General features: G+C 71.0%; 53 protein-coding genes, 1 tRNA gene and 5 pseudogenes (1 of these 59 cut by a window edge). 34 read left to right on the forward strand and 25 right to left on the reverse strand.

The features are described 5' to 3' along the window. Positions 1-203: 203 nt before the first annotated feature. The 3 genes from E1165_RS03250 to E1165_RS03260 are packed head-to-tail and all read left to right on the forward strand — an operon-like array spanning position 204 to position 3,856. On the forward strand, positions 204-2,765 hold the full coding sequence (locus tag E1165_RS03250) for a LuxR family transcriptional regulator (protein WP_207916526.1): 2,562 nt from the start codon (positions 204-206) through the stop codon (positions 2,763-2,765). Then, positions 2,762-3,076: a DUF742 domain-containing protein gene (locus E1165_RS03255; RefSeq protein ID WP_207916529.1), complete on the forward strand. Its 315-nt coding sequence runs from the start codon at positions 2,762-2,764 to the stop codon at positions 3,074-3,076. Before E1165_RS03250 ends, E1165_RS03255 begins: the two co-directional genes overlap by 4 nt. Positions 3,077-3,100: 24 nt before the next feature. After that, positions 3,101-3,856 carry a cellulose binding domain-containing protein gene (locus E1165_RS03260; protein ID WP_132387539.1) on the forward strand — a complete coding sequence of 252 codons (756 nt, stop codon included), beginning with the start codon at positions 3,101-3,103 and terminating at the stop codon, positions 3,854-3,856. Positions 3,857-3,893: 37 nt separating this feature from the next. Here E1165_RS03260 and E1165_RS03265 read toward each other — a convergent pair whose 3' ends face one another. Further along, on the reverse strand, positions 3,894-4,274 hold the full coding sequence (locus E1165_RS03265) for a thiol-disulfide oxidoreductase DCC family protein (RefSeq protein ID WP_132387541.1): 381 nt from the start codon (positions 4,272-4,274) through the stop codon (positions 3,894-3,896). Between the two features lie 141 nt (positions 4,275-4,415). Between E1165_RS03265 and E1165_RS03270 the strand changes: the two are divergent. The 3 genes and pseudogenes from E1165_RS03270 to E1165_RS03280 form a co-directional block, all read left to right on the forward strand. Next, positions 4,416-4,721: pseudogene (locus tag E1165_RS03270) on the forward strand (radical SAM protein); the annotation flags it as partial. Between the two features lie 37 nt (positions 4,722-4,758). After that, positions 4,759-5,166, forward strand: coding sequence for a CoA-binding protein (locus E1165_RS03275; protein ID WP_132387543.1), 408 nt, complete (start codon positions 4,759-4,761; stop codon positions 5,164-5,166). 56 nt (positions 5,167-5,222) lie between these two features. Next, a complete protein-coding gene (locus tag E1165_RS03280; protein ID WP_132387545.1) occupies positions 5,223-5,783 on the forward strand; it encodes a hypothetical protein in 561 nt (186 codons plus the stop codon). A 36-nt stretch (positions 5,784-5,819) separates the two neighbouring features. On the opposite strand, the gene E1165_RS03285 is transcribed toward E1165_RS03280, so the two are convergent. Further along, on the reverse strand, positions 5,820-7,016 hold the full coding sequence (locus E1165_RS03285; protein ID WP_132387547.1) for an acyl-CoA dehydrogenase family protein: 1,197 nt from the start codon (positions 7,014-7,016) through the stop codon (positions 5,820-5,822). Positions 7,017-7,194: 178 nt separating this feature from the next. On the opposite strand from E1165_RS03285, the gene E1165_RS03290 reads away from it, so the two are divergent. Further along, entirely contained in the window at positions 7,195-7,647 is a 453-nt protein-coding gene (locus E1165_RS03290; protein WP_132387549.1) for a DUF4190 domain-containing protein, read from the forward strand. Positions 7,648-7,692: 45 nt separating this feature from the next. Here E1165_RS03290 and E1165_RS03295 read toward each other — a convergent pair whose 3' ends face one another. Then, the gene (locus E1165_RS03295) at positions 7,693-8,598 is read right to left on the reverse strand and encodes an SDR family NAD(P)-dependent oxidoreductase (protein ID WP_132387551.1); all 906 of its coding nucleotides are present in this window, start codon (positions 8,596-8,598) and stop codon (positions 7,693-7,695) included. Positions 8,599-8,711: 113 nt separating this feature from the next. Between E1165_RS03295 and E1165_RS03300 the strand changes: the two genes are divergently transcribed. Beyond that, entirely contained in the window at positions 8,712-9,245 is a 534-nt protein-coding gene (locus tag E1165_RS03300) for a DUF4190 domain-containing protein (protein ID WP_132387553.1), read from the forward strand. Between the two features lie 49 nt (positions 9,246-9,294). Here the strand turns inward: E1165_RS03300 and E1165_RS03305 are convergent, their stop codons facing one another. After that, on the reverse strand, positions 9,295-10,251 hold the full coding sequence (locus tag E1165_RS03305; protein WP_132387555.1) for a CoA ester lyase: 957 nt from the start codon (positions 10,249-10,251) through the stop codon (positions 9,295-9,297). 127 nt (positions 10,252-10,378) lie between these two features. Here E1165_RS03305 and E1165_RS03310 point away from each other — a divergent pair, with 127 nt between their 5' ends. From E1165_RS03310 to E1165_RS03320, 3 genes are all read left to right on the forward strand, one after another. Then, positions 10,379-11,203: an SDR family NAD(P)-dependent oxidoreductase gene (locus E1165_RS03310; protein ID WP_132387557.1), complete on the forward strand. Its 825-nt coding sequence runs from the start codon at positions 10,379-10,381 to the stop codon at positions 11,201-11,203. Beyond that, a complete protein-coding gene (locus E1165_RS03315) occupies positions 11,200-11,493 on the forward strand; it encodes a hypothetical protein (RefSeq protein WP_132387559.1) in 294 nt (97 codons plus the stop codon). Before E1165_RS03310 ends, E1165_RS03315 begins: the two co-directional genes overlap by 4 nt. A 126-nt stretch (positions 11,494-11,619) precedes the next feature. After that, positions 11,620-12,318 (forward strand): HAD family hydrolase, encoded by a 699-nt coding sequence (locus tag E1165_RS03320; protein WP_132387561.1) that lies wholly within the window; start codon positions 11,620-11,622, stop codon positions 12,316-12,318. 72 nt (positions 12,319-12,390) lie between these two features. On the opposite strand, the gene E1165_RS03325 is transcribed toward E1165_RS03320, so the two are convergent. Both E1165_RS03325 and E1165_RS03330 read right to left on the reverse strand, forming a co-directional pair. Continuing rightward, the gene (locus E1165_RS03325; protein WP_132387660.1) at positions 12,391-12,855 is read right to left on the reverse strand and encodes a hypothetical protein; all 465 of its coding nucleotides are present in this window, start codon (positions 12,853-12,855) and stop codon (positions 12,391-12,393) included. Positions 12,856-13,043: 188 nt separating this feature from the next. Then, on the reverse strand, positions 13,044-13,913 hold the full coding sequence (locus E1165_RS03330) for a PhzF family phenazine biosynthesis protein (RefSeq protein ID WP_132387563.1): 870 nt from the start codon (positions 13,911-13,913) through the stop codon (positions 13,044-13,046). A 33-nt stretch (positions 13,914-13,946) separates the two neighbouring features. Here E1165_RS03330 and E1165_RS03335 point away from each other — a divergent pair, with 33 nt between their 5' ends. The 3 genes from E1165_RS03335 to E1165_RS03345 all read left to right on the forward strand — a co-directional run bounded on the left by E1165_RS03335 (position 13,947) and on the right by E1165_RS03345 (position 17,087). Beyond that, positions 13,947-15,239 (forward strand): magnesium transporter MgtE N-terminal domain-containing protein, encoded by a 1,293-nt coding sequence (locus E1165_RS03335; protein WP_132387565.1) that lies wholly within the window; start codon positions 13,947-13,949, stop codon positions 15,237-15,239. After that, positions 15,232-15,837: a DUF1003 domain-containing protein gene (locus tag E1165_RS03340; RefSeq protein WP_132387567.1), complete on the forward strand. Its 606-nt coding sequence runs from the start codon at positions 15,232-15,234 to the stop codon at positions 15,835-15,837. The genes E1165_RS03335 and E1165_RS03340 overlap by 8 nt, the downstream gene beginning before the upstream one ends. A 98-nt stretch (positions 15,838-15,935) precedes the next feature. Next, positions 15,936-17,087 carry an Mrp/NBP35 family ATP-binding protein gene (locus tag E1165_RS03345; protein WP_132387569.1) on the forward strand — a complete coding sequence of 384 codons (1,152 nt, stop codon included), beginning with the start codon at positions 15,936-15,938 and terminating at the stop codon, positions 17,085-17,087. Between the two features lie 46 nt (positions 17,088-17,133). On the opposite strand, the gene E1165_RS03350 is transcribed toward E1165_RS03345, so the two are convergent. After that, positions 17,134-17,550, reverse strand: coding sequence for a preprotein translocase subunit TatB (locus tag E1165_RS03350; RefSeq protein WP_132387571.1), 417 nt, complete (start codon positions 17,548-17,550; stop codon positions 17,134-17,136). Positions 17,551-17,623: 73 nt separating this feature from the next. Next, entirely contained in the window at positions 17,624-18,892 is a 1,269-nt protein-coding gene (locus E1165_RS03355) for a S1C family serine protease (RefSeq protein WP_371687297.1), read from the reverse strand. Between the two features lie 318 nt (positions 18,893-19,210). Between E1165_RS03355 and E1165_RS03360 the strand changes: the two genes are divergently transcribed. Beyond that, positions 19,211-19,819: an O-methyltransferase gene (locus E1165_RS03360; protein ID WP_132387575.1), complete on the forward strand. Its 609-nt coding sequence runs from the start codon at positions 19,211-19,213 to the stop codon at positions 19,817-19,819. A gap of 43 nt (positions 19,820-19,862) precedes the next feature. Here the strand turns inward: E1165_RS03360 and E1165_RS03365 are convergent, their stop codons facing one another. Both E1165_RS03365 and E1165_RS03370 read right to left on the reverse strand, forming a co-directional pair. Further along, positions 19,863-21,335: a M17 family metallopeptidase gene (locus E1165_RS03365; protein ID WP_132387577.1), complete on the reverse strand. Its 1,473-nt coding sequence runs from the start codon at positions 21,333-21,335 to the stop codon at positions 19,863-19,865. A 145-nt stretch (positions 21,336-21,480) separates the two neighbouring features. Further along, positions 21,481-21,648, reverse strand: a complete 168-nt coding sequence (locus tag E1165_RS03370; RefSeq protein ID WP_007455245.1) for a DUF3117 domain-containing protein — start codon at positions 21,646-21,648, stop codon at positions 21,481-21,483. Positions 21,649-21,838: 190 nt separating this feature from the next. Here E1165_RS03370 and E1165_RS03375 point away from each other — a divergent pair, with 190 nt between their 5' ends. Both E1165_RS03375 and E1165_RS03380 read left to right on the forward strand, forming a co-directional pair. Further along, positions 21,839-22,657: a PaaX family transcriptional regulator C-terminal domain-containing protein gene (locus E1165_RS03375; RefSeq protein ID WP_132387579.1), complete on the forward strand. Its 819-nt coding sequence runs from the start codon at positions 21,839-21,841 to the stop codon at positions 22,655-22,657. Between the two features lie 4 nt (positions 22,658-22,661). Next, positions 22,662-23,453, forward strand: coding sequence for an enoyl-CoA hydratase/isomerase family protein (locus E1165_RS03380; RefSeq protein ID WP_132387581.1), 792 nt, complete (start codon positions 22,662-22,664; stop codon positions 23,451-23,453). 103 nt (positions 23,454-23,556) lie between these two features. On the opposite strand, the gene E1165_RS03385 is transcribed toward E1165_RS03380, so the two are convergent. Genes E1165_RS03385 through E1165_RS03400 form a run of 4 tightly spaced genes read right to left on the reverse strand, consistent with a single transcriptional unit; the run spans position 23,557 to position 25,834 of the window. Beyond that, positions 23,557-24,144 carry a hypothetical protein gene (locus E1165_RS03385; RefSeq protein ID WP_132387583.1) on the reverse strand — a complete coding sequence of 196 codons (588 nt, stop codon included), beginning with the start codon at positions 24,142-24,144 and terminating at the stop codon, positions 23,557-23,559. Continuing rightward, entirely contained in the window at positions 24,141-24,740 is a 600-nt protein-coding gene (locus E1165_RS03390) for a DNA-3-methyladenine glycosylase I (protein WP_132387585.1), read from the reverse strand. The genes E1165_RS03385 and E1165_RS03390 overlap by 4 nt, the downstream gene beginning before the upstream one ends. A gap of 36 nt (positions 24,741-24,776) precedes the next feature. Beyond that, positions 24,777-25,274, reverse strand: coding sequence for an SRPBCC family protein (locus tag E1165_RS03395; protein ID WP_132387587.1), 498 nt, complete (start codon positions 25,272-25,274; stop codon positions 24,777-24,779). Beyond that, positions 25,271-25,834, reverse strand: a complete 564-nt coding sequence (locus E1165_RS03400) for a DivIVA domain-containing protein (RefSeq protein ID WP_132387589.1) — start codon at positions 25,832-25,834, stop codon at positions 25,271-25,273. The genes E1165_RS03395 and E1165_RS03400 overlap by 4 nt, the downstream gene beginning before the upstream one ends. 142 nt (positions 25,835-25,976) lie before the next feature. Here E1165_RS03400 and folP point away from each other — a divergent pair, with 142 nt between their 5' ends. Further along, positions 25,977-26,846: a dihydropteroate synthase gene (gene folP / locus E1165_RS03405; RefSeq protein ID WP_132387591.1), complete on the forward strand. Its 870-nt coding sequence runs from the start codon at positions 25,977-25,979 to the stop codon at positions 26,844-26,846. A 6-nt stretch (positions 26,847-26,852) separates the two neighbouring features. On the opposite strand, the gene ndhC is transcribed toward folP, so the two are convergent. Further along, positions 26,853-27,230, reverse strand: coding sequence for an NADH-quinone oxidoreductase subunit A (gene ndhC, locus E1165_RS03410; protein WP_132387593.1), 378 nt, complete (start codon positions 27,228-27,230; stop codon positions 26,853-26,855). 148 nt (positions 27,231-27,378) lie between these two features. Between ndhC and E1165_RS03415 the strand changes: the two genes are divergently transcribed. The 3 genes from E1165_RS03415 to E1165_RS03425 all read left to right on the forward strand — a co-directional run bounded on the left by E1165_RS03415 (position 27,379) and on the right by E1165_RS03425 (position 31,954). Next, complete coding sequence (locus tag E1165_RS03415) at positions 27,379-28,791, forward strand: hypothetical protein (protein WP_132387595.1); 1,413 nt, start codon at positions 27,379-27,381, stop codon at positions 28,789-28,791. Positions 28,792-29,082: 291 nt separating this feature from the next. After that, positions 29,083-30,927 (forward strand): 2-oxoacid:acceptor oxidoreductase subunit alpha, encoded by a 1,845-nt coding sequence (locus E1165_RS03420; protein ID WP_132387597.1) that lies wholly within the window; start codon positions 29,083-29,085, stop codon positions 30,925-30,927. After that, a complete protein-coding gene (locus E1165_RS03425) occupies positions 30,920-31,954 on the forward strand; it encodes a 2-oxoacid:ferredoxin oxidoreductase subunit beta (RefSeq protein WP_132387599.1) in 1,035 nt (344 codons plus the stop codon). The genes E1165_RS03420 and E1165_RS03425 overlap by 8 nt, the downstream gene beginning before the upstream one ends. 63 nt (positions 31,955-32,017) lie before the next feature. Here E1165_RS03425 and E1165_RS03430 read toward each other — a convergent pair whose 3' ends face one another. Then, a complete protein-coding gene (locus tag E1165_RS03430) occupies positions 32,018-33,034 on the reverse strand; it encodes a TrkA family potassium uptake protein (RefSeq protein ID WP_132387601.1) in 1,017 nt (338 codons plus the stop codon). 151 nt (positions 33,035-33,185) lie between these two features. On the opposite strand from E1165_RS03430, the gene E1165_RS03435 reads away from it, so the two are divergent. From E1165_RS03435 to E1165_RS03445, 3 genes are all read left to right on the forward strand, one after another. Continuing rightward, positions 33,186-33,824 (forward strand): helix-turn-helix domain-containing protein, encoded by a 639-nt coding sequence (locus E1165_RS03435; RefSeq protein WP_132387603.1) that lies wholly within the window; start codon positions 33,186-33,188, stop codon positions 33,822-33,824. Between the two features lie 134 nt (positions 33,825-33,958). Beyond that, the gene (locus tag E1165_RS03440; protein WP_132387605.1) at positions 33,959-34,555 is read left to right on the forward strand and encodes a ClpP family protease; all 597 of its coding nucleotides are present in this window, start codon (positions 33,959-33,961) and stop codon (positions 34,553-34,555) included. A gap of 50 nt (positions 34,556-34,605) precedes the next feature. Beyond that, on the forward strand, positions 34,606-35,535 hold the full coding sequence (locus tag E1165_RS03445; protein WP_243704568.1) for a hypothetical protein: 930 nt from the start codon (positions 34,606-34,608) through the stop codon (positions 35,533-35,535). Between the two features lie 164 nt (positions 35,536-35,699). Here E1165_RS03445 and E1165_RS03450 read toward each other — a convergent pair. Beyond that, positions 35,700-35,772 (reverse strand) — tRNA-Arg (locus tag E1165_RS03450). A 292-nt stretch (positions 35,773-36,064) separates the two neighbouring features. Then, positions 36,065-36,545: pseudogene (locus E1165_RS29710) on the reverse strand (IS5 family transposase); the annotation flags it as partial. 132 nt (positions 36,546-36,677) lie between these two features. Here E1165_RS29710 and E1165_RS30620 point away from each other — a divergent pair. Together E1165_RS30620 and E1165_RS28790 are read left to right on the forward strand one after the other, a co-directional pair. Then, on the forward strand, positions 36,678-36,869 hold the full coding sequence (locus tag E1165_RS30620) for a transposase (RefSeq protein ID WP_371687296.1): 192 nt from the start codon (positions 36,678-36,680) through the stop codon (positions 36,867-36,869). 153 nt (positions 36,870-37,022) lie between these two features. Further along, positions 37,023-37,217 (forward strand): hypothetical protein, encoded by a 195-nt coding sequence (locus tag E1165_RS28790; RefSeq protein ID WP_165945126.1) that lies wholly within the window; start codon positions 37,023-37,025, stop codon positions 37,215-37,217. A gap of 557 nt (positions 37,218-37,774) precedes the next feature. On the opposite strand, the gene E1165_RS03465 is transcribed toward E1165_RS28790, so the two are convergent. The 4 genes from E1165_RS03465 to E1165_RS03485 all read right to left on the reverse strand — a co-directional run bounded on the left by E1165_RS03465 (position 37,775) and on the right by E1165_RS03485 (position 50,003). After that, positions 37,775-44,677, reverse strand: a complete 6,903-nt coding sequence (locus tag E1165_RS03465; RefSeq protein WP_132387609.1) for a polymorphic toxin-type HINT domain-containing protein — start codon at positions 44,675-44,677, stop codon at positions 37,775-37,777. 85 nt (positions 44,678-44,762) lie between these two features. Then, positions 44,763-48,377 (reverse strand): LamG domain-containing protein, encoded by a 3,615-nt coding sequence (locus tag E1165_RS03470; protein WP_165945127.1) that lies wholly within the window; start codon positions 48,375-48,377, stop codon positions 44,763-44,765. Beyond that, the gene (locus E1165_RS03475; protein ID WP_132387613.1) at positions 48,280-48,867 is read right to left on the reverse strand and encodes a hypothetical protein; all 588 of its coding nucleotides are present in this window, start codon (positions 48,865-48,867) and stop codon (positions 48,280-48,282) included. Before E1165_RS03475 ends, E1165_RS03470 begins: the two co-directional genes overlap by 98 nt. Before the next feature lie 776 nt (positions 48,868-49,643). After that, positions 49,644-50,003, reverse strand: coding sequence for an NUDIX domain-containing protein (locus E1165_RS03485; protein WP_132387615.1), 360 nt, complete (start codon positions 50,001-50,003; stop codon positions 49,644-49,646). A gap of 176 nt (positions 50,004-50,179) precedes the next feature. Here E1165_RS03485 and E1165_RS28795 point away from each other — a divergent pair, with 176 nt between their 5' ends. Next, positions 50,180-50,317, forward strand: coding sequence for a hypothetical protein (locus E1165_RS28795; protein WP_165945128.1), 138 nt, complete (start codon positions 50,180-50,182; stop codon positions 50,315-50,317). Positions 50,318-50,343: 26 nt separating this feature from the next. Further along, complete coding sequence (locus tag E1165_RS03490; RefSeq protein ID WP_132387617.1) at positions 50,344-50,745, forward strand: hypothetical protein; 402 nt, start codon at positions 50,344-50,346, stop codon at positions 50,743-50,745. A 71-nt stretch (positions 50,746-50,816) separates the two neighbouring features. On the opposite strand, the pseudogene E1165_RS03495 reads toward E1165_RS03490, so the two are convergent. The 3 genes and pseudogenes from E1165_RS03495 to E1165_RS03505 all read right to left on the reverse strand — a co-directional run. Further along, positions 50,817-51,488 (reverse strand): annotated as a pseudogene (locus E1165_RS03495) (dihydroxy-acid dehydratase); the annotation flags it as partial. 1 nt (position 51,489) lies between these two features. Then, positions 51,490-51,699 (reverse strand): annotated as a pseudogene (locus E1165_RS03500) (transposase); the annotation flags it as partial. 10 nt (positions 51,700-51,709) lie between these two features. After that, a complete protein-coding gene (locus E1165_RS03505; protein WP_243704569.1) occupies positions 51,710-52,336 on the reverse strand; it encodes a transposase in 627 nt (208 codons plus the stop codon). Positions 52,337-52,584: 248 nt separating this feature from the next. Between E1165_RS03505 and E1165_RS03510 the strand changes: the two genes are divergently transcribed. From E1165_RS03510 to E1165_RS03535, 6 genes and pseudogenes are all read left to right on the forward strand, one after another. Beyond that, positions 52,585-53,847 carry an ATP-binding protein gene (locus E1165_RS03510; protein WP_132387619.1) on the forward strand — a complete coding sequence of 421 codons (1,263 nt, stop codon included), beginning with the start codon at positions 52,585-52,587 and terminating at the stop codon, positions 53,845-53,847. Between the two features lie 610 nt (positions 53,848-54,457). Beyond that, on the forward strand, positions 54,458-54,607 hold the full coding sequence (locus E1165_RS03515) for a YfbM family protein (protein WP_243704574.1): 150 nt from the start codon (positions 54,458-54,460) through the stop codon (positions 54,605-54,607). Positions 54,608-54,632: 25 nt separating this feature from the next. After that, a complete protein-coding gene (locus tag E1165_RS03520; protein ID WP_132387621.1) occupies positions 54,633-54,833 on the forward strand; it encodes a DUF6188 family protein in 201 nt (66 codons plus the stop codon). 263 nt (positions 54,834-55,096) lie between these two features. Then, positions 55,097-55,552 (forward strand): hypothetical protein, encoded by a 456-nt coding sequence (locus tag E1165_RS03525; RefSeq protein WP_207916536.1) that lies wholly within the window; start codon positions 55,097-55,099, stop codon positions 55,550-55,552. A 531-nt stretch (positions 55,553-56,083) separates the two neighbouring features. Continuing rightward, on the forward strand, positions 56,084-56,470 hold the full coding sequence (locus E1165_RS03530; protein WP_132387623.1) for a hypothetical protein: 387 nt from the start codon (positions 56,084-56,086) through the stop codon (positions 56,468-56,470). Between the two features lie 135 nt (positions 56,471-56,605). Further along, positions 56,606-56,725, forward strand: a pseudogene (locus tag E1165_RS03535) (DUF4291 family protein) (its annotated part continues 225 nt past the right edge of the window); the annotation flags it as partial.

A 56,725-nucleotide genomic window follows, 5' to 3' on the forward strand; every position in this document is an offset into this window, starting at 1 on the left:
GAAACCGGACGCGGACCGACCGGCGCCGCCCCGGTCGCCGCGCCCCCGCCTGCCGCCGTGCCCGTCGCCCCTCCTCCGGAGCACGGGATCGACCTCGGTGAGGGACCACCCCCACGGCCGCCGGTCCGGATCACTCCGCTGGAACTACCGCAACCGTCCCGCCGGACGCTCAGCCGCCGCCGGGGACGCGAAGGAAGCACTCGATGATCATGACTGCCGGAACCGGGCAGCCCCTCCTGCTCCGCCGCGAGCAACGGTCCGTGCTCGACCGGATCACCGCCGACCCGTCCGGACCGCTCACCCTCGGCGTGACCGGCGTCGGCGGGCACGGCAAGACCGCCCTGCTGGCCGAGGTGGCCCGGCTGTACCGACAGGCCCGACAGGCCGTCACGACCACGGTCGACGACGACGCGCCACCGCGCCCCGACACGGTGCTGCTCGTCGACGACGCCCACCTGCTCGACGACGCCCGGCTCGCCACGCTGCACCGGCTGGCGGACGGCGGCCGGCACCGGCTCGTCGTGGCGTACCGGCCCTGGCCCCGGCGGGCCGCCCTGACCGAACTGGCCGACACGCTGCGCCGGCACGCGGAGCCGGTGCTGCTCACCCCGCTCACCGCCGACCAGACCGCCGCCCGTCTCGGCCCGGGAACGGAACCGGGACTCCGGTCCGAGCTCGTCGACTTCGTGCACGGGCAGACCGGCGGCGTGCCCCGGGACGTGGACCGGCTGGCCCGGGCCCTACGCGGGACACGAACGCCGCCGGCCGAGCCACCGCAGCCGGCCGTGCTCGAGTTCGGGCCGGACCTCGACCGGCTGCCACACGCCGCACGCCGGCTGCTGCTGGCTCTCGCCGGCGGCGTACCCCTGCCGGTGGACCTGCTCGCGGCGCTGCTCGAGCAGACTCCGGAGGCGGTGGCCGACCTGGTCGGCGTGACCCGGGCAGCCGGCCTGCTCACCGCCGAGCACCGGATCACCCCCCTGGTCCGGCACGCGGTGATCACGCTCAGCCCGCCTGCCGACCGGACCTCGGTCTGGCGCCGGCTGATCGACCTGCGACTGGCCCGAGGCGGGGCGGTGCTGCCGCTGGTCCGTTCCTCCCACGCCACCGGAACCCTCGGTGACTGCACCGCGCCGGCGCTGCGGGCGGCGGCCGAGGAAGCCCTGGCGGAGGAGCCGGCCCTGGCCGCCGAACTGTTCGCCACCGCCACCGCCGCCGGGGGTGCCGCCGACGCGCGGCAGGCCGCCGCCGCGGCGCTCGCCGGCGACCTGGACACCGCCCTGCGGCTGGCGGACCGGCTGCTCGCCACCGCCGCACCGACCGGCCGCGCCGAGGCCGCCACGGTCGTCGCGACGGCGCTCGCGCACCGTGGCCAGGTCGCCCGCAGCGTCGAGCTGTACCGCTGGTCCGGCACCTCCCCGGCCTCGGCGTTCGCCACGATCGGCGCGTTCGCCACCGGCCAGCGCGGCGACCCGCCGGGCGGAGACGGGGCCACGGCTGGCGCGCCCCCCACGTTGCTGGCCGGCGCGGCCCGGCTGATGGCCGAGGGGGTCCGGGAGAGCGTCGACGGCAGCCCCACCGCCGCGCTCTCCGCGCTGCTCCAGGCCGCGGCCCTGCTGGAGCCGGACGGGCGTACGGTGCTGCTGCCGGACAGTCCCGCCGCGCTCGCCGCGCTGACGGCGGTGCACTGCGCCGAGCTGGACATCGCCGAGCGGGTGCTCGACCGGGCCACCGCCAGCGGGACCGGGGGTCCTCTGCTGGCCCGCCGGCACCGGCTGCTGCGGGCCTGGATCCTGATGCTGCGGGGCAGCACGGCCGCCGCCGCGCAGGCGGTGACGGCGGCGACCGCCGAGGGCGGCCCGCTGGAGTCCCGCGACCTGCTCTTCGTGACCGGGTTGGAGATGGGCGTCGCCCGACGCAACAGTGATCTCGCGGCTCTCCAGCGCGGTTGGGGTCACGCGCTGGAGGCCGTGCTCCGGCACCCGGTCGACCTGTTCACGCTGCTGCCGCTCGGGGAACTGGCCATCGCCGCGGCCCGGCTGGGCGAACTCGACCGGCTGGAACCACACCTGCGCCAGGCCCGGCGGCTGCTGGACGACCTCGGCGGCCCGGCGCTGTGGAGCGCCCCGCTGCACTGGTGCGGGCTGCACGCGGCGATCCTCGCCGACCGGCCCGCCACGGCGGACGAACACGTCGCCGCCCTGGTCACCGCCGCCGACCACAGCCGGTACGCGGCGGTCGTCTCCACCGCGGCCGTGAGCTGGGTGGAGGTGCTGCGGGGTACGGTCGACCCGGTCCGGGTGGAGGCCGCCGCCCGCGGCCTGTACGACGCCGGACTGCGCTGGGACGCGGCCCGCCTCGCCGGGCAGGCCGCCATCCGTACCGCCGACCGGCGGGCGATGAGCGCCCTGCTGGACTGCGCCCGAATGTTCCAGGGTCGACCCAGCGGGGCCAGGGGCGGGCAACGCTCCCCGGTGGACGAGCCCGCGTCGACCGCCGGTACGCCGGTCGACGCCGCGCCCCGCCACCGGCTCAGTGAGCGGGAGCAGGAGGTGGCAGAGCTGGTGCTGGCCGGGTTGACCTACCGTGAGATCGGCGACCGGCTGTTCATCTCGGCGAAGACCGTGGAGCACCACGTCGCCCGGATGCGTTCCCGGCTGCACTGCGCCAACCGGGCGGAGCTGCTGGCCCTGCTGCGGACCGTGGTGACCGAACGGGTGGGCGCGTCGACCGTGCCGGCCTGGCCGGAACGGATTACGCCGTGATCCGCGTGGCCGGCGCGCGGGATCCGTGGCGTGGGCACCTCGACCTGGCCTCGCTGGTGGTCACCCGGGCCGGGGCGTGCCCGTCCCTGCGGCTCCCGCCGGAGCAGGCCCGGATCCTCCTGCGGTGCCGGCGGCCGCTGTCGGTGGCGGAGATCACCACCGAGCTGCGCCTACCGCTGGACACCGTCCGCGCCCTGCTCGGCATACTGTCGCAGGCCGGTCTGATCGACGTGTTGGAGCTGCCGTCGCAGGTGGGACGGCCGTCGCGTGAACTGCTCCAGAAGCTGCTCGCCGCGCTCCACGCGCTGTGAACGGACCCGATCGAGGGAGAGGATGTGCAGGCAGCGGTGTCCCGACCCCGGCGCACCATGGCTGTCGTCCTGCTCGACGCGGCCGGCGGGGTGCCCGCAGGGCTCCGGCGGGCCCTCACCGGCCGTGGTGGGGGTTCACGGGTGCTCGGCTGGAGCGTCCTCGCCGTCGTCGGCATGGTGCTCGCGACAGCGCTGGTGGCGTCCGTGGTGCTCCGGGCCCCCGACCGGCTGACGCCGCTGGTCCGGCTGCCGGCACCACCGCCGGGGGTGGTGGGCGTACCGGACCGGGGCGAGCCGCGGGTTGGCTCGGCCTCACCGCCGGCTCCCGCACCGGCCGACGTCCTCCAGCCGCCCGCCGCGCCGGACGGGCCACCGGCCGCCCCGGAACCGGACCCGGCGTCGCCGTCCGGGCCGCCGGTCGCCGGGCCGCCGTCGGCGACGGCGACGGCGACGCCGCTGCGTGCCGAGTTCACGATCGAGAGCAGGACGCTGTTCGGGTACCGGGCCGCCGTGACGATCAGCAATCCCGGGTCGAACCCGACGGTCGGCTGGACGTTGGTCGTGACGCTGCCCCGGGAGTCGTCGGAGGTCAGCGCGGTGACCGGGGCACGGGTCACCCGCAGCGGCGCGTCCTGGACGTTCGTCCCGGACGAGACCACCGAGCGGGTGGTCGGGGCGGGCAGCGTCCAGGTGACCTTCCGGGTCAGCGGTTCGGTGACCAACGCGCCGCCGACCGGCTGCGCCGTCGACGGAACCGCCTGCGCCGGCCTCGCCGACTGACGCCGAGGTCACCCGTCGGCCGCGCGGGGCGGTGCCGTCAGTCCCGACGGGCGGACGGCACCGCGCAGGCGGCGGTGCCGCCGGGCATCCGGTGCCGGTTGCGGGCCACCCAGCGGTACGCGGGCCAGGCGGCGGCGCGGACCGGGGGGAGGCGCAGACCGGCGCCGGCAAGCCGCCACAACGGACCGCTGTCGCCGAGCAGCCTGGCGATCGCGTCCGGGCCGGCCGCCCGGGAGCCGTCCGCGCCGACCCACTGCACCGCCGCCTCGCACTCGGCCTCGGTCAGGCCCAGGGCGTCGAGGTCGGCGAACTGCCAGGGCACCACCCGGGCGTCGGTGGGGACACGGCGCGCGACGAACTCGGCGCACCGGGTGCAGAACGCGCAGTCCCCGTCGTAGACGAAGGTCGACCTCTCCATGCCCCCATCCTCCACCCGGCACGGCGGGCGCGGGTACCGGTGTCCGACGGGTCACTTGCACTTCTCTCGTACGCGTGTTCGAATGAGGGCCATGCGCTGGGAAACCTCTCCGCTCCCCCGGACGAGGGGCATCCCGAAGGGGCAGCGCCGGCGACTCCACCCCTGCCGCTGGCGCTGCACCTGCGCCCCGGCGCCCGCGAGTGGTACGCGCGCTGGCTGGCCCGGGCGCACCCCCGGCTGGTCCCCCGTTACCGCGAGCTCTATCGGGCGGGCGCGTACGCGCCGCAGGCGTACCAGCGGGAACTGACCGCTCGGGTGCGGATGGCGGCCCGCCGGCACGGGCTGCACCGGGCCGAGCGCGGCGACGACCGCCGGCCGCCGCGGCCGGCCGGGCCGTCGCGTACGCCGGCCCCACCGGCCGCCGCCGAACAGCTGTCCCTGTTGTAGCGAGCACTCCGGTGGACGGTGGGGTTAGAGTCGGCGGATGCGCAGCGCTCAGCAGATCCTCGCCGACTCGGCCGTGATCGCCGTCGTGGGCGCGTCCCGCGACCCGGGCAAGGCCGCGCACCGCGTGCCGGCACAGATGCAGCGGTACGGCTGGCGCATCATCCCGGTCAACCCGACGGTGGACGAACTCTTCGGCGAGCGGGCGTACCCGTCCCTGGCTGACATCCCGCACCCGGTCGACCTGGTGGACGTGTTCCGGCCGGCGCGCGACGCGGTGCAGGTGGTCCGTGAGGCGGCGGCGATCGGCGCACCGGCGGTCTGGTTGCAGCTGGGCATCGTCTCGGCCGAGGCGCGACGAATCGCGGAGGCGGCCGGCATGGACTACGTCGAGGACCGCTGCCTGATCGTGGAGCGCGCCGCCGCCGGGCTCACCCGCCTTCCCTGACCCGACCGCCCGCACCCCTCCAGGTCGCGCTGGTGGGTGGGGCCCACGCTGCGGGCGTGCGGATGCCGGCGACGCGGGACGGGCTGTGGGGGCGGCGCGTGCTCGCGCTGCTGGTCGCCGTGGCGGTGGCGGGGCCGGTGGTGCTGGGCCTGTCCCGGCTGCCGTCCGCCGACGAACTGAACCTCCACATTCCTGTCTGGCTCCTGCTCGGCGCCGCGCGTGCTGGCGCGGCGGTGGTGGCCGCACCGCGACGGTCGCCTGGGGTGGCGGGTCGGGACGCGGTGGAGCCCGGGCTGGTGGCACGGCGCTCCGTCGCCGGTTGGGTCGAGGTGGTGGGCAACGTCGTGGTGGTCGGCGTGTTCGCGGCCGGGGGGCTCAACGCGCTGTCCGGGGGACCGCCCTCGACCCGGTTCGTCCGGCCGGTGCTCCTGGTCGGGGGGCCACACCGGCGGGACGGTCGGGTCGAGGGGGTGTGGCCGCGGCCCACGGACTGGCCGCCGAGGGAACCGGATCCGGTGGTGGGAGGCGGGGACGCGGCGGTGTCCGAGGAGCGGCTCATCGCCGCGATCGAGCACTTCCGCTCCCAGCCGGCGGCGGTCGGCGTGGGCTGCCGGTGAGCGCGCCGGAGCCGACCGGCGGGTGACGCGTAGCGGTCAGAGCTTGTACTCCTTGAGCAGGCCCCGGGAGATGATCGTCTTCTGGATCTCCGAGGTGCCCTCGCCGATCAGCAGGAACGGAGCTTCCCGCATCAGCCGCTCGATCTCGTACTCCTTGGAGTAGCCGTAGCCGCCGTGGATGCGGAACGCCTCCTGGACGACCTCGGCGCAGTACTCGGAGGCGAGCAGCTTGGCCATGCCGGCCTCGACGTCGTTGCGCTGGCCAGCGTCCTTGAGTCGGGCGGCGTTGACCATCAGGGCGTGCGCCGCCTCGATCTTGGTGCCCATCTCGGCGAGCTTGAAGGCGACAGCCTGGTGCTTGGCGAGCGGCTGGCCGAAGGTGCGGCGCTGCTGGGCGTACGCGACGGCCAACTCGAAGGCCCGGATGGAGATGCCGCAGGCGCGGGCGGCCACGTTGACCCGGCCGACCTCGATGCCGTCCATCATCTGGTAGAAGCCGCGGCCGACCTTCTCCTCCCCGCCGAGCACGGCCGATGCGGGCACGGTCACGCCGTCGAGGACCATCTCGGTGGTCTCGACGCCCTTGTAGCCCATCTTGTCGATCTTGCCGGGAATCGTCAGGCCGGGGGCGGTCTCGCCGAAGCCCGGCTCCTTCTCCAGCAGGAAGGTGCTCATGTTGCCGTAGACGGAGTCGGCTCCGGTGTCGGTCTTGACCAGGGTGGCCACCACCGACGAGTACGCCCCGTTGGTCAGCCACATCTTCTGGCCGTTGAGGACGTAGTAGTCGCCGTCACGGACCGCCTTCGACCTGATCGCCGAGACGTCGGAGCCGCACTCCGGCTCGGACATCGAGAACGCGCCGCGCACCTCGCCGGTGGCCATCCTCGGCAGCAGCCGGGCCTTCTGCTCGGTGGAGCCGTGCTGGGAGACCAGGTACGCCACGATGAAGTGGGTGTTGACGATTCCGGAGATCGACATCCAGCCGCGCGACAGCTCCTCGACGACCAGGGCGTAGGTCAGCAGGGACTCGCCGAGGCCGCCGTACTCCTCGTCGATGGTGAGGCCGAACAGCCCCATCTCGCGCATCCCGTCGAGGATGTCGGCAGGGTACTCGTCGGCGTGCTCCAGCCGCTGCGCGTGCGGAATGATCTCCTTGTCGGCGAACTCCCGGACGGTTTCCAGGATCGACCGCTGTACGTCGGTCAGGCCGGGCGTCTGGGCGAGTCGGGCCATCTCAGCCTCCGGGGTCGGCGCATTACTCGTGGGTAACTGAACGCTCGGTCAGTATCAGCCTCCGGGCCGGGCGCGCCAAGGTGACCAGTCCACACAACCGCTGTGAAAAGGTTCACCGCTGCGGGTACCGTCCGCAAGAGAGAAGGGCACCGGGCTGCGGCGGAAGGGGTGAGCGGGCGTGAGTCATCCGCCGTCGGACGAGTCGGGGCAGCCGCAGTGGGGGCAGCAGCCGGAGCCGCCGCCGTCGCCGTACCAGCGGCCCGGCGAGCAGCCCTCGCAGTGGGGGCAGCCCTCCGAGGAGCAGCGGTTACGCCAGCACCAGCAGTGGGGCCAACAGCCGCCGTACCCGCCGCAGGGCCCGTACGGGCAGTACGGTCCGCCCACCGGTGGCGGCGGACCGAACGTCATGGCGATCCTGTCGCTGGTCTTCGCGTTCGTGTTCGCCCCCGCCGGGATCGTCCTCGGCCACCTGGCGAAGCGGCAGATCAGACAGACCGGCGACGAGGGCGACCAGCTCGCCACCTGGGGGCTGGTGCTCAGCTACGCCTTCACCGTGCTCGGCCTGCTGGCCTGCTGCGGCTGGCTGGCCTTCGCGGTCTGGGCCGGCTCGCACGACGGCACCACCTACTGACCGGACCGCAAGCGCGGCAAGGGGCTGCCGGCGCAGACCCGACGGTCAGCGGAACTGGGCCTCCCGGACGCTGTTGCCGCCGTCCACCACCAGCATCTGACCGGTGATGTACGAGGCCGCCGGCGAGCAGAGAAACGCGATCGCCGCGGCGACCTCGTCCGGCGTGCCGGGCCGGCCCACCGGGGTGCCCATTCCCTGCTTGAGCTCGGCGACGGTGGACGCCGCGGTGTGGATCGTGCCGGGGGCCACCGCGTTCACGGTCACCCCGTCGGCGATCATCTCCATGGCAAGCGCCCGGGTCAGCCCGACCACACCCGCCTTCGCCGCCGCGTACGCCGCCTCGGTGGGCAGGGCGTTCACCGGCCCGGCGGTCGCCGCCAGGTTGACGATCCGCCCCCACCCCCGCTCGGCCATGCCGCCGATGAAGGCCCGGCTGCACAGGAACGCGGTGTTCAGGTTCCGGTCGATCTCCCCCCGCCACTCGTCGTAGCTGAGCTGCGCCACCGGGCGCAGCACCTCCGGGCTGGCCCGACTGGCCAGGCCGGCGTTGTTGACCAGCACCTCCACGTCGCCGAGCTGCTCGGTCACCGCGTCGGCCAGCGCGCCCACCTCCGACTCGTCGGTGAGGTCGGCGACGAAACCGGTCACCCCCAGTTCGCCGGCCCGCTCGTGGATCCGGCGGGTGGTGGAGACGATCGCCACCCGGGCGCCCAGGTCGGCCAGCCGGCGGGCCGTCGCGTACCCGATCCCGTCGGCGCTGCCCGCCCCGGTGACCAGGGCGACCCGCCCGTCGAGCCGCATCGTCACCGGCTCGGGCAGTGGCGCCGGCTCGTCCTGGCCGGGGACGGCGGTGGCGCTGAGCGCACGGGCCCGTCGCGCCAACCCGGGACGGCTCACGTCCCGCCTCGGTCGGCTGCCGGAACGGTCGCTGCCACGCGCGTCGATGACCATGACGCGATCCTGCCCGCTCCGGGCGATCCGGGCAACGCGGCACCACGGGCTGAGGGGATTACCTCATGCTGACTACCCTGACGGCGCACCCCACACGCGACGGAGAAGACCTGATGACGTATCCCCCACCAGCCGACGGCTGGAGCAACCCGACCGGCGACCCGACCCAGCCGGTCAGCGGCCAGCCGATCCCGGCGCAGCCAGTCGCCCAGGACCCGTACGCCCCGGCCGCCGCGTACCCGGGCGCGCTGCCGCCGCCGGCCGCGCCGGTCGATCCGTACGCGCCGCAGGGCTACCCGCCGGCCGCCGGCTACCCGCCGGCCGCCGGCTATCCGGGGTACGCGTACCCGCCCGCGCCGCAGAACAACGGCCTGGCCATCGCCGCGATGGTGGTGTCGATCATCGGTGCGCTGGGCCTCTGCGGCTACGGCCTCGGCGGCTGGATCGGCCTGGTCGGCGCGATCCTCGGGCACGTCGCCAAGCGCCAGATCAAGGAGCGGGGCGAGGCCGGCGAGGGGTTCGCCCTCGCTGGCGTCATCGTCGGCTGGATCGCCACCGTGATCGCGCTGCTGGCGACGATCGCCATCGTGGTGTTCATCGTCTGGGCGGCCAACCAGGACTCGTCGAGCTTCGACTCGACCAACTGATGACCGGCCGCGTGCCGTCCCGGGGCAGGCCCGGGGCGGCACGCCCGGGTCACTCCGCGGGCGGGGTGAACCGGGAGGTGCGGGTCATCCCGGCGGCGCGCCCCTTGGCGGCGATCACCAGCGCCATCTTCCGGGACGCCTCGTCGATCATCTCGTCGCCGAGCATCACCGCGCCGAGCTTCCCGCCCGCCTCGGACGTGTAGTAGTCGTAGGCGTCGAGGATCAACTCGGCGTGGTCGTAGTCGGCCTGGGCCGGCGAGTAGACCTCGTTGGCGGCGTCGATCTGACCCGGGTGCAGCACCCACTTGCCGTCGAAACCCAGGGCCGCGGAGCGCCTGGCCACCTCGCGGAACGCGTCCACGTCGCGGATCTGCAGGAACGGGCCGTCGATGGCCTGCTTGTCGTGCATCCGGGCGGCCATCAGGATGCGCATCAGGATGTGGTGGTACGGGTCACCCGGATAGTCCGGGATCAGCGCGCCGACGACCAGCGACCTCATGTTGATCGAGGCCATGAAGTCGGCCGGGCCGAAGATGATGGTCTCCACCCGCGGCGAGGCGGCGGCGATGGCGTCGACGTTGACCAACCCGGCGGCGTTCTCGATCTGCGCCTCGATGCCGATCCGGCCGACCTCCAGGCCGAGGGTCTTCTCGATCTGGGTCAGCGTCATGTCCAGCCAGTGCACCTGGGCGGCGTTCTGCACCTTCGGCAACATGACGCAGTCGAGGTTCGCGCCGGCGCCCTCGACCACCTCGATGACGTCCCGGTAGGTCCACGGGGTGGTCAGGTCGTTGACCCGGACCACCCGGGTCTTGCCGGCCCAGTCGCCCTCGTTCAGCGCGGCCACGATGTTCTTCCGGGCATCCGGCTTCGCCAGCGGCGCGACCGCGTCCTCCAGGTCGAGGAAGACCTGGTCGGCCGGGAGGCCCTGGGCCTTGCCGAGCATCTTGACGCTGGAACCGGGCACGGCGAGACAGGACCGGCGGGGGCGACCGACAGCGGCCATGGATACGCTCCTTCCAGCGTCCGGCGGGCACGCCGACGCCAGCAGAGATGACAGACGAGAACTTAACGATCCCAAAGGCGTTGTGACGCCACGGTAACCTCGTGCCGTGACCGGGGTGAATGGACCTGTGGAAGATCTCACTGGCCGTCGGATCGTGGTGGTGACCGGAGGCAGCTCCGGCATCGGGCTCGCCGCCGCCGAGGCCCTGGCGTGCCGGGGCGACCAGGTGGTGCTGGTCGGGCGGGACCCGGCCCGGCTCCAGGCCGCCGGGGACCGGGTCCGCGAGGCCAGCGGCGAGCGTCCCGAGCTGTTCCGCGCCGACTTCGCCGTCCTGGACGACGTACGCGGCCTCGCCGAACGGCTACGCGCGGCGTACGACCGGATCGACGTGCTCGCCAACAACGCCGGGGCGATCGCGCTGGCGCCGCTCACCACCGTCGACGGGTTCGAGCTGTCGATACAGGCCAACCACCTGGCCCCGTTCCTGCTCAGCAACCTGCTGCGCGACCGGATCGGCCGGATGGTGACGACCGCCTCCGGGGCGCACCGCAACGGCGCGCTCGACCCCGACGACCTGAACGCGGCGCTGCGCCGCTACCGGCCGATCCAGGCGTACGGCACCAGCAAACAGGCCAACATCCTGTTCACCGCGGAGGCGGCCCGACGCTGGCCGGACGTCCCGGCGTACTGCTTCCACCCGGGCGTGGTGCGGACCCGGTTCGGCGCGGACAGCCGGCTGGTCGCCCTCGGCATGCGGATCATGCCGTTCCGCAGCCCGGAGAAGGGCGCCGAGACCCTGGTCTGGCTGGCCCAGCAGGATCCGTCCCGGTTGGTGAACGGCGCATACTACACCGACCGCCGGCTGCGCCGGCCCTGGTCGAAGGCAGCCGATCCGCAGCTCGCCGCCCGGCTCTGGGCGGCCAGCGCCAAGGCCGTCGGGATCGACGGATGAGCCGGCCCGACACCGCGGTGCTCCTGGTGGCCCTCGTCGAGTACCCGCTCGACCAGCCCGAGGCGGCCCGGCAGTACGAGGACGACGTGCTCGACCTGCTGGAACAGCACGGTGGTCACCTGGAACGCCGGTTGCGCAGCACCGACGGGTGGACCGAGGTGCATCTGATCCGGTTCGCCTCGCGGGCCGGCTGGGAGGCGTTCCGGGCCGACCCGCAGCGGCGGGCCCTGCGGGCGGCACTTGGCGACGCGGCGCCGGTCGGCCGGGTGATCGAGGTCCGCGATCTCTGAGCGGCGACGGCCGTCCCGACCGTCCGGAGCCGTTTCTCGACGACACCCGCCGACACGTACCGTCAGCGCTTCGTTACCATCATGGCCACCTCGCCGCCGACTCCTCACCTCCGGAGGCGCTCTGCCATGCCCAGGTACCAGGCGGTGCTGTTCGACTTCTTCGGCACACTGACCCGCCGCGTGCAGCGCGGCGCGGCCCACCACGTCACCGCCGAGTTGCTCGGCTGCCCGGTGGACACGCTCACCGCGGTGCTCGACCGAACCTTCTACCAGCGGGCCAGCGGCCGGCACGGCACGGCCGAGGCGACCCTGCGCTGGGTGTGCGCCCAGGCCGGGGTGCAGCCCTCCGACGACGCGGTACGCGCGGCGGTGGCCTCCCGGCACCGCGCGATACGCGCCGACACCCGGCTACGCGACGAGGCGGTCCCCGCCCTCGCCGGGTTGCGCCACCGGGGCGTCCGCACCGGAGTGATCAGCGACTGCACCCACGAGCTACCGGCGTTCCTGCCGCAACTGGCGGTCGCGCCGCTGCTCGACGTGCGGATCTTCTCCGTCCAGTTCGGTCGCTGCAAGCCCGACCCGGCGCTCTACCTGGCGGCGTGCTGCCGGCTCGACGTGCGCCCGCAGGACTGCCTCTACGTCGGCGACGGCGGCAGCCAGGAGCTGACCGGCGCGCGGCGGGCCGGGATGACCGCTGTTCGCCTCGCCGCCCCGGACCTGGCCGGGCACCTGGTCTTCGACGCCGAGCAGGGCTGGGACGGGCCGGTGATCGGGTCGCTCAGCGAGCTCGTCGACCTGGTCGACGCGGTGCCGGCGGCCCGCTGAGCGGCGGATGCTGCGGCCGGACGCGGCGCGGCAGGGCCGGCGGCCCGGTGCGACCGGCCGGTCCGGCGCGGGTCAGCGGCGGCGGACCTTGTGCAGGCGGAACGGCTTGCGGGTGGCCCGGACGACGGTGGCCCCGCGCGGCTCCTCGGCGAGGGAGGTGGCCGGCAGCGCGTCGGCGGCGTCCGGCGCGCCGGCCGGCAGGAGGCGGTTCAGGGCAACGCCGTCGGCCGCCCAACGGGCGACCAGCTCGGCGGTGGGCCCGGGTGCGTTCAGGCGTTTCGCGGCCACCAACGGGGCCGTGGCCGCCCACTCCTCGGTGCCCGGCGCCAGCCGGGTCACCCGGGCCGGCCAGGTCACGATCCGCCCGCCGTGGTCGCCCCGCAGGGTCACCCGGGCCGCGGAGGCGTCGGCCAGGCCCGGCGCGGACTGCTCGCCCGGCCCGCTGACCACGAAGAGCGACCCCTCCAGCGGCACGCACCACAGGGCCAGCGCGGTGCCGTCGCCGACGGCCACCCAGCAGACGGCCGCCTTCTTCATCGCCTCGTCGACCAGCGGCGTCGACCCGGGAGCGTCCACCTCGTCCGTCACCCGGCCATCCTCCCGTACGTCGCCCGGACCGGACGGCCCGATCACAGGATCGACTCTGCTTGCGCCAGATCGCCAAGTCTCGCCACCCGGATACCCCAGCATGCCGCAAACCGGGGCGCGGCGTCCGGGCGGGACCCCTAGCCGACGAAGGGCGGCACGGCGATCTCGCCGCGCGCCACCGGCATCACCTGGCCCGAGACGGTGGCACCGACCGTTGCCCCGCCTGCTGCGGTCACCGTGCAGGCCAGGGCCGAGGGCCGGCGGATCTCCACGCCCTGCCGGACCGCGTACTCGGAGCGGCCCTCGCCGGGCAGCAGCCCGCTGGCCACCAACCAGACACCGAGCCCGAGGGCGGCCGATCCGGTCGCCGGGTCCTCCGGGAACCCCAGCCCGGCCACGAAGACGCGGGCGTGCGCGGTTTGCGTACCCCCGTCCCAGGAGAAGACGCTGACATGGTCCAACCCGTACCGCTCCGCCGCCGCCGCGTTCCACCGGGCGCGGGCGACCGCGTCCGGGCGTACCGGAAGGTAGGGGAACTCCAGACCACAGCCGGCCACCCGGGGGGCCGGGCCGACGTGGTCGGCCGCGTCGAGGCCGACCATCTCCAGCAGCGGCTCCGGGTCGAGCTCCGGGCTGAGAGTGGGGAGGCCGCCGGTCAACGTGGCGCCGGTCGCGGTGACCTCGATCGGCAGCACCCCGGCACCGCACTCCTGGGTGACCTGCCCCACACCGAACATCCCGCGCCGGCTCGCGGTCACCGCCGCGCCCACACTGGGATGCCCGGCGAACGGAAGCTCGTCGGCGGGGGTGAAGATCCTGGCCCGGTAGGTGGCGCCGACCTGGGTCGGCGGCAGCACGAACACCGTCTCCGACAGGTTGAACTCCAGAGCCAGCGCCTGCATCTGTTCGGTGGCCAGCCCTTCGGCGCCGAACACCACCGCCAGCGGATTGCCGGCGAACGGGCGGTCGGTGAAGACGTCCACGATCTCGTAGGCCAGGGTCGACATGTTGTTAGACATTAGGCGCTTAGGCTGGTGCCCGTGAGCACGCCGAACCGGGTCTACCTGGCCCGACTCGCCGGAGTTGCCGTCTTCGATCCCAACGGCGACCTGGTGGGACGGGTCCGCGACGCGGTGGCCCGGCTCCGGCCGACGCAGCGCCCGCCCGAGGTGGTGGGGCTGGTCGCCGAGATGCCGATGCGCCGGCGCATCTTCCTGTCCATCAACCGGATCACCTCCATCGACGCCGACGCGGTGGTCCTCGGCACCGGCACCCTCAACCTGCGCCGTTTCGAGAAACGCCCGAACGAGCTGCTCGTGCTCCAGGAACTGCTGGACCGGCGGGTCCAGCTCGAACCCGGCGGCCAGCCGGGCACCGTGGTGGACGTGGCGATGGAACGCAGCCGGGACGGCGAGTGGTCGCTGTCCCGGGTCGCCGTCCGCGAACACACCGGCCGGCTCACCCGGCGGGGCCACCTCCACCAGGTCCCGTGGGACCGGGTACGCGGGCTCAGCGGCGTCGCCGACACCCGGGGCACCGCCAACCTGCTGGCCGTGCTGGAGGACATGCGCCCGGCCGACCTGGCCAACGCCCTCCAGGACCTGCCCGACGCCCGGCGCAACGAGGTCGCCGCCGCGCTGGACGACGTACGCCTCGCCGATGTGCTCAGCGAGCTGCCCGAGCACGACCAGGTGGAGATCCTCGCCGCGCTGGACCGGGAACGGGCCGCCGACGTGCTGGAGGAGATGGATCCGGACGACGCGGCCGACCTGCTCAACGAGCTGCCCCCACCGGAGCAGGACGTGCTGCTCGACCTGATGGAGCCGGACGAGGCGGACCCGGTCCGCCAGCTCCTCCGGTACGCCTCGGGCACCGCCGGCAGCGTGATGACCTCCGAGCCGGTGATCCTGCCCCCGGACGCCACCGTCGCGGAGGCGCTGGCCCGGATCCGGGAGGAGCAACTCTCCCCCGCCGTGGCCGCGCAGGTCTTCGTGACCCGCGCCCCGATGACCACACCGACCGGCCGTTACCTGGGCATGGTGCACTTCCAGCGGTTGCTCCGGGAGCCCCCGGCCGACCTGCTCGGCGGGGTGGTCGTCAACGACATCGACCCGCTGCGGCCGACCACCCCGCTGCCGGAGATCACCCGGCGGATGGCCACGTACGACCTGGTGGCGATGCCGGTGGTCGACCGGAGCAACCGGCTGGTGGGCGCGGTCACCGTCGACGACGTGCTCGACCACTCGCTGCCGCGTGACTGGCGGGACCGGGACGCGGTACCGGTGCCGGGCGGCGGCGGCGGCGAGGAGACGCTGGACGGCGCGGATGGTTGAGCGCCGGCGGGCCGAACGGCTGGACCAGCCGCGCGAGTCCCGCGTGAAGCTGCCCCGGTTCGACCCGGAAGCCTTCGGCCGCTGGTCCGAGGGGATCGCCCGGGGCATGGGTACCGCCAACTTCATCGTCTACATGACGGTGGTGATCGCGGCCTGGTTCCTGTGGAACACCCTGGCCCCACCGACCCTGCGCTTCGACCCGTACACCTTCACCTTCCTCACCCTGATCCTGTCGCTCCAGGCGTCGTACGCGGCCCCGCTGATCCTGCTCGCGCAGAACCGGCAGGCCGACCGCGACCGGGTGGCGCTGGAGGAGGACCGGCGTCGGGCGACCATGCAGAAAGCGGACACCGAGTACCTGGCCCGGGAGATCGCGGCGCTGCGTGTCGCGATGGGCGAGGTGGCCACCCGGGACTTCCTCCGTTCCGAGCTGGCCCGGTTGGCCGAGGAACTGGACGAGGCGGCGCACCGGCGGCAGCGGTTGGAGCGCCGGCATCAGGGGCGGGCGTCGCACCGCTCCGGTGGGTCGGATCCGCTCGACGAGCCCCGCGACGAACTGGACGGCGACTACGTCCGCGACGGCCGCCCGGAGAGCTGACCGGGCGGCCCCCGTCCCGCCGGTCGCGGCCGATCGATTCGCTCACACCGGTCGCGGCGGCGGCGGGGACGGATCGCCGCCGACGTAACATTGCCGGCATGTCAGCACCCGTCAGCACCGTCTCCGACGCGATCCAGGCCGCCCTGGCCACCGTCAACGACCCGGAGATCCGCCGCCCGATCACCGAACTCGGCATGGTCCGCTCCGCCGTGGTCGGCGACGACGGCGTCGTCCGGGTCGAGCTGCTGCTCACCGTGGCCGGCTGCCCGCTGAAGGACAAGCTGCGCAGCGACATCACCGCCGCGGTGGGTGCCGTGGCCGGCGTGACGGGTGTCGAGATCGAGTTCGGCGTGATGAGCCCCGAGCAGCGCCAGGAACTCCAGACGAAGCTGCGCGGCGGCGGTGCCGCCGCCCAGGAGCCGGTGATCCCGTTCGCCCAGCCCGGCTCCCGCACCCGGGTGTACGCGGTGGCCAGCGGCAAGGGCGGCGTCGGCAAGTCCAGCGTGACGGTGAACCTGGCCGCCGCGCTGGCCGCCCGGGGCCTCTCCGTCGGCGTGGTCGACGCGGACATCTACGGCCACTCGGTACCCCGGATGCTCGGCGCGGACGGCAAACCCACCCGCGTCGAGGACATGATCATGCCGCCGCAGTCGCACGGCGTGAAGGTCATCTCGATCGGCATGTTCACCCCGGGGAACGCGGCCGTGGTGTGGCGCGGCCCGATGCTGCACCGGGCGCTGCAGCAGTTCCTCGGCGACGTCTACTGGGGCGACCTGGACGTTCTTCTGCTGGACCTGCCCCCGGGCACCGGCGACATCGCCATCTCGGTGGCCCAACTGCTGCCCAACGCCGAGATCCTGGTGGTGACCACCCCGCAGGCCGCGGCGGCCGAGGTGGCCGAGCGGGCCGGCGCGATCGCCCTGCAGACCCACCAGCGGGTGGTCGGCGTCATCGAGAACATGGCCTGGCTGGAGCTGCCCGACGGCTCACGGATGGAGGTGTTCGGCTCCGGTGGCGGCCAGACGGTCGCCGACTCGCTGAGCCGGACGATCGGCGCGCAGGTGCCGCTGCTGGGGCAGATCCCCCTCGACACCCGGGTCCGGGAGGGCGGCGACGCCGGTACGCCGATCGTGCTGGCCGAGCCGGACGCCCCCGCCTCGAAGGCGCTGAGCCAGGTCGCCGACCGGCTCGCGGTGCGCCGGGAGTCGCTGCTGGGCAAGCCACTCGGCCTCAAGCCCGCCGGTCGCTGACCCGGCCGTTTCCAGGCCCGCCGGCCACCTGACCCGGCCGTCCGGGTCAGGTGGCGTCGTCGTAGCTGCGGCGGGGGGCCGGTGCCGGCGCGTTGCCGGTGGCCGGACGGCCGGCGTCGGAGCGTACGTCGACGGCCTTCGCGACGTCCTTCAGCTCGTCGTGCACGCCGGTGACGTCTGCGCGGAGGTTGTCGTAGACCCCCTGCAACGGCTTGCGGATCGCCGCCTCGTCCTCCTCGCTGAGCAGGTGCTTACGGATGAACGCCTTCGGGTGCAGGTCCTCCAGCTGGATGTCGGTGCCCAGCTCGCGACTCAGGTCGCCGGTGGCGTTCTGGGCCATGGTGCGCAGGTTGCGCACCATCCGTAGACCGTCGTTGATCACGTTGGGCAGCCGGTCACCGAAGATCAGCAGCGCCAGGAGCAGCAGCGCACCGATCTCCCACCAGTTCAGGTTGTCGAGCACTGCTGGGCCTCCTCGTCGGCGTCAGGGCAAGACTACGCACGCCGAACGGCTGCCCGGGAGGGGGTGACCGTCCTCACTTGGCATCTGCGGCGAGCGTCACGGACGCGTTCTGTCGGCTCGCGCCCCGCCGGTACTCCACCGTCACCACCGACCCGGGAGCGAACTTGCGCACCAGGGCGATCAGGTCGGTCGGCTCGGTCATCGGCCGGCCGTTCAACCGCAGGATCACGTCCCCGGCCCTGAGGCCCGCGCCGGCCGCCGGGCCGGACGGCTCCACCGCCGCCAGCCGTACACCCGCGCCGCCGGTGGCCGACCCCGCGCCGCCGACCTGGGCCCCGATCACCGTACGGCGAGCCTTGCCCGTGCCGATGATGTCCTGGGTGATCCGCTTGGCCTGGTTGATCGGAATGGCGAAGGCAAGCCCGATGTTCCCCGCCTCCTGTCCCTCGGCGACCAGTGACTTGATCGTGGAGTTCACCCCGATCACCCGACCGGCCGAGTCGACCAGCGGGCCGCCGGAGTTGCCGTGGTTGACCGCCGCGTCGGTCTGGATCGCCGCGTAGTAGCGCACCGGGCCACCCGGCTCCCCGGCCTGCATGGTGCGGTCGAGGGCGCTGACGATGCCGGCGGTGACCGTGTTGGCCAGCGACAGCGGCGAGCCGATGGCGAGCACCGGGTCACCCACGGCGAGGGCGTCGGAGTCGCCGAACTCGATCGGGCGCAGCCCGGTGCGGCTCACCTTGATCACGGCGATGTCCGACTCCGGGTCCTGGCCGACCACGCGGGCCGGTGCCGTGCTGCCGTCGTTGAAGATCACGCTGGCGTGGCCGCCGCCGCTCCCGACCACGTGGTCGTTGGTGATCACGTGCCCGTCCGCGCTGACGATGAAGCCGGAGCCCTCACTCACCCCGCCCAGAGTCGCCACCCGGACGGTCACCACGCTGGGCAGGACCTTCTCCGCGACCCCGGCCAGCGACTCGGGGCGACGCTGGGCCAGCCCGGGGGCATCGGCGGGCCGGGCGCCGAGGGTCACCCCACCGGCCCCGCCGCGCACCGCGAAGGCGTACCCGAGAGCACCGCCGAGCGCCCCCGCGAGCAGTGCGGTGACCAGCGGGATCAGCAACAGTTGGCGCAGCCCCGGTCGGCCCGGCGCGTCCGGGTCGCTGACCGGCTCGGGCGTCGCACCGGCCGCCGGCGCGGTCGGCAGCACCACGGCGGCGGGCGCGTACGGGTCGCGCCACGGATCGGCGAGCGCGTCGGACCACCACGGTGACGCCGTGCCGCCCCCGGCGCCGTGCGTCGTCGGCGGCCCTGCCGGCGGCGTTCCCGTCGGCTGTCCCACCGGCGCAGGCTTGCTGCCGGGCTGGCGCCAGTCCCAGCCGTCGGTCACGTCGGTGCCTCCCACTCCGTCCCCGGATCCCCCGTCCGGGGCGGCGCGACGGCCGGCACACCACGGGGGACACCGCTTCCAGGATTACACGGATGGGCCGGGATCGAGCCGGCTCCGGCGGTCGTGATCGTCATCGCCGGACGGGGCGGCTGCGCCGCGCCGGTCTCGCCTCTAGGCTCACAGTGCCAACCCGCCCCTCGCACCACTCCCGCCGCCCGGAGGTGTCCCATCGCCACGGTCGCCAGTTCCGGCACCCCGACGGCGCAGACGTTGCAGTTCGCCGAGTCGTACGTCGGTGAGGACCTCGTACTGCGGACCGCCCGCGCCCTCGCCCGTGAGGTGGGCCTCGACGCGGTGACCCCGGGGGCCGGGGCCGCGCTGCGTCTGCTCGCCGCCGCCGGCAACGCCCGGGCGGTGGTGGAGATCGGCACCGGCACCGGGGTCAGCGGGGTCTGGTTGCTGCGCGGGATGCGGGCCGACGGGGTGCTCACCACCATCGACGTGGAGGTCGAACACCAGCGGATCGCCCGACGCATCTTCGTCGAGGCCGGCTTCCCGTCGGGGCGTACCCGGATCATCACCGGCCGGGCGCTGGACGTGCTGCCCCGCCTCGCCGACGGCGCGTACGACCTGGTCTTCGTCGACACCGAGGCGACCGGCTTCGCCGCGTACGTGGATGCCGCGCTGCGGCTGCTGCGCCCCGGCGGGGTGCTCGCCCTCAACGGCGCCCTGGCCAACGGGCGCATCGGTGACCCGGCCGCCCGGGACGCCGAGACGGTCACCGTCCGGGAGACGGTGAAGGCGATCAGGGAGTCCGAGCACTGGACGCCGGCGTTGCTGCCGGTCGGGCACGGTCTGCTGGTCGCGGTGAAGTGCTGACCGCTCGCCGACCGGCCTGCGGCGGCCGGGCGGCGGCGGCCGGTCAACGCAGCGTCGCCAGCCAGCGCAACAGCCCGCGTACGCCCCAACCGGTCGCACCCCGGGTCAGCTCGGCGTCGTCGCTGTCGGCCCAGGAGGGCGCGGACATGTCGATGTGCAGCCAGCGGTTCCGCAGGTCGCCGGTGAACTCGCGGAGGAACAGCGCGGCGGTGATCGAGCCCGCGCCGGCGTCCGGCGAGCTGTGCAGGTCGGCCAGGTCGCTGCCGAGGTGCTCGACGTAGTCGGCGGGCAGCGGCATCCGCCAGGCCGCCTCACCGGCGTCCTCGATCGCGGCCAGCAGATCGGCGGCGAGTTGGTCGTTGTCGCTGTAGAGCGCGCCGTGCCGCTTGCCGAGCGCGACCGCGTTGGCACCGGTCAGGGTGGCCAGGTCGATCAACAGGTCCGGCGCGAGCTCGCGGACCGCGTACGCCATCGCGTCGGCGAGCACCAGCCGACCCTCCGCGTCGGAGTTGGTGGTCTCGCTGGTCAGGCCGCCGTAGTGGCGGACGATGTCGCCGGGACGGAACGCGGAGCCGCTGACCATGTTCTCGGCCAGCGGGGTGAGGGTGGTGACCCGGACCGGCAGGCGCAGCGCCGCCGCGCCGAGGGTCGCCGCGACCACGGCGGCGGCGCCGGCCATGTCCTTGCGCATCAGCTTCATCGCCGGCAGGGGCTTGATGGAGATGCCGCCGGTGTCGAAGGTGATCCCCTTGCCGACGAGCACCACGTGGGTTCGGGCCTCGGCGGGTCGCCAGTCCAGTTCGAGGAGGCGGGGACCACTGGCCGAGCCGCCCCCGACAGCCAGGATGCCGCCGAAGCCCTCGGCGGCCAGTTCCTCCGGGCCGCGTACCCGCAGGCGCAGGTCGGGAAGGTCGGCGGCGGCCTCGACCTGGGCGACGAACCACTGCGGGTTCTTCACCGACGAGGGAGCGTTGGTGAGGTCCCGGGCGAATCGGGTCATCCGGGCGGTGGTCTCCGCGACGGCGACCGCCTCGCGGTGGGCCTGTGGGTCGGCGACCAGCAGTTCCACTCCGGCCAGTGCGGGCGTCTCGGCGGCGTCGGTCATCCGGAACCGGTACGCGGCGAGCTGGAGCCCCTCGACGAGGGCACGGACCGCGTCGCTGTCGATGTCGGTCGGGAGAGCGACAGTGACGTGCGTCTCATCCTTGGCGGCGCGGGCGAGGGCCGCCCCGGCGGTCCGCCAACTCCTGCCGGTGCCGTCGCCGACGCCGAGCAGCAGCAGCCGTTGCGGGTTGCCGGCGGGGCGCAGATGGGCGAAGGTCTCGCCGGCCCGGCCGGCGAGCCGGGTGGCGGGCAGCAGGGCGGTCGCCTCCGCGGGAACCTCGTCGGGCAGGGCAACTCCGGTCGCAACCAGCGTCGCCGGGGCCCTGCCCCCGTCGGTGGCGGCACCGGCGCGGACAGGCAGGACGAGAGTGTCCAGCCGGTCGGGGCCGGCTGTCAGACGGATGGCGAGCACGCTGGGCCGTACCTCCGGAGATGATCGTGGCGCGGGGCCGGACCGCCCCCGCGTGCGGGATGTGAAGACCCTGAGCCACCGGAGACTCCGGTGGCTCAGGGTCACGACGAACCATCCGCGCGGCGCCGCGCGGATCGTCGATCGGTCAGCCGGCGGCCGCCTTCAGCGCGTCACCGAGCGCGTTGGCCTCGTCGGGAGTCATCTCGACGACGAGCCGGCCACCACCCTCCAGCGGGACCCGCATGACGATGCCCCGGCCCTCCTTGGTGACTTCCAGCGGACCGTCGCCCGTCCGCGGCTTCATCGCCGCCATGTTGTCTCCCCTCAGACCTACACCAGGGTCGGTGGGTTGCCCCACAGCCACTTCGCCATGACCACCCGCAAGGCACACGGGGGTGTCGACCAACGATTTTCCCTGATGAACACCGCCGGACCCAAACCGAAGCAGCATTGATGTAACAGTACCTAGCTTATCCTGGGTAGGCCTGTCACAATGTGCGGTCATGCAGGCACGGTCGGCACTCTTCGACCTGTACGGCGACCACCTCCGGCCGAGAGGTGGCCGCGCACCGGTCGCCGCCCTGGTCAAGTTGCTCGCGCCGCTGGGGATCGCGCCCCCGGCCGTGCGCACGGCGGTCTCCCGGATGGTCCGCCAGGGGTGGCTGGATCCGCTCCGCCTGACCTCCGGGCCCGGATATTCGATCACACCCAAGGCCGCCCGGCGACTCGACGAGGCGGCCGCCCGGATCTACCGCACCGGACGGGTCACCTGGGACGGCCGGTTCGACCTGTTGGTGCTCCGCACCCCGCCGTCCCGGCGGGACCGGCAGCGGCTCGCGGCCCACCTCAGCTTCCTCGGCTACGGCGCCCTCGACGAGCACACCTGGGTGGCCACCCGGGCCAGCGACGACGTCGACCTCCTTCTGGAGGAAGCCGGCGTGCGCTACGAGCGGTTCACCGCGGCGCACGCCGCCGGCACGCCGGGGGCGATGGGGGTGGTCCGGCGGGCCTGGGACCTCACCGAGATCGGGCACGCGTACGAACGGTTCGTCGCCGAGCAGCGCCCGCTGCTGGCCGGGGTGACCGTGCGCAGCAGTGACGAGGAGGCGTACGCGGCCCGGTTCCGGCTCGTGCACGCGTGGCGTACCTTCCTGTTCCGGGACCCGCAGCTGCCGCCGGCGCTGCTCCCGGAGCGCTGGCCCGGCATCGCCGCGGCCAGCTTCTTCGACCGGCACGCGGCCCGCCTGCGGCCGGCTGCCGACCGGTACGTCGAGCAGTGCCTCGACGCCAGCAACCGCACCGCCCGACAGAAGGGTCGTTGAGAACGTGACCGAGCCGCTGCTCGTCGACCGCACCGATGCCGTGGTCACCCTGACGCTGAACCGCCCCGCCGCGATGAACTCGCTGGACGTGGCGCTCAAGGAGGCGCTCCGGGACACCCTGGCCGAGCTGGAGGCCGACCGTTCCTGCCGGGCGGTGGTGCTGGCCGGGGCGGGCGGACAGTTCAGCGCCGGGCAGGATCTCCGCGAGCACGTGCAGGCCCTCCGGTCGACCGGCGCGAACCCGTTGGACACGGTGCGGGCGCACTACAACCCGATCGCCGCCCGGTTGGCCAACCTGCCCAAGCCGGTCGTGGCCGCGGTCCGCGGGATGGCCGCCGGTGCGGGCGCCTCGCTGACGTTCCTGGCCGACTTCCGGATCGGCGGGCCGAGGACGAGGTTCCTGATGGCGTTCGCCGGGGTGGGCCTGGCGGCGGACACCGGCGCGTCCTGGACGCTGCCCCGGCTGGTCGGCCACGCCAAGGCCGTGGAGATGCTGATGCTCGCCGAGCCGGTGAGCGCCGAGGAGGCGTTTCGGCTGGGCCTGCTCACCCGGCTGGTCGACGACGACGAGGCGGTGCTGCCGACCGCGCAGGAGTTCGCGGCCCGGCTGGCCGCCGGCCCGACCGTGGCGTACGGGGCGATCAAGCGGCAACTCTCCATCGCCGACGCGGGCACCCTGGCCGACGCCCTGGCCGCCGAGGCCCAGGCGCAGGCGATCTGCGGCGCGACGGCCGACCACCGTCGCGCCACCGAGGCGTTCGTCGACAAGCGCCAGCCCACCTTCGGGGGCCACTGAGCCCGGGGCGGCCTGACCGGAAGGATCGCGTGCTCGCCGCAGCATGGCGACGCATGCGCGCACACCGGGGTGATCACGGACCGTCACCAGGGCGGTGCCCCCGCTAGTCGTCCTCCTCCGGATCCTGGTTGGCCTCGGCGCCCAGCACGAACGCCTGCATGGCCAGCTCGTCGCCGAAGGGCGACACGAACGTGGGCAGCTCGCCCGGCCCCAGCTCCTGCACGTACGACCAGAACAGCCGCACCGCCTCGGCCTGGGTGTCCGCCTCGATGGGCAGGTCCAGGCTGACCAGCCAGGTACGGCGGGGTGTCGGTGGGCCGAGCCGGTCGGCCAGTTGCCCGAACACGACCGGGTCGAGCGGGCTGACCGGGCCGGTGATCTCCACCTGCTCGGCCGGAACCGGCTCGTCGAAGGCCCGCCGGGTGTACGCCACCAGCAGACCCTCACCGGACCGGGTGACCCGGCCCAGGGCCACCAGCCGGGGCGGCGAGTCCGCCAGCACGGCCACCGGGTCGCCGGGGTGCGGGCTGCGCCCCGGCGGGCCGGCGGGCAACTCCAGGGAGTCGTGGTGGACGAGGCGCTCGGCGTCGAGGCGCCCCGGCGGGAGGAGCACCGCCCAGGCGCCCTCACCCCGCCCGGTGCCTCCGCCGCCGTCGGTCGCGCCGCTGGCGCGGTGGTCGGTCGCGGTCATGCCCCAATCCCATCACGCCCCGCCCGGGCGGCGACGACGTGGCAGGCCGCGAGGTGGTCGTCGACCATCCCGGTGGCCTGCATCAGGGCGTAGGCGGTGGTCGGGCCGACGAACCGGAAGCCGCGCCTCTTGAGCTCCTTGGCTAGCGCGGTGGACTCGGCGGTCAGCGCCGGCACCTGCGCGAACGACTCCGGTCGGGTGGCCCGGGCCGGCGGCGCGTACGACCAGAGCAGCGCGGAGAGCCCCTCCGGCAGCGCCAGGGCGGCGCGGGCGTTGGCGACCGCCGCCTCGACCTTGGCACGGTTGCGGACGATGCCCGCGTCGGCGAGCAGGCGGGCGACGTCGGCCTCGCCGTAGCCGGCGACCCGCTCGATCCGGAAGTCGTCGAAGGCGCGCCGGAACGCCGGCCGCTTGCGCAGGATCGTCAACCACGACAGGCCGGACTGGAACGCCTCCAGCGTCAGCCGCCCGTAGAGCGCGTCGTCGCCGCGCAGCGGCCGGCCCCACTCGGTGTCGTGGTAGACGGCGTAGTCCGGGGTGCTCGCCCCCCAGGCGCAACGGGGCAGCCCGTCAGGGCCGGTTACCAGGTCAGTCACGGCGTACACGGTAGGGCAGGCCCCCGACGGCGGGCCTCAGGGCAACCGACCCTGCTCGACCAGGCGGGCGAACCGCTTCAGGGCCAGGGTCAGGCTGCCCTTGGAACCCGGCCAGAGCAGCGGCCAGGCCAGCCGGCCGGCGGCCCCACCGGGCAGGTGGAACCACTCGTGCCAGACCACCTGGGTGCGGTCACGGGCCAGCGGGGTACAGCGCAGCACACCCGGGCCGCGCAGGAGCGGACCGCAGTGCACCACCCCGACCTCGTACGGCGCGTCGACCCGGACCACCCGCATCTCGTCGCGGAGCGCGGCCGGGCCGAGCGCGGTGACCGCCTCGACCAGGCTGCCCTCGCCGCCGTCGCCCTCGACGACCCGGACGGTGGTCAGCGGGATCCAGTCGGACTGCCGCTCCCAGTCGGTGAGCCCCGCGAAGACGCGGTCGGCGGGAGCGTCGACGATCACGGTCGCGGTGAACTCGCCGGCGCCCCGGCGGGCCGCCTCGCGCAGCCCGTCCGCGCCCTCGGCACCGCTCACGTCGGCTCCGAGCGGACCTTGACAGCGTCGGACGGGTCGCCGTCGGTGCCGGTGGGACCGACGGCCGGGCCGGCAGGGTCGGCGTCGGCGGCCCGCCGGGCAGGCGCGGCTCCGGCGGGGTCCGGGGCGTCGGCGTCCGGTGTCGCCCCGGGGGCCTCCTGGCCCGGGGCACCGGTTGTCGCCTCGGCGGCCGGCACGGCCCGGGCGGCCTCCTCACGGGCCCGGCGCAGCTCGTCGGCGTCGGCGGTGCGCCCCTCGCGCAGGGCGGCGACCTCGGCCTCCAGCACCCCGATCAGCTCGGCCTTGTAGCCGATGTCGTAGGCGGCACGGCGCATCGCCTGGTCGACCTGGGCCATCCGGTAGCCGCGCAGCGCGGTGTCGAAGCGGACCTCGCCGACGTCGGACTCCCGCAGCGGACGGCCTGCCGGCAGCGGCACGGCCTCACCGTCGGGCTCGGCCGGCACCAGGCCGGGATCCCGCCCGGAGACCAGCACCGTCACCCCGAACACCACCGCCGCCACGGTCAGCGCGATGACCAGTACGAGCAGAACCTGACCCATGCACAGATCGTGACACGTCGACCCCCTCCCGAGCGACCCCAACCACGCCCGTCGCCGCCGATCCCCGCCGGCGTGCCGCGCGACCGGCCGGATAGCGTCGTCAACGGTCGGGGTGGTCCGGCCGGTACGGGCGGGAGGCGGGATGGCCGGGACGCTGCGGCTGGGTGGGCGGACGTTCGCCCCGGGCGAGCTGGTGGTGATGGCGATCGTCAACCGGACGCCCGACTCGTTCTTCGACCGGGGAGCCACCTTCGCGCAGGACAGCGCGCTGCGCGCGGTGGAGCGCGCGGTCACCGAGGGCGCCGAGATCATCGACATCGGTGGGGTGAAGGCCGGGCCGGGCGACGAGGTCGACGTGGCCGAGGAGATCCGGCGGACGGTGGACACCATCGCCGCCGTCCGGGCCGCCTTCCCCGAGGTGGTGATCTCGATCGACACCTGGCGGGCCGAGGTAGCGGTGGAGGCGGTGGCGGCCGGCGCGGACCTGCTCAACGACACCTGGTCCGGGGCCGACCCGGCGCTGGCCCGGGTCGCCGCGGCGACCGGCGCCGGGCTGGTCTGCTCGCACGCCGGCGGCCTCGCCCCGCGGACCCGGCCGCACCGGGCGGCCTTCGACGACGTGGTCGCCGACGTGCTGACGACGGTGACCGGGCTCGCCGAACGCGCGGTGGCCCTGGGGGTACGCCGCGACGGCGTCCTCATCGACCCGGCGCACGACTTCGGCAAGAACACCCGGCACTCGCTGGAGATCACCCGGCGGCTCGGCGAACTCGCCGGCACCGGCTGGCCGCTGCTGGTGGCGCTGTCGAACAAGGACTTCGTCGGCGAGACGCTGGACCTGCCGGTGCCGGAGCGGCTGGAGGGCACCCTCGCCGCGACCGCCGTGTCGGCCTGGCTCGGCGCGCGGGTGTTCCGCGCCCACCAGGTGCGCCCCACCCGCCGGGTGCTGGACATGGTGGCGTCGATCCGGGGCGACCGCCCGCCGACGCTCACCCGCCGTGGCCTGGCCTGACCGGGCTCAGCTCCAGCGGAGGATGTTCTTCCGCCAGGCGTAGAGGATGCCGAGGGCGACCACGGCCACGAAGACGCCCATCTCGACGACGGTGACCAGACCGAAGCCGGGACGGTCGAAGACCAGCGCCCACGGGAACAGGAACACCGCCTCCACGGCGAAGAGGACGTAGAGGTAGGCGTACACGTAGTAGCGGATCTGCATCTGGGCCCAGTCCCCGCCGACCGGGTCGACGCCGCACTCGTAGCTGGCCCGCTTGCCCCAGGGATCGGCCGGACGGGCGGGACGTAACACCCGGTTGGCCGAGAACGCCGTAACGAAGAAGAGGACGCTGGCGAGCAGCAGGAGCCCGAGCGTCGCGTACGAGCCCAGGTAACCGGTCACGGTGGGTCAGCCTACCGGGCGGCAGCACCCCGCAACGGCCGGTTCCGCAGCCGTACCGATTGCGTTACGAATTTGTTTCTCTGCGGGACTAGTACCCTCGGACAACTATCGCGAATATGGGAATTCCACCCAGCGTCACGGAGGACAGATGCCCCGCGTGGACGTACCCCCCGCTCCGCGGGGACTCGCCCGGCGTACCTCTTCGCTGGCGGTCGCCTCGCTGGCGGCCGGGCTGGCGGTGGGACTGGCGGCGGCCCCGAGCCTGGCCACGGCGGCACCGACGACGGCCCGGCCCACCGCTGCGGTCACCGACGCGACGCTGCCCGGTCGCGGGCCGGCCGGCGACTCCAGCAACCCTCCGGCGGAGCCGACGGCCACCGAGCCCCTGCCGACCGTCGCGCCGCCGACCCTGTCGCCCGACCCGACGACCCCCGCGCCGAAACCGACCACGGCCGCGCCGACCACCACGGCACCCGGCAAGCCGGCTCCGACCACCACCGCGCCGACCCCGTCGCGCGGCGGCACGGTGAAGTCGGCTCCGCCGGCCGCGCCCCGGCCGGGCGCGCGGGCCGGTGAGAGGCTCGGCGTCCGTATCACCACCCAGGACATCTCGCTCGACCCCGCCTACTGGAACGCGGAGAGCACGGAGACCGGGCTGCGGGTGACCGTCGAGAACACCGGCGCGGTGACCGAGCAGGTCCGGCTGGCCTACACCCTGCCCACCGGGGTGAGTGACGCCGGGACGCCGGGCTGCGCGGCCGCCGGCGGCGGTAGCTGGCGCTGCGGCGAGTGGACCGCGCCGCCCGGTTCCCGGTTCACCAGCGTGATCAAGGTACGTGTCGACGGTGACGCCTGGCGGGGCATGCCGCTGAGCGGCACGGTGCGGGTCACCGCCGGCGCCACGGGGACGACCGGCGTCGCCGAGGACAACGAGGGCTTCGCGGTGCTGTTCCCGCCCGGGCCTCCGGTGCCCGGGATCCTGCTCGAGGCCGACGAGGTGGCCTTCGACATCAGCGGTGGCGAGACGGAACTGGCCGTCCGGCTGGGCAACACCGGCCGGGTGGACGCCGCCGGGCGGGTGGAGGTGGTCCTGCCGGCCGGGGTGAGCGTGCCGAGCCCGCCGGCGGGCTGCACGGTGGACTCGCTGTCGCGTACCCGCTGCGACCTCGGGCTGCTGCCCGCCGGGCGGACGGAGATCCTGCGCCTGCCGGTGGTGGCCACTGCGGAGGCCCAGCGGGAGGCGCCGCTGGCCGGCGCACTGATCGGCGTGCTGGACCCGCGAAGCGGCCGCACCCGTGAGATCCGGACGAGCTTCAAGATCACTGCGGCGGCGGCGCTCGCCACCCCGGTGGCCACCCCGACACCGACCGGCTCGCAGGGCGTGCTCCCCGCGGCCAGCGGCGGCAGGGCCGGCGGCGGGTCGGTGCAGCGCGTCGCGGTCACCCTGATCTCGATCTCCGTGCTGTTGGTGGCCGTGGCGCTCGCGTGGGCCACCACGTCGCTGCGGCGGCGGATGAACGACCCGGCGCCGCAGTCGGCGGGAAGCCCGGCGGTTGACTGACCGGACCGACGGGTAAGGGCCGTCGCCGGTGATCTGGATTACGGCGGCCGCCCCAGATCGGGATAAACGCTGACATAAGACCGCTACATCCGTTCCCAGTCGTCGGACCTCCACCAAGGATGACCTAACGACTCGACGTAGGCTCTGAGGTGAGAAACGACAGCGGGCCGGACCAGCCACGGGGTGATTCGGCGCAGCGGCGCGTCAAGGAGGTCACGTGGCCGGGCAAGGCGAGGTCACCATGATGTTCAGCCACCCGCGTGACGGGGCTGAGCGAAGCGAGGTGCAGGCGTGACCAAGCAGATCCGTCAACTGGACCGGGTGGTCATCCGGTTCGCCGGCGACTCCGGCGACGGCATGCAGTTGACCGGCGACCGGTTCACCTCGGAAACGGCGCAGTTGGGCAACGACATCTCCACCTTGCCCAACTTCCCGGCCGAGATCCGGGCGCCCGCCGGCACGCTGCCGGGCGTGTCGAGCTTCCAGGTGCACTTCGCCGACTACGACATCCTCACCCCCGGCGACGCCCCGAACGTCCTGGTGGCGATGAACCCGGCGGCGCTCAAGGCCAACCTCGCCGATTTGCCGCGCGGGGCCGACATCATCGTCAACACCGACGAGTTCACCCGGCGCAACCTGACCAAGGTGGGCTACGCCACCAGCCCCCTGGACGACGACACCCTCACCGGCTACGTCGTGCACCCGGTCGCGCTGACCTCGATGACCGTCGGCGCGCTGGCCGAGCACGCGGTGTCCAAGAAGGACGCCGAGCGGGCCAAGAACATGTTCGCCCTCGGCCTGCTCTCCTGGATGTACTCCCGGCCGTACGAGTCGACGCTGCGGTTCCTGGAACGCAAGTTCGCCGCCCGGCCCGAACTGGTCGCGGCGAACGTGGCCGCCTTCCGGGCCGGCTGGAACTTCGGCGAGACCACCGACTCGTTCTCGGTGCGGTACGAGGTGAAGCCGGCGAAGATGCAGCCGGGCACCTACCGGAACATCACCGGCAACGCCGCGCTCTCCCTCGGCCTGGTGGCCGCCGGGGTCCGCTCCGGGCTGCCGGTCTTCCTCGGCGCGTACCCGATCACCCCGGCCTCGGACATCCTCCACGAGCTGAGCAAGCACAAGCGGTTCGGTGTGGTCACCATGCAGGCCGAGGACGAGATCGCCGCGGTCGGCGCGGCGCTGGGCGCGTCGTACGGCGGCGCGCTCGGCGTCACCACCACCAGCGGCCCCGGCGTGGCCCTCAAGAGCGAGACGATCTCGCTGGCCGTCGCGCTGGAGCTGCCACTGGTCATCGTCGACGTGCAGCGCGCCGGACCGTCCACCGGCATGCCGACCAAGACCGAGCAGGCCGACCTCAACATGGCGCTGCACGGCCGGCACGGTGAGGCCCCGGTCGCGGTGATCGCGCCGAAGTCGCCTTCCGACTGCTTCCACGCGGCGCTGGAGGCGGCCCGCATCGCGCTGACCTACCGCACCCCGGTGATCCTGCTGTCGGACAACTACGTCGCCAACGGCTCCGAGCCGTGGCTGCTGCCCGACGTGGAGTCCCTGCCCGACCTGCGGGTCGAGTTCGCCACCGCGCCCAACGGCGAGGACGGCACCTTCCTGCCGTACCTACGCGACCCGGAGACCCTGGCCCGGCCCTGGGCCGTCCCGGGCATGCCGGGGCTGGAGCACCGCATCGGCGGCCTGGAGAAGGCCGACAAGACCGGCGACATCTCGTACGACCCGGCGAACCACGACTTCATGGTGCGCACCCGGGCGGCCCGGATCGAGACGATCCCGGTACCGGACGTCGAGGTGGAGGACCCGGACGGCGACGCCCGGGTGCTGGTGCTCGGTTGGGGCTCGACGTACGGCCCGATCGGCGCGGCCTGCCGGGGGCTGCGCCAGCGCGGGCTCTCCGTGGCCCAGGCACACCTGCGGCACGTGGCCCCGATGCCGGCCAACCTCGGCGAGGTGCTGCGCTCCTACGACCGGGTGGTCATCCCCGAGATGAACCTCGGCCAGCTCGCCCACGTGATCCGGGCCAAGTACCTGGTCGACGCGATCGGCTACAACCAGGTCCGCGGCTTGCCCTTCACCGCCGCCGAGCTGGAGACGATGCTGGAAGAGGTCCTGAAGAATGTCTGAGCCCGTCGCTCTCAAGCTCACCGCCAAGGACTTCAAGTCCGACCAGGAGGTGCGCTGGTGCCCCGGCTGCGGCGACTACGCCATCCTGGCGGCCGTCCAGGGCTTCATGCCGGAGCTGAACATCCCCCGGGAGAACATCGTCTTCGTCTCGGGCATCGGCTGCTCGTCCCGCTTCCCGTACTACATGAACACCTACGGGATGCACTCGATCCACGGCCGCGCCCCGGCGATCGCCACCGGCCTGTCGGTGTCCCGGCCGGACCTGTCGGTCTGGGTGGTCACCGGCGACGGCGACGCCCTCTCCATCGGCGGCAACCACCTGATCCACGCGCTGCGCCGCAACGTCAACCTCAAGATCCTGCTGTTCAACAACCGGATCTACGGCCTGACGAAGGGGCAGTACTCGCCCACCTCCGAGGTCGGCAAGATCACCAAGTCGACCCCGGCCGGCTCGGCGGACGCCCCGTTCAACCCACTGTCGCTGGCGCTCGGCGCGGAGGCCACCTTCGTCGCCCGTACCATCGACTCCGACCGCAAGCACCTCCAGTCGGTGCTGCGGGCCGCCGCGCAGCACGAGGGCTCGGCCTTCGTGGAGATCTACCAGAACTGCAACATCTTCAACGACGGGGCGTTCGACCAGCTCAAGGAGCCGGCCACCCGGGACGACCACCTGATCCGGCTCGAGCACGGGCAGCCGATCACGTTCGGTTCCGCCGGACAGTTCTGCGTGGTCCACCCGCCGGGCGGGTTCGGGCTGGAGGTCCGCGAGACCGCGGGCACCCCGGCCGACGAGATCGTGGTGCACGACGCCACGGTCACCGACCCGGCGTACGCGTTCGCCCTGTCCCGGCTGCCCGGACTGGACCTGCGCAACACCCCGATCGGTGTGTTCCGCGCCGTCGACCGCCCGTCCTACGACAGCGTCGTGCAGGAGCAGGTGGCCACCGCCAAGGCGAAGGTCACCGAGACCCCGGAGCAGCAGCTCGCCGGCCTGCTGGCCAGCGGCGACACCTGGACGATCCTCTGATCCGCCGACCGTGAGCGACGACGGCGGCCGTCCCGCACCCGGGACGGCCGCCGTCGTCGTACGTCAGGCGGTGGCGGTGCTGGCCGACGGACGGTCGTCGCGGACGTGCACCAGCATGTCGCCGGTCTCGATGACCGCGCCGGCCTTGTCGGCCAGGGTCACCACCTTGCCCCGGCGGACCAACGCGATCACCAGCGACTCCAGCTCCCGTGGCGACTTACCCACCTCGTGCCGCTCCGCCGAGCGCATCGCCAGCGCCATGCCCTGACCGGGGGTGAGCAGGTCCTCCACCACGTCGATCAGCGGCGGCGCCGAGGTGGACAGGCCCAGCAGCCGGCCGGCGGTGGCCGAGGAGACGATCACGTGGTGGGCGCCGCTCTGCCGCAGCAGCGGGGCGTTCTCCGCCTCCCGGACGGCGGCGATGATACGCACCTGGCCGGCGGTGAGCTGCCGGGCGGTGAGTGCGACCAGCACCGAGGCGTCATCGCTGTCGGTCGCGATGATGACCGATCGGGCGGTGCGGACGTGCGCCTCCTCCAGCACCGCCGAACGGGTGGCGGAGCCCTCGATGGCGACCAGCCCGGCCGAGGTGGCCTGCCGCAGGGCGGCCCCACTGCGCTCCACCACCACGATGCGGGACTTGTCCAGTCCGTTCTCGAGCAGGGCGGAGACAGCGCTGCGGCCCTTGGTGCCGTAGCCGCAGATGATGACGTGATCCTTCACGGTCCTCCTCCACCGCACCAGGCGACGGCCGGTCCGGTACTGCTCGGTCAGGACTTCCAGGGTGGTGCCGACCAGGATGATCAGGAAGAGCACCCGGGCCGGGGTGATGAACACCACGTTGACCAGCCGGGCCTCCTGGGAGACCGGGGTGATGTCGCCGTACCCGGTGGTGGAGAGCGACACCACCGCGTAGTAGAAGCAGTCAACCAGGGTGAGGCCGTCCTCGTTGACGTCGCGGTAGCCGTCCCGTTCGAGGTAGACCACGGCGACGACGGCGCACACCAGCCCGACGGCGGCGGCCACCCGGAGACTGAGCGCGCTGAGCGGCCCCCGCCGCTGCGCCGGAAAATGGATCACCGCGGGACCTGTCCCGATCTCGCCGTCGCCTGCACGAGCACAACATAGCCGTTGACGGTGGATCCGCACGCCGGGGTGGCGTACCGGGGCGGCCGACCGGGCCGGCAGCCGGCATGATGGTGGGTGTCCGGACGCCCCACGAGGAGGCCCCATGTCGTTGCTGCGGCGGGTGATCGGCAGCGTGCTACGCCGGGTGCGCCAGCGCCAGGGCCGTACGCTGCGCGAGGTGGCCGAGGCCGCGGGGGTCTCGCTGCCCTACCTGTCCGAGGTGGAGCGCGGGCGCAAGGAGGCCTCCTCCGAGGTGCTCGCCGCGATCTGCCGCGCCCTCGGGATCAACCTGTCGGACCTGCTCGAGGAGGCCCGCGACGACCTGCGCCGGGTCGAGCGGCGGGTGCCCGCCGCCCCCCGGGCGGCGCTGGCCCGGCTGGACCGGGCCCCGGCCGCCCGCACCGACACCGGCCCACGCCTGCGGATCGGTTTCCACGCCGACACCCTCGTGTCCGAGCCGCGCGCCGCCGGGCCCCTCACCGGGTCCGCGCCGGTGGCGACCGGACGGCTGCTCCGGCTGGGCGGGGCGACAGTGACGGCCGGCGACCGGCTGCCGCACGTCGGTGGGGCGAACTGCGTGGTCATGCCGCCGGTGGGCCTGACCACGTCGCGCCCCGGTACACCGGTCGGCGAGGCGGGGCTTCGGGTCCGGCTGCTCGCGCCCGCCGGTCCGCGTACCCCCAGGATGCTGGCCCGGCGGCGGGCCCGCGCGGGCCTGCGGCGACTGCTCACCGCCCGGTAGGTCCGGCGGGTTCTGCCGTCGGCGGATCTGCCGCTGGCAGAACCGCTGGGGCCACGACCACCACCCGGCGCACGCTGGAGGCGCCGGTTCCCGGGCGGACCCCTCGCCCGCCGGCACGCGGAAGGGTGGTCACGATGATCGGGAACGGCGTGCGGATGCTGGACGGGGGGCAGGCGTCCTTCGGTGACCAGGTCTTCGAGCGACTGCTGAGGGAACGGATCGTCTTTCTCGGCACGGAGGTCACCGACGCCTCGGCCAACCAGATCTGCGCCCAGATCCTGCTGCTCGCCGCCGAGGACAGCAGGCGCGACATCTACCTCTACATCAACTCGCCGGGCGGCTCGGTGAGCGCCGGCATGGCCGTTTACGACACCATGCGGTACGTGCCCAACGACGTGGCCACCCTGGCGCTGGGGTTCGCCGGTTCGATGGGGCAGTTTCTGCTCTGCGCCGGGACGGCCGGCAAGCGCTTCGCGCTGCCCCACTCGCGGATCATGATGCACCAGCCCTCCGGGGGGATGGGTGGCACGGCCGCCGACATCACCATCCAGGCCGAGAACATGCTGCACGTGAAGCAGACCATGCAGGAGCTGATCGCCCAGCACAGCGGGCGCACCCTCGACGAGATCCAGCGTGACTGGGACCGGGACCGTTGGTTCACCGCCGAACAGGCCCGCGAGTACGGCCTGATCGACCGGGTGATCAGCCACGCCGGTCAGCTCGGCGACTGACCGTTCCCGCGCCGCCCCATGGGGCAGGCACCTGCCGGGCGGGACGACCGGTGTCCGAGGTCGGTGAGGCGGCGGTGGTGCGGGCAGCACTGGACGGCTTGGCGCTGCGACTCGACGGACGGCCGGCGGAGCCGACGACGGTACGACGGAAGCGGTCGGTGTTCTACAACGTGCTTCGGTACGCCGTCGAGCTGGAGGCGTTGGCGTTCAACTCGGTCGACAAGATCCGGGTACGGGCGCAGCGAGCGAAGGTCGCCGAGTCGGTCGACCGGCGGGTGGCGGTCAACGGTCCTCAGGCGCGGGAACTGCTGACAGCAGTGTCGTACGTCGGCGAGCGGGGCCGGGTGGGCCGCGGTGAGCGCCTGGTCGCGTTCTTCGCCTGCCTGTACTTCGCGGCGCTGCGACCGAGTGAGGCGCTGGCGTTGCGCGAGCAGGACTGCCACCTTCCGGCGATCGGGTGGGGCCGGCTGACGCTGGTCGACAACCGGCCCCAGGCGGGTAAGCGGTGGACCGACAGCGGCGAGGTGCACGACCGGCGCGGGTTGAAGCACCGGGCGACGGCGGATTCCCGGGTCGTGCCGATCCCACCAGAGCTGGTGGGCATCCTGCGGCGGCACGTCGACCGGTTCGGCGTCGCCGACGAAGGTCGGCTCTTCCGCAGCGGCAAGGGCAACGTGGTGGCCGCATCGACGTACTCGCCGGGTGGGAGGCAGCGCGGGAGCTGGCGTTCCGGTGCAGGTGGCATCACCGCTGGCCGGGCGACCGTACGACCTGCGGAACGCGGCGGTATCGCTGTGGCTGAACTCTGGTGTTCCGGCAACCGACGTCGCCGCGCGTGCCGGGCACTCCGTCGACGTGCTGCTGAAGGTGTGCGCCAAGCGCATCGACGGCCAGGAGGCCACGGTCAACCAACGAATCGAGGCGGCGTTGGGCGGCCCGGGTGCGAGTCTCACCGGCAGCCACACCAGTCCGGATCTTGACCGGAACGGCCGGCGTGACCTGGCCAAACGTCACCAAGATCAATCCGTGGATAGTCCGTGAACAGCGACAAACGGCGGCTCAGGGTGGCACCGGGCCGACAGGTCAACCCATCGACGCAGAAACGTATCCGCTGCTCAGATGGTGTTTTTGCTGATCTTTGAGGTGCCCCCGGCAGGATTCGAACCTGCGACACACGGTTTAGGAAACCGATGCTCTATCCCCTGAGCTACGAGGGCGCGAGTGCCTAGTCTAGCGACCTGGGGGTTCACCTGGGGTGGCAGGGAGTGGCCCACGTTCACCCGCGTCACCCGTATCCCTGTTATCCCAGCCCAGGACCACACCCCGAGCACACGAACCCCCGTTTGCGACCGGCGGTCGCCCGGGGTGACCCGTGCTGGCACCGGCTGGAGAGCACACACCGCGCACATCAGCCCAAAATCAAGTGCTCGCTCGTGGGCATGAACTCAACTCGGCAACACCGCGTGCGGGGGCGGGGTCGCGCTTGCACCAGGTATGCGCGCTTCGCGGCTACCTACAACTCCTAACTTTTGGGCGTTGGAGTCGTCGCCAGCAGATGATGGCGCAGGCAAGGGTGAGGAAGGCTTCGTGGATGTCGTCGCGGATCTCCTAGCGGATGCGCAGGCGGCGGAACCAGTGCAGCAGGGCGATGGTTTGTTCGACGACCCACCGGCGGGCGCCCAGGCCGGAGCCGTGGCCGACTCCTCGTCGGGCGATGATCGGGTTGATGCTTTTGGCTCGTAGCTGTTTGCTGTAGCAGTCGTAGTCGTAGCCACGGTCGGCGTAGATCTCTGTTGGTCGCTGTCGTGGCCTGCTGCGGATGCCCCGGATACGGGGCCTTGTCGACCAGGGGCATGAGTTGGGTGACGTCGTGGCGGTTGCTGCCGGTCAGTGCCGTGGCGAGGGGGATGCCGCCTGCGTCGGTGATGACGTGGTGTTTCGAGCCCGGGCGGCAGCGGTCGACCGGGCTCGGACCGGTTTTGGGCCGCCCTTGAGCGTCCGCACATGACCAGACGCCGCCTCGCGTCAAGCTGATCAATGAACTCGAGGGGATCGACAAGAAGATCAAGGCCGCGCGGAGAAGGACCTCAAGGAGCTGGTGGTCGCCCGCGGCTGCACCCTGATGCAGCTGCACGGCATCGGCCCCTCAGGCGCGGCCCGCCTACTGGCAGACGTCGCAGACATCAGCTGCTTCGCCGACCGCGACCGGTTTGCCTCCTGGAACGGCACCGCGCCCCTGGACGCCTCATCCGGCGACCAGAAGCATCACCGTCTCTCCGCGCCGGCAACCGGCGGAACAGCAGCCCACCACTGACGGAGCAGTGGGCTAAGAATCGCTTCACCTAATCAAGAGCGCCCGGCTACGCCGGACGCACGCGCACGCGCTACAGCCGTTCCGGCCCCGCGGGCACGCGCCCACGCAACAAACCGCCCAGACCCGGCAGACGCAAGCAACACCAGACGGGGCGTGGCGGCCAAGCCGTCGCGCTCCGGCCAGATGCAGTCGCCGTTCGTGCTGCAATCCACCGAGGTGATGAAGACCAACAACCCCCTCGCCAGAGCTTCGCCCGTCGTTACGTCCGGGATCGACACCGCGATGCTGCGCGCCGCACCATCGGCACCTTTTGACCGCTGCCAGGATCAGGCCAGCAATGATCTATAGATTTGCATACGCGCGGAGAAAGTGACACCAACCGTGACAGCAACCCACAGGAACAGCAAGGGCCAATGGCGCACAAGGGAGTGGAGCCACTACCGACGGCAGTGGCTCCACTTTGTGATCAATGCGATGGGAAGAGCCGTCACCCAAGAGCCGCCGTAAGCACTATTTATGCCCGACTCTAATCGAACTCACCGGAGGCAGGGAGAGCGGCATCTCGTCCGTCACCCAAGCGAATTCGAGAGATGAGAGTCGTCCTCCTGAAAGCCAGACAAGCAGCTCGCCGACATAGTTCTCAGCCTCATCGTAGACGTGTGCATCGACCGGCAGCACTCCGTCCGCCACTTGTGCAGCAGGCAGATCGACTGATATGTCGAGATCGATACTCGGCGACCCGCTCGGCTGCCACCGAGCCGACACCTTCGCTGAGTCAAGCTGCGCCCTAAGTTCTGCCACACCAGGGACGCCGTCGACCAAGATCGCCCGGATGACCTGGTGCTCGAGGGCAGTCAGGGGGCGAGGGAGCTCCTCACCCCGACCGGTTTCTAGATGGATACTCACTACGACGCCCCAGGGAACTTCGATGGAATAAACGCGGTTCCTATTCGAGGCACACCATTGACCACTGCCCCTCGAATTGTCACCGTCTCGCCATAGATTTCACGCTGCACTTCGAAAGGGCCCTGCGCAGGAAGCCCACAGGTACAGCGCAGGCTATCGGTGATTGCACGCATCGCTTCGGACCTGCCTCCCGCAGCAGTTACAAGATCTCCGAATCCGTGCTTTGCGGGGTCAATTACGTGCTCCAATTTTTGTGGCGTGTTAGCAAGATCGAATGCCTCATCTAACGTCGACTGGCTCAGCGGAGTGCAGCCATTGGTGTTGTGGACCAACACCGGCGTGGTGCCGGCGAGCACATAGTACGTGGGGATGCCGTCAACGCTAAGGTTATACGCCAAGGCAATCTTGGTGGCTTTGGCGTCGAAGCTCTTTACCTTCGCTACACCGCTGGGAGTGCGCAGCAGGTCACCAGGATCAAGTTCCTCAGCACCCTGCCACGCCTGGTCGGACTCGTTCCAGAACGGGTGGTCCTCCGTGGTGACTACCGCGCCACGTTCGGTCACCAGCACATAGAGTTGATCCTCGTGTACCCATAGCTTCGTAACTTTCCGGTGCCCTGATTCGCCAGTCTCGGGATCGGCAGCGAGCACCTCGTCGCCGACCTCGATCTTGCTGATCGCCTTTCTGCTGCCGTCAGCCATCAGAACTTCGGTGTCACCACTGAAGCTACACGCAGCCTTAATGGACCGTCGGAGAAGAGATTTCCCAACGGGCCCCACTAGCTTGCCAGAGGGGACGAAGCCAACGGCGGTCCAGACGCACCCCGAGACCTTGCCTTTCGTGCAGTCCTGCACATCGGTGATCCCGAGCAGATCCAAGAGGGCTCGCTGCGTCTGCTTCGACCTTGCTTTCCGCAGTGCGGCACAGACTTCGGGGTTGTTGTAACAGAACACGAAGTTCTCGACGACCTCGCGCTGAAAAATATCGAGGTTCGTAATATGGGTGTAATACCGGAATTGCGCCCCCGTTTCAAGGGTCAAATAACCCGGACCCGGCATCGGACGACCGTCTTCATCGGACTTGCCCGTCCAGGTTCGGGGATCAGCGGAGTTCTCCTCCTTCTTTCCTCCGCAGGATGCTGGCCAACAAGGGTTGTTCTCCTTGTTCTTGTTGTTTCCTTTTTCGTCACCTGGGCGGTAGTTGTCGCAGACGTCGCCGTCCTCGACACACGGAGTCATTCCGCTTGGGTCGCTCAACGTCACCGGACTGTCGACGGAGTAGGCGTACGGGTTCCAGTGCCGAGGGTCCGAGAGGACCATGATCGGGTCGACCGCGACGAACTTGCCGATCGCAGGGTCGTACGGCCGGGCACCGATGTGGGTCAGGCCAGTAACGTTGGAGCCACCGTCGATCGTGCCGCCGACGAAGCCGAGCTGGTTGGACCAAGCCGGCGGTGGCGTGCCGCGGGAGCCACCGTACGGAGTCTGCCGCCGCTGGGTGATGGTTTGGTTTCCGGAGGCAATGCTGAGTTCCTGGGTGCCCTGGTGGTCGGTGATCAGCCAGGTGATCCCGGTCCCCGGCATCCGCATGCCGATCAGCTGACCGAGGTGGCTGTAGTACCGGGTCGCCGTCTTGGAGCCGTCGGTGGTCGTGTACCGGATCTCCATTCCCGGCAGGTACAGCGTCTTGCCGGTGGGATCGCGCGCTATAAGGCGGTTGCCCTCGGGGTCGTACAGGTAGGAGTGGTTCTTGCCACTGTCGGTCAGGCCTACCAGCTTGCTCTCGCTGTCCCAGGTCAGGACCTGGCTGCCCGTGCCGCCGGGGCAGGTGTTGTTCACCGCTGTTGCCGTCGGACGGCATGTCATGTTGCCGGCGGCGTCGTACTGGTAGTTGCGGGTGCCCGCGCCGGTCCCGGTGGTGGCCACCTGATGTACGCCGTGCGGCTGGGCCTTACCCAGGTCGGGGTACTTGTAGGTGGATTCGGTGCTCGCGGTGCCATGCTTGGTTTCCGTGACCCGGTTGCCGGACGACTTGCCGATCGGGTCATACGTCCATGAGTGCCAGTATGGTGCCGGACCGCCGAGTTCCGTCTCCGTCGGCGCCGCGTCGCACCTTCCCGAGGTCGGGGTCCATGCCTGCGTCAGGCGTCTGGCGTAGTCGTGGCCGAAGCACTGCACGTCGGCGGTGCCACCCACCGGAGTGTCCGCGATCCGGATGATATTGCCCGCGGGGTCGTACCCATAGTTGGCGTCAGCCACCATCTGCGGGGTGACCTGCCGACTCGTCACGACGTCAGCCAGCCGGCCCGTGCTGTCCTCGTAGCTCCAGGCGCGCTCAAGGAAGTTTTGCGCAGTCTGCTGGTACTGGATGAGACCGACCTGACCGAGCGCGTTGTAGCTGGTGTCGGTGACATATTGCCCCGCGTTGGGCCAGTTGGTCTTGACCTGCTCGGCCAGGCCGGTCGTCGAGTTGTAGGTGAAGGTGAGCTGCTCGGCGCCGAGACCACCGGCGTTCGGGTACGTCGCGGAGCCGAGCGTGACGCCGTCGGCCTTGTAACTACGGGTGAAGCTGTAGGTGCCGTTGAGCCCCGTCTCGGTCGCCGGAATGACGTAGTCCTCGCCCAAGGACCGGTACATTGGGCTGTAGCCTCGTACCCGCACCTTGTACTCGGTGGTGCCGTTGTTGGTCCACCGGCTGCTGGAGGCAGGCATTCCCTTCGCGCCCGTTGGGTCGTACGCCCAACTGGATCGCAGATTTTCCGGAGCGATGGACCCCTCGTATACGGCGTCCTTACGGCCCAGGCTGTCGTAGCGGTAGACCAGCTTCTGCTGGCGAGCGTCCAGCGTGTATTCGAGTTCACCGTTGTCGGCATACTGGGACTCCGTGCGCCCCTTGTCGGGATCGACAGCCAACCGCTGCCGGCCTCGGACGTCGTAACCGTAGGACCACTCGTTCCCGGCAGAGTCCTTGACCGAGGTCAACTGGTTCTTGCGGTTATAGGTGTAGATGCTGGCGTCGTAGGGACCGGTAAAGGATCGGTCCGCGTGCTGCCGGACCTCCACGGTGTTGCCCCGGGCGTCGGTGATCGAGGTGGTCGCGGTGCCGCCCTCCGGCGGGGTGACGTACACCCGGTCACCGCCGTAGGCCGTGGTGGTCCGCCACTTCTCCTGGCCGCTGGTGGTCTGGATGCTCGCGGTCGTCCGGCCGGCCCGGTCGTACTGGTTGACCGTCTGGATGTTCGCTTCCCACGCCGCGATCGACCTCAGGGTCGTGCCGGGCGCGACGTTGGGGTCGCGGTGGCTGGCGTTGGCGTTGGCGTAGGCAACCCGCCCGGCGGCGTCGTACACCGACTCGCTGAACACGGTCCCGCCGCCGGACGCTGCCGACGTCTGGGTCTGCCGCGGACGGAGCATCCCGTCATACAGCGCGTAGCTGGTGACGTAGCTGCCCTCGGGGTTCAACGCCCGCGTGGTGACCGCGTTGACGCCGCCACTGTTTCGAAGGGTGTACGTGTACTCGGTGGAGGGAGTGCTCGTCGGGTTGGCCGGATCCGGACCGATCGAGCGGTTCGGCAGCCAGACCTTCCGCAGCCGGCCGAGGCCGTCGTATCGCAGGTCGGTGGTCTTGCCGTTGGCATCGATGGTGCGCTTCGGCAGCCCCCAGGCCGGCTCCATTTCCTGAGTTGATTTCCAATCCAGGTGGTTAGTGGTCTCCACTTTGGTGACAGGGCCACCCGACGCCGGGGTGTACGTCGTGATAGTCCTGTTGTTGCGCACGTCCGTGGACTCGCGCACCCGGCCGTGATCGTCGTATACGGATGTCCCGGTCGTCAGCCAGTCGGTGCCCCCGGACTCCGACCACCCCTTCAAAGTTTCCGCCCTGGTGGGGTTGCCCTTTGTGGGCGGAACGCCGTACGCCTTACCGTCATACGAGGTCCGCACGTCGCTGATGACGTCATCCGCGCTTTTCGGAGCCGTGCCGCACGGCAGGGCGATGGTCTCCACCCGCACTGCGGTGGACAGGATGTTCAGGTCGGTGTTGCGGGCGTAAGTGGTGCGGATGCACTGCTCGTCACCGTCGGCTGCGACGTTACCCAGGTCGCTGGAGGTGGCCTCCATGCCGTACGAGTCGAAGGTGCTGGAACTCTTGACGACCCGCCAGCCGCGGCCGGCATCGAGCTTCACCGCGTCCCAGGACGTTTCCACGCCGGTGTAGCGGGCGTACGTGGTGGTGGTTCCCATGTCGCGCATCGCGGTGTGCGGCGACTGCCAGCCCTGGTTGACGGAGCGTGAAACGATGTCGGTGTCGACACCGTTGTAGGTGATTTGTTCCCGCACCTGCCCGGCCAGCGCATCATGATCGTTGACCTGGCCAGCGTCCGCGACGTCGACCACGTCGCCGTCCCCGTTCAGGTCCACCCCGCGTAGTGTGACGGTACGGGTGCCATCACTGGGTGCCGCCTTGTCGCCGTGCATGCCGCGGTAGTAGCGGGTCTCGGAAAGGGTTTCCTGGCCATCGGCGCCTTTACGGACCCGAATTCGACCGTAGCCGCGGTAGTCCGACCAGGTACGGAACTTGTCCTTGGTCATGCCGTCGTCGTCGGCGTGGTGCCAGGCCGCGCCATCGAGGTACTCGTATGCGGTGATGACGTCAGTCCCGCCGCCGGTCCAGTCGGACTCGAAGACCCGCTTAACGACGTACTTGTGGAAGTAGTCTCTCTCGATGGCCTTCGTAAAGGGGTTTTCCGTCAGCACCGGGTAGCAGCGGAGCGTGTTGCTCTGTGGAGAGGTGGGCATCGGACCGTCGGTGTCGCACTCCGGGTCGGAGTACTCGACGACGATCCTTCCGCCGGTCTCGGTCCAGATCGTGTTCAGCCGCATCCAATGCATCGGCGGCTTGCCGTCGTCGGTCTTGTCGACTCGGTTGGGGCGCTGCACCCAGTCGAAGTTGACCTCCGGTAGATCGACCCTCTCGCCGATGTGGCCGGTGTGCCGGATCGACTCCAGCCACATGCCGTCTCGCGAGCCGTCGCCGTTCTTGGGAAAGTTGTGGTCGAGGCTCCAGCTCTCCACGTCACCGGCGACCCCGGCGACCTTCGTCGTGATCTTCGTGAGCCGGCGGGTCGACCAGAACGTCGGCGAGTACTTGCCCTCGCAACTCGCGCCCGTGCACTCCTGGTCCCACGGAGTGTCGGGCCAGTGTGCCTCGTCGTGCGTGGCGCAGCCTGACCTGCACCGGTCTGAGGTGGTGAAGAAGACCTGCGCCGTCGGGGTGACTGACCGGTCGGTGGTACCTCGGTCCCAGGTGCCGTAGTCGATTCGGGTCAGGTGCGACGCCCGGACGTAAGAGACGTCGTTGCTGTCGGTGACGTTCGCCGCGTACTTGTTGGTCTCCTGGTCGTACCAGAACGACATGGTGCCACCGCGCGTATCGACGACGTAGTCGAGGTTCCATCGCCATGCCTGGTTGCAGTGGGCTGCGGCGAAGGAGGCGTTGTCGCAGGGCTCGTCCTTGTGGTTTCCGTAGACGCGGACGGTGTCGGTGGAGGCGGTGTCGATGGTCTGCCCCGGCAGGTCGTCACGGCCGAAGAAGTACTGGGTCCCGTCGGCGGCGGTGACCTTCCAGTACTCACCGTTGTCGTCGCCGTTCGAGCCGCCGGTCAGTTTCTCAACCTTGGACGCGTCGTCGCTCTTCGGGCGCCACTCACCGGTCTTTCCGTCCTTGACCAACTCGGTCGACCGGCCGTTGAGCGAGAGGACGGCGTTGTCGGTGCCCCAGCACTGGTCGCCGACCTGGTCGTTGTTGGTCGCGCCGTTGGCGGTGTCGTGAAAGCACGGCACGTAACGCCGTTCGATGAAGCCCGGGTGGTATTCGAAGCCTTCACCGATCCAGGAAGGCTGGTTGTTCGAGGCGTCGCTGCGTCCGTCGACCGCACTCGACGAGTAGGCGAGGCTCACCTTCGGCGCCGGACCGGTGGCCGGGGGGACCCGAATGGGATACGACCAGGAGAAGTCGCCGCTCGATCCGCCCGCAGTCCAACTGGAGGACGCCTGGAGTGGGGTCGCGGAGTAGTCGCCGGTCGAGCCGGAGGGGGCGGCGGCGAGGGCGACCAGAGTTGAACCGTTCGCCGGAAGAGTCGAGCCGTTGACAGCACCCGGCTGCACGTCGACATCCGCCGAAACCCGCCTCGCGGCAGGATCGTTGTGGGAGGGCAGCGGGCGGCCGCTGCACTGTGGCAGGTCCGGAGTGGTAAGCGCACACTCCGGCAGCGCCACCAGGCGCAGACGGGTCGACCAGTCCGCACCGAACGCCGACTCGAAGCCCGAGTAGTCGACACCGACTCTCAGCCGCCCGCCGTGCTCCACACCGTCGGCACGCGCGACTCGGACGACAAGCCCGTTGCGCCAGCCCGATGCCACCTTCGCCCGGTCGAGCACCTCTACCCTGGCCCTCCCCACGGCAGCGGTGGAGGCGGCGACCCGGGATTCGGCGCCGGACGCGGGACCGACCCAGACGGGAAGCTTGCCGACCCTGGTGCTCGCCACAGGCACCTTGGCGGCGGCGCCCGCCGTCCGAGCAGTGTTCGCTGGGACGGCCGCCTCCGCAGTGCCGGCGGTGGGCCAGGTCAACGTCGTGGCGGTGACGCTGTCCGCTCCCTGGGACATGTCAGCCGGTCGGGGCTTCGCCAGTACTTCCTTGCTCGTCACAGCCTTTGGCTGGCTGAGCGTCAGGCGGGTCGGTTCGGCGGCCCTGGCTGGCTGCGGCGTGGCGGCCAGCAGGGACGCCAGTACGACAGGTGTCAGGGCGGCCGACAGGCCGAGCCGCAGGCGACTGCCGGGGAGCCAGAATCGGGATCGCGAATCGTGCCGGGTCGAAGCGACCGGCGGCATACCTACGGACATCGACAACCTCCGCCGTCGAGGGGTGGGCGGGATGATGGAAGGAAGGGTGCAAGCCAGGGCTCGCGCCGCACGAGCTTTTGTTGGCTCATCGAGAGTCGCGGTAGAGCGCCGCTGCTTCGCGATCGTTCATCGCACCGGCGTAGATCTTGATCTGGTCGATGTCGCCCGAAAGGAAGCTGTTCACGCCGGAGACGCTTCCGACGAACAATGGGTGAGAAGATGCTTTGCCGACGGCGCCGACGCCCCGAACGAGTTGGCGTTGACCGTCGACGTACAGGCGAACCTCGCCCGTTCCGACGTCGAAGACCCCGGTGAGATGGACCCACTCCTTCGCCTGGACGGCATCTGCTGTCAGTGGGGTGTCCGACACGGCCGCCGCCCAACGGACACCACCCACACCATCCGGGGTGATCACTGCGAACCTCAGATTTCCGTTCTGTTCCATGTACAACTTGACGGCACCCTCTTGGGCATTGCCTGCGCCATGCTTGACGAAGACCTGTTCCTGCCCGTTGAGTTCACGGACGCGGACGGCGGCGGACACCGTCAATGACTGCCCGGTGTTGACCACCGGACCCGTGGTGGCGGCATACCCGGTTCTGGTCGACGCGCCTCCCCAGCCATCGGGCTGGGCAGTGTTGAACCACAGCGCCTCGCTGCCGTCGTAGCCGTCACCGGTGTACCCGACCGTCTGGCTATCGGAATAGGGATCGGTGCATCCGTGGAGGTCTAGGGACCGTCCCCAGTAGTCGTAACTCGTTGCCGAGCCACAGGCGGTGTTGAGCCCACCGCTGAAGTCCCAGTTCGCCACCTGGATCGGCTGGATGATGCCGGGCTCTGCTTCGGTGCCCATCTCCGGGTTCTCGTCGGTACCGGTCAGGTCGTCTTGGGTGAGCACCCGGTCCCAGAGCCGGACGTCGGTGATCTGACCGACCCAACGGTCGGGGCCCCTTGTGGGCATCGCGGGATTATCTGGCCACTGGGCGGCACCGACAACAATCGGACCGGTGGGATTCCAGCCAGCCCCGGTGCGGGTGGCGGAAGCGACCTGGGCGCCGTTAACGAAGAGCACCATCAGCCCGGTGACCGCCTCGTAGGACGCGGCGAGATGGGTCCACTTGCCAACGCTCTTGGTGGTGATGTTTGTCGGGGAGTCCGCGGCCGCGAATGTGTTGATGCCCTGGGCGGAGTCGGATCCGGGCATCATGAATCCCCACCGGGGCTGTCCATTCGACCAGCGGTAACCCAGGTAGAAAGAGCTGACCTGGGTGCCGAACTTGCTGACGGCGGTCCAGTTGCCGGATGCCAGATCGGGTTCCGGGGTGTCGCCGTTGGCATCACCCAGGTTGACCCAGGCTGCCACGCTGAACGACTTGCTGGTGTCTAAGGGGGCATTCGCGGAGAGATACGTGTTCCGGTTGAAGGAGGGCGTGGCGTCGCCGTAGATCCGGCTGTTCTCCGCCCACGCCTCGGTGCCGTTGACGTTGAGGCTGGGCCCGCCGGATGCCTCCTTGAGTTCGTGGAAGTCGACCTTGTCGAGCGGCCAGTGGGCGACTGGCGTAGACGGCGCGTCAACCAAGAATCTGTAACGAGTGGTATCGCTTAGCTTGTTGGCGCCGTCGATACTGTAAACCTCGAGGATGTTAAAGCCGAACCGCGGTGGCGTCAACGTCACCGTGTATCGCGCACCTGCGCTAACCGTGGTGAGGGGACTGACCTGGCCGCTCCATCCGTAGACGTACTTGACCACGTCGTTGGACCCGGCGAGGAAGGTGAACGTCCCGGCGATGCCGGGACCGCCGTGGGCGATCCCGTCGGCCGAATAGTCGGCGGAGGTGACGACCGGCGGCAGCGGCTTGTCCAAGTCAACCGTGAATCTACACCAACCGGACCAGTCGGAGTAGGAGCCGGCCTTGTCCCTGGTCTGCACCCGCCACTGGTAGGTCCTGCCGTCGGCCAGGGTCCCCAGACTGATGGTGCCCGAATCGCCGTAGCTGTTGCCCGGCTTGGTCTGCCCGGTCTTGGTACTGACGCCGTTAAATCCGATGAACATGTACTCGAAGTAGCCGGTCAGGCTGTCCCCGGTACCGTCCGCATCCCCGTAAAAGGCCTTGAACACGGGGGACGCGGTGCCGATTGTCGCGCCGCAGTCTTGGCTGGACGTGGTCAGCTTGCTCGGCACGTTCGGCTTCGAGTTGTACGTGACCTCAAGCCATGCCTTATCGGTGTAAAACTTTTTCCACCGGCTCTCGAGATCTTCGCCCTCCCCGGCGTCGTTGCAGGCGCACAGGCCGACGGTGTAGGTCGGCCACGCCTTGTTGACCGCGTACTGCAGGTCGTTCTTGAACGCGGTGCTGGCGAACTCGGCGTCCACGTCGGGCTGGATCCTGCCGCAGCCGCCCGCCTCGTTGGCGCTGCCCTCCCACGCATCCAGGTGGTTCGACGGCAGCGGGCGAGTGGTCCAGCCCATCCGGCCGCCGCTGGCAACCGTGATGGCACTGGTGCGGTACGCGTGCACCCAGGTCGGCTCGCAGGACCACGAGTGGTCAAGGGTGACCCTTACCGTACTGCCGAGGATCTGCTTGCCCTTGAGCCCGCCGATGGGAAAGTCGTAGAACGAGTGGTACCGCTCCCCGTTGCCGCCCTCGGGGTACGGCTGCCGCCCGACCCGAGCCACGGTGGTGTCGTTGTTCTCCCCGTTGCTGGTCGCGTACGCCCACTTCGACCGCTTCTTCTCGAACTCCGGGTCAATGAAGATCGGATATGTGAGGCCGGGATCGGCCATGAGCTTCGTGTCGGGAGTGACCGTCAAATCGGTGCCGGATGCCGCCACGCCGACCGGGGCGGTGCGGGAGGTGACCGCAGCCTCCTCGGCGGTAGCCCCCTCTCCGGCGGAACCGCCGAGGCTGCGCGCCTGCGCCGGGGCGACCGTGGCAAGCACTTCACCGGCCCGCGAAGGGTCGCTGGACGAATCCCACATCCGAGCCGGAGCGGAGGTGGCCACCGGGACGCCGGCCGCGGTGCTGAGGCGCAGCACCTCGGAGGCGTCCTGGGTGATCTTCATGTCGCCGCCGGTGCGGTAGCGCAGTGCCCGGATCGCCGGCTGCGCCGCCGCCTCCGGGGTAAGTACCTCCACCACATGGGTGTAGCCCTCGGTGGTCGCGGTGACGTGCAGGTTGACGTCCTTGAGGACGGACGGGTAAACGGCCGTGGCACCGTCGACCCGCGGCGCCGGCAGCGGGCCCAGCGGCCACTCCAAGGTGAAGGTGGAGCCCCTTTCCCGCCATGTCACCAGCGGTCCAGGACCGCCAGAGGAGAACGAGACGTCGGCGAGTGTCGCGACCGGGACCAGCCTGCCGTCCCGGGCCCGCAGGCTCGTATCGATGGCCGCCCACGTGCCGTTTGAGCGGCGCACCCGCTGCGGCGCGACGGAAGCGAGCAACGTACGAACGCCGTCCGAATCAACAGTCACTTGCGCATACTCGGTACGCTCGCTGAGCACCTCGACGGCGTGGCCGCACCGCGCGGCGAGCCTGGCCGCCGCCGCGTCGTCCGGCGCCTCCGTGACGCAGCCAGCCTGGTCGGCCGGCTTTGGGGCGGCACTAGCGGCGGGTACCTCGGCCACGAATCCGGTGCCGGAAACGATGACACTGATCGACGTCAGCCAAATGAAGGCACGACGTCTCCACGACACAGCCATGACGATCCCCCGTGTTCGCCCCATAGACAATCAGTGAACTGTAGAGATCGACAGGGCGGTGCGTAAAGGCTCGCACACAAACTGTCAGCACGTACGGGCATCGATCCGGACAAACGAACATCGCACGTTGCAGCGCGTCACCGCTCCCAACGCCCATCCGTGCACAGTCGTCGATCGGCAGGGCGCGCATCGTGCGCAGCGGCGAGCCGACCACGAACAGGGCGGCGCTCCACGTGCCCAGGGCGGTCACCACCAGCGCCGGACGCATCCCCCACGTGCTGCCGAGCACACCGCCGAAGAGCGCGCCGAGCGGCACCACCCCGAAACAGATCCACACGAACGCGGCGGTCACCCGACCGAGCAGCTCCGGCGGGGTGACCCGCTGCCGGTACGACACCAGGGCCACCTTGAACAGCACCCCGTTTGCGGAGTACGCGGCCAGCCCGACGGCGTACAGCAGCAGCCCCCAGCCCGGCCGGGCGGCCGGCATGAACAGATAGCGGCCCCGGGACAGCCATCGCCAACCAGATCAACCGGGCCGAGCCGACCCGGGCGGCGATCCGGTCGGCCAGCGCCCCGGCGAGCAGGCCGCCGACCGCCCCGGCGGAGACGACCACACCCACCACGGCCGGGGCGGCGTACAACTCCCGCAGCAGGTAGGGCACCTCCAGCGCGGTGGTGGCCACGCCGAAGAAGTTCGACGTGGTGGCGCAGAGCAGGGTCGCCAACAGGATGGGATGCCGGCGGACGAACCCGAGCCCTCGATGAGGGCGCTGTTCAGGGCCTGTAGCAGCGACCCGGGCTGCCCACCATGCTGGACCTTGGCGACGAACTGCTGCGCCTCACCCGAACGAACCGCCGAGCTCACCCAGGTCGCCGCCTGTCGACGGCGGCTGCGACCCCCTGTGCGCGCTCGGCCCGGTCATGGCTGGGGTCGGGCCACCGTTCGCCCGTCTCGCAGCGCCGCACCGTGTTGGCGTTGAGGCCGGTGTCGGTCTCTCCGGCATGGCTCATTCCCGCCCGAATACGCTCGGCGACCTCCTCGTACGACCAGCCCCGCTGAGGTCTCTCCCACGCTACAAATCTTGAATGGCCAGGTTTGTCCATTGGGTTGGCGTGTCGCTGGTTTGTCGGATGCGATGGGGTAGGTCCGGTGGGATGAGGTATTCCCGATGGGGGTGGGTTGTCCGCGCGGGGACGGGCGAGGCGTGAGGCGGTGCGGCGGCAGGCGTGGCCGGTCTTCGAAGACGAGGCCGGTCAGACGCTTCACTCGAAGCGGGTGGGCTCCCGCTCGCCGTCGTGGTCTTCCTGGCTCGCCCACCGCTCGGGCGTCGCCCCGTTCAACGTCAACTCGAAGACGTGCCGACGCTGGATCTCGAAGCGGAGCGGGCTGACGTCGTACTCGACCTCCCCCAGCATGCGCACGACGCTGAACCCCGTCAGTCCGGTCTCTTCGCGGGCCTCCCGTAGCGCCGGGTCCGCCGGATCCTCACCCGGGCGGACGCTGCCGCCCGGAACCTGGATGCCCACCTCCTCGTAGCTGAAGTCAATGTGCCGGAAGACGAGCAGGTGCCCCTCCCGCACGACATAACAGAGAACCTTGTTGGTGACCACCTTCTCGGGCATGGCGCCTTCCACCACTCGTTCCTGGTGCGTCTACCCAGGGTCTGGCAAGTGCGGATCGGGCAGGCCGAAGATTGCTTCCTGGGCCGCTCGGGCGAGATAAGGGCGCCCACAAGGGGCAGGGGTGGGTGTTCCGGGAATACACCGTCAAGAGGGGCAAGCAGTATACGACCGGTAGGATGATCCAGTGGCATCCCGGCGGTGGCCATCACGGGAAGCTCCCCTATTGGAAGGTCAAGCAGCCGAACAAGCCGGAGGCCAGGTTGCCTCAGCACCGGGAGAAGCTGCCGCAGTGGAAGCTCGACCAGCTGAAGTGACGCGTTCGCTCTGGAGAGGTGATCCGATGTCTCAGGCGGCGGGCTACGATCCGGATGATCTCCTTCATCCCGCCCGCGTGATCTCGGTACTGTGCGGGCTGACGCGGGTGGTTGCTCGTCTCGCGCTGGCGCCCGACGACCAGCGGGAGTACCTGCGCAGGGCCGGCGTCGGCGGCTCGGTGGACGAGTTGGCGCTCCAGCTCGAAGCGGTGGTCGCTCTCCTGGAACCGTTGGAGGAGGCCGAGCTGGTCGATCCGGCGCAGGCCGAGTTGGCCCGCCGCATCGACCAGATGCTCGACCTGATGAGCGGCGCGGACAAGGCCTACCTGTGGGAACCGGAGGCATTGTCGACGGCCCCGGAGTGGGTCGAGGTGCGTGCCCTCGCCAAGGAGTTCCTGTTCCTGCCCGATCCGTTCGGCGGGACGTAGCGGACGATCGGTGGTCCGGGGCGGGAGTTCGCTCGCCCCGGACCACTCGTCGTCGAGCGGCGATCGTCTTCCTACTCGGGGACGCGCCGGTACGCGCCGTCGCTGGCCGAGGTTGCCATCGAGGCGTACGCGCGCAGCGCGGCCGACACCGGCCGCTGCCGGTCCACCGGCGTGTACGGCCGGTCCCGCTTCTCCTGGGCGACCCGGCGGGCGTCCAGCACGTCGGCCGGCACGTCCAGCTCGATCGTCCGGCCCGGGATGTCGATGACGATCTCGTCGCCGTCGGCGACCAGGGCGATCAGCCCACCGGAGGCCGCCTCGGGGGAGACGTGGCCGATGGACAGGCCCGACGTGCCGCCGGAGAAACGCCCGTCGGTGAGCAGCGCGCAGGCCCGGCCCAGCCCCCGCCCCTTGAGGAACGAGGTGGGATAGAGCATCTCCTGCATCCCGGGGCCGCCCTTCGGCCCCTCGTACCGGATGACCACCACGTCCCCGGCGACGACCTCCTTGGCCAGGATGGCCGACACCGCGTCGTCCTGGGACTCGTAGACCTTGGCCGGGCCGCGGAAGGTCAGGCACTCCTCGGGCACCCCGGCGGTCTTCACCACGCAGCCGTGCGGGGCCAGGTTGCCGTGCAGGATGGCCAGCCCGCCGTCGGCGCTGTACGCGTGCTCCCGGTCCCGGATGCAGCCCTGCGCCGCGTCGGTGTCCAGCGACGACCAGCGGTTGGTGGTGGAGAACGGCCCACTGCTTGGCGCCCTCACCGCCGGTGCCGGCCCACATACCGAGCACGTCGCGTTCCCCGTCCAGGCTGATACCCACAGCCACGTAGACGGGCCGGTTCACGACCTGCCCCTGCCGGATCTTCATGACCAGTGCGTCGATGAACCACAACGACCCGCAGCTCATCGACACACCCACCTGCTGGGCGGCAGCCGCCCCGGACAGACCCATCCTGACCAACTCAAAGTAGCGACGCTTCACCGCCACCGGCATCTTGTTCGGCGCGTACCTCGGCACACGAATCCCTCCGTTCAGGATTCGCGACGTTCGCTGGAAACCGCCCCCTGTCCAGCGGCCGCTGCCGCCAGGCTTCCATCTCGTCCACGACGTTGTCGGTGACCCGGCTGATCAACTCCCGGGACACGTCGGCGTCATACACGTCCGCCAGATGCGCGCAGATCTCCCCGGTCGTCAACCCTTTGGCATACAGCGACAGGATCGCCTCGTTGAACCCGTCCAACCTTCGGGCGTGCCTTGGGACGATCCGCGGGGTGAACGACCCGGCCCGGTCCCGTGGAACCTGGATCCGCACCGGCCCCACCTCGGTCTGCACCGTCTTGGCCCCGTGACCGTTACGGATGTTGGTCCGCCGGCCAGTCGCTTCATCGACGCCTGCGTCATCAACGTGAGCGTCCAACTCGGCGTCGAGCGCTGATTCAAGGACAGTGCGCGTGATCCCCGCGAGGAGCCCACCCGGCCCGACCAACGACACCCCGTCAGCCTTCGCCCGCTCGATTAGTTGCTGAGCAAACTCCACCTCCGCCGCCGTCGCTTCCGGAAGCTGAGCGGCGTTCTTCTTGTCTGCCATGACGTGGTCCTTCCCGGACAGGATCAACGTCCTGTCCAACGGACCACACCCAGGTCAAACACGGAAATCTACGCAGTCCCCGTGGTGGGCGTGCCGGATTGCGGCCGAGGTTTGCCAGCACGCGAGGACCCCGTCCTCGGCACCCCCGCAAATCGAACACCGATGACCCGCAATTCGAACACGTCTTGCGCCGCAAATCAAACACATCCGCCCACGCAGACCGAAACCGTGTCAGTTATCATGACGCCGTGCCCACACCGCACCTGATCCCCCGCCGCGCCGCCGCGCAGGTCAACGACGCCCTGGCCGACACCCGCGTCGTGCTGATCAGCGGAGCACGTCAAGCAGGCAAGAGCACCCTGGTCCGCATCGTCGCCGGCGATCGTCTCGCCGAGCGCCGTGATCTCGACCGAGCGCAGGACCGGGCCGCGGCGCTCGCCGACCCGGTCGGCTTCGTGGACTCGCCCGAACTCCTGGTCATCGACGAGATTCAACGCGCTCCAGAACTGTTGCTGGCCATCAAGGCAGCCGTCGACGAGGATCCCCGTCCCGGTCGGCACCTGCTCACCGGCTCTTCTCGCCTGTTCGGCATGGTGGGCGCCCCGGACGCCCTGCCCGGCCGGATGGAAACCGTCGAGCTCTGGCCCTTCTCCCAAGGCGAACTCGAGGGAGCACCGGACGGATTCGTCGACGCCGTCTTCGCGCTCGGTCCGGACCTGCGACACGAGTCGAAGGTGACCCGCGCCGACTACGCGGCTCGGATCGTGTGCGGCGGCCTACCCGAGGCCACGACCCGCACCGACCCACGCCGCCGCCAACGGTTCCTCGACGCCTACGTCCACGCGCTCATCGAGCGCGATGTGCGGCAGCTGTCCGACATCCAGCACAAGGGCGAGCTACGCAAGCTGGTACGCCTCCTCGCGGCCAGGTCCGCGACCATCATCGCCGCCAACTCCCTCGAATCCGCCCTCGGACTGAGCCGGCCAACGATCGCCCGCTACCTCCAAGCCCTGGAAGAGATCTTCCTGATCAAGCGGATCCCCGGCTGGTCCCGCAACCTCGGCACCCGCGCCACCGCCGCGCCCAAAATGATCTTCGTCGACTCTGGCATCGCCGCCAACGAGACCGCGACCGACGCCCGGGCGCTGCTCCGGCCGGGCGCACCGTTCGGGCCACTACTCGAATCATTCGTCCTGTCCGAGCTGTCCCGCCAGCTCACCTGGTCCGAGCAGTCCGTCGACCTGTCCCACTACCGCGACCAGAGCAGGTACGAAGTCGACGCGGTGCTCGAGAACAGATCTGGGCACGTCGTCGGGATCGAAGTCAAAGCAGCCACCACCGTCGGACCCGATGACTTCCGCGGGCTCCGCCGACTCGCCGACCGCCTCGGCGACGACTTCATCGCCGGCATCGTCCTCTACACCGGCACCTCGACGCTGCCGTTCGGCGACAAACTCCGCGCCCTACCAGTCAGTGCCTTATGGCAGATTCCCGCCCCGCCAGCAGACTGACCTCGCTCCCTCCGCAGGTCGCTCCCAGTTGGTGAGGGCCCACCAATGACCGAACAAACTGGTCTGCTGATCTTCAGCAAGCGAGCACAGCAATCCGTTACTGCGACCGGCGAACAAAGAGGAAGCGAGAAATCCGCAGGCAAACGCCTGCATCGGCAGATAGAGCGTCGCCTTAGGAAACCGATGCTCTATCCCTGAGCTACGGGGGCGCGAGTGCCTAGTCTAGCGACCCGGGGTTCACCTGGGGTGGCAGGGAGTGGCCCAGGTTCGCCCACGTCGCCGGTACCCCTGTTCCCCCAGCCCAGGAGCACACCCGGAGCACACGAACCCCCGTTTGCGACCGGCGGCGGGCCACGGTGACCCGTGCTGGCACCGGTTGACCCACGGTGGCACCGGCTGGAGAGCACACACCGCGCACATCAGCCCAAGATCAAGTGCTCGCTCGGCGGCATACACTCGACTCGGCAAGCCGCGCGGGGGTGGCCGTCGCCTTGCGGCAGGCACCGCGACGCGCGGATCGTGGCAGCTCCGTGCGCCGTCGGGTTGCCCGGAGCCCTTCGCCCGCTGCTGGAGAAGCGTCGTAGCCCGCATTTAGGCTGGCGCCGTGAGCATGAACGGCAACTGGCTGCGCGTTTCCCCGGACGAACTGGAGCAGGCCAGGACCGATTTCGCCTGGGCCCACCACCTTGCCACGGAGCGGGACGACAACTCCGAACGCTGGACCACCACCGACAAAGCATGGAACGGGCTCGACTCTTGACCCCTCGGCGTCCGCAGGTCTGGCGGTGTTGCTCGACCTACATCGGGCGAAGGTCACGGTCGCCGAGATCCGCAAAGACGGTCGGCTGACGCTGACCTTCGCCGATGAAGCAGTCCTCGCCGTCGCGCCGGACCGTCAGTACGAGGCGTTCACTGTCACTGGCACGCCGCCGGTGTCACGGGAGTTCCGTCTCGTGGCCGTACCCGGTGGCGTCACCCGCTGGTAGTGCGACGCCGACGGCAGTGCGCACCCGCTCCACGGACGGCGGCATGTCTGGGCGATGGTAATCGAGCCAGCTGCGTCCTGGCGTGACTGGGCAAGGCGTCCGCGTAGTAGCGTCGCAGCCATGGTGCCGGACCTCGACGCATGGGAGCCGTGACATCCGAGGGTGCTCGGGGAGCGCCTAGCCGGCGTGCCGGTGCCCTGGTGCATCGCGGCCGGCTGGGCGCTCGACCTGTCCGGGGCCGGCAGACCCGTGACCACAATGACGTGGAGATTGCGGTTCCCCGGGCGCAGTTCGCCGAGGTCGCGCAGCGGTTCCCTGAGGTCGATTTCTACGTGCCCGTCGCGGGGGCGTTGGTACCGGCGTCCGCTGACACGCTCGCCGCAGGCCACCAGATGTGGGCTCTGGACCGGGCTGCCGGTCGCTGGCGCTTCGACGTGTTCCGCGAACCACACGACGGCGACGTGTGGATTTGCCGCCGCGACGCCCAGATCCGCCGCCGATACGCCGACCTGATACGGCACGACGCGCACGGACTGCCGTTCCTGGCACCGGAGGTGGCGCTCCTGTTCAAGGCAAAGGCTTCCCGGGACAAGGACCGCTTCGACTTCGCCGGCACACTGCCGCTCCTCGACGCCGACCAGCGCCGGTGGCTCGTCGACGCACTGGCTCTCGTGCACCCGAACCACCCGTGGCGAACCGCCGCCGCACGGGTCATCTGACGGGCCCCACGATCACCAGACCGTGAAGTCCGGGCCCAAGCGCTCCGTGCGCCCGACGGTCGTGCTGATCGCGGCAAGAGAGCAGTCGATCTTGGCTCGGGTCCGGGAAGGCCGAATCGGCAAGATGAAGAAGCGTCGGCCTCTCCAGGTCAGACGGACGGGTTCGACGTCGAACTCTGTCGCCATTTCCTGTCGGTCCCGTGACAATGCTCGCCGGAGGCGAGACGACGACTGGTCGAGGGGTTCTGCTGGAGTGGGTCAACGGTTGGGCGGACGCAGGTGGCCGGTGATGGTCAGCACCGTCCACCTCGGGTGCCATCAATACCGAGTCGTACGGCCGGCGGAAACGCCGAGGTTTGCCGGTCTCTATGAGGGCCGTTTCGGAGCCCAGTTCTGCCTCGACAAGGAAACAGCGGTGATGTTCGCCCATGCGTGGGGCCTGGCTGCCCGGTCGCCGCGCACGATCGTCTACCTCCCACTGCGCCGCGCGAAATCCCCACCCACCATGTCTGGGGACGCCCGCTCGACCTGGTGCTGCTGCACCACCGTCTCGCGTTCCCGCCGTCGCGGTGGAAGCAAGTCCGTTCCCGGTTGAGGACCGGCAGGCCACACACCATCGTCCTCCCCGGTGACGCGTGGCCGTCGCGGTCGATCGCCGACCACCAACGGACCTGGCATCAGGAGTTTCGCGATCATCTTCGATGGGACATAGCCGCCGACACGTTGGTGCTCACCGGCAGCCGCGAGGCGTTCGAACTGGAGGCCGACCAGGTCCGCGCCTTGGCCGAGGAGTGTCCGGCTCATCGCGCCCGCATGCCGGGGACGCACTGCTGCGCCGAGATCGGCATGGGCAGAACCAGGCGTCACCCTGACCAGCGTCGGCCGTACGCCGAACTGCACGCCGAATACTCACAGTAGTGCCCCACCCCAGGCGGAGGCAGTCGGGGCAGACGACGGCGAGCGCCTCGCGGCAGATCCGGGTGCAGCCACGGGCGCCGACAGGGTGCGGAATCTCGGTGGAGCAATCGAGTCCCGATCGGTGAAGATCGGGCTGTGTCCGTTCCCGCCCGTCAGATCCGTGCCCGCTACTCGGCGGACACCATCACCGTGTACCAGGCGTATCCCCCGCAGATTGCGTTGCCGGCGGTGGCAGCCGGCCGATTCGCGGCCCCC

This window comes from Micromonospora sp. KC723 (genome assembly GCF_004348595.1).
In the GTDB taxonomy this organism is placed as follows: domain Bacteria; phylum Actinomycetota; class Actinomycetes; order Mycobacteriales; family Micromonosporaceae; genus Micromonospora.

Coding starts and splice junctions, on each gene's coding strand:
- E1165_RS03285 (WP_132387547.1), bottom strand. CDS start 7,016: ATGGCCCGACTCGCCCAGACGCCCGGCCTGACCGACGTACAGCGGTCG.
- E1165_RS03485 (WP_132387615.1), bottom strand. CDS start 50,003: ATGCCCGAGAAGGTGGTCACCAACAAGGTTCTCTGTTATGTCGTGCGG.
- E1165_RS30620 (WP_371687296.1), top strand. CDS start 36,678: ATGCAGCTGCACGGCATCGGCCCCTCAGGCGCGGCCCGCCTACTGGCA.
- E1165_RS03300 (WP_132387553.1), top strand. CDS start 8,712: ATGACGTATCCCCCACCAGCCGACGGCTGGAGCAACCCGACCGGCGAC.
- E1165_RS03400 (WP_132387589.1), bottom strand. CDS start 25,834: ATGGGTCAGGTTCTGCTCGTACTGGTCATCGCGCTGACCGTGGCGGCG.
- folP (WP_132387591.1), top strand. CDS start 25,977: ATGGCCGGGACGCTGCGGCTGGGTGGGCGGACGTTCGCCCCGGGCGAG.
- E1165_RS03440 (WP_132387605.1), top strand. CDS start 33,959: ATGATCGGGAACGGCGTGCGGATGCTGGACGGGGGGCAGGCGTCCTTC.
- E1165_RS03330 (WP_132387563.1), bottom strand. CDS start 13,913: ATGTCGACCCTGGCCTACGAGATCGTGGACGTCTTCACCGACCGCCCG.
- E1165_RS03515 (WP_243704574.1), top strand. CDS start 54,458: ATGAACGGCAACTGGCTGCGCGTTTCCCCGGACGAACTGGAGCAGGCC.
- E1165_RS03325 (WP_132387660.1), bottom strand. CDS start 12,855: ATGAAGAAGGCGGCCGTCTGCTGGGTGGCCGTCGGCGACGGCACCGCG.
- E1165_RS03315 (WP_132387559.1), top strand. CDS start 11,200: ATGAGCCGGCCCGACACCGCGGTGCTCCTGGTGGCCCTCGTCGAGTAC.
- E1165_RS03385 (WP_132387583.1), bottom strand. CDS start 24,144: ATGACCGCGACCGACCACCGCGCCAGCGGCGCGACCGACGGCGGCGGA.
- E1165_RS03415 (WP_132387595.1), top strand. CDS start 27,379: ATGCCCCGCGTGGACGTACCCCCCGCTCCGCGGGGACTCGCCCGGCGT.
- E1165_RS03275 (WP_132387543.1), top strand. CDS start 4,759: ATGCGCAGCGCTCAGCAGATCCTCGCCGACTCGGCCGTGATCGCCGTC.
- E1165_RS03250 (WP_207916526.1), top strand. CDS start 204: ATGATCATGACTGCCGGAACCGGGCAGCCCCTCCTGCTCCGCCGCGAG.
- E1165_RS03370 (WP_007455245.1), bottom strand. CDS start 21,648: ATGGCGGCGATGAAGCCGCGGACGGGCGACGGTCCGCTGGAAGTCACC.
- E1165_RS03305 (WP_132387555.1), bottom strand. CDS start 10,251: ATGGCCGCTGTCGGTCGCCCCCGCCGGTCCTGTCTCGCCGTGCCCGGT.
- E1165_RS03340 (WP_132387567.1), top strand. CDS start 15,232: ATGGTTGAGCGCCGGCGGGCCGAACGGCTGGACCAGCCGCGCGAGTCC.
- E1165_RS03425 (WP_132387599.1), top strand. CDS start 30,920: ATGTCTGAGCCCGTCGCTCTCAAGCTCACCGCCAAGGACTTCAAGTCC.
- E1165_RS03265 (WP_132387541.1), bottom strand. CDS start 4,274: ATGGAGAGGTCGACCTTCGTCTACGACGGGGACTGCGCGTTCTGCACC.
- E1165_RS03490 (WP_132387617.1), top strand. CDS start 50,344: ATGTCTCAGGCGGCGGGCTACGATCCGGATGATCTCCTTCATCCCGCC.
- E1165_RS03345 (WP_132387569.1), top strand. CDS start 15,936: ATGTCAGCACCCGTCAGCACCGTCTCCGACGCGATCCAGGCCGCCCTG.
- E1165_RS28795 (WP_165945128.1), top strand. CDS start 50,180: ATGATCCAGTGGCATCCCGGCGGTGGCCATCACGGGAAGCTCCCCTAT.
- E1165_RS03465 (WP_132387609.1), bottom strand. CDS start 44,677: ATGTCCGTAGGTATGCCGCCGGTCGCTTCGACCCGGCACGATTCGCGA.
- E1165_RS03475 (WP_132387613.1), bottom strand. CDS start 48,867: ATGCCGGCCGCCCGGCCGGGCTGGGGGCTGCTGCTGTACGCCGTCGGG.
- E1165_RS03470 (WP_165945127.1), bottom strand. CDS start 48,377: ATGGCTGTGTCGTGGAGACGTCGTGCCTTCATTTGGCTGACGTCGATC.
- E1165_RS03435 (WP_132387603.1), top strand. CDS start 33,186: ATGTCGTTGCTGCGGCGGGTGATCGGCAGCGTGCTACGCCGGGTGCGC.
- E1165_RS03295 (WP_132387551.1), bottom strand. CDS start 8,598: ATGGTCATCGACGCGCGTGGCAGCGACCGTTCCGGCAGCCGACCGAGG.
- E1165_RS03505 (WP_243704569.1), bottom strand. CDS start 52,336: ATGGCAGACAAGAAGAACGCCGCTCAGCTTCCGGAAGCGACGGCGGCG.
- E1165_RS03320 (WP_132387561.1), top strand. CDS start 11,620: ATGCCCAGGTACCAGGCGGTGCTGTTCGACTTCTTCGGCACACTGACC.
- E1165_RS03375 (WP_132387579.1), top strand. CDS start 21,839: ATGCAGGCACGGTCGGCACTCTTCGACCTGTACGGCGACCACCTCCGG.